The organism is Streptomyces sp. NPDC102278, assembly GCF_044766345.1.
GTDB lineage: Bacteria > Actinomycetota > Actinomycetes > Streptomycetales > Streptomycetaceae > Streptomyces.
Genome location: NZ_JBIWLV010000001.1, coordinates 937,361 through 992,438, shown reverse-complemented (window position 1 = coordinate 992,438; position 55,078 = coordinate 937,361). Strand labels below are relative to the sequence as shown.

Sequence of the window (55,078 nt, the reverse complement as noted above, 5' to 3'; positions counted from 1 at the left end):
CCCAGGCCGCCTTGGCCACGGCGAGCCCCAAGCCGATCAACACCCCCTCGAACAGGTTGGTCGCCACGATCGCGGACGCGGTCACCACCAGCACCACGGCCTCGCCCCGGTGCGAGCGCCACAACGCCGCCACCGCCCTGGCCGGCAGCAGCTTCCACCCGGCGTGCAGCAACACCCCGGCCGGCGCCGCGAGCGGCACCACCTCCAGCACCCGCGGCAGGGCCACGGCGAACAACAGCAGCCACCCCCCGTGCATCACCCGCGCGGCCCGGGTCCGCGCCCCCGCCTCCACGTTCGCGGCGCTGCGCACGATCACCGCCGTCATCGGCAGCGCCCCCAGCAACCCGCAGGCGACGTTCCCGACGCCCTGGGCCACCAGCTCCCGGTCGTAGTGCGTGCGCGGCCCGTCGTGCATGCGGTCGACGGCCGCCGCGCTGAACAGGGTCTCGGCGGACGCGATCAGCGCGAGCGCCACCACGGTTCCGCCGGCCCCCACGGACAACAGCACCCCGAAATCGCCCACGGTCGGCAGGGCCACCGCCTCCAGCACCCCCGTCACCCGCACCCGGTCCACCGGGAGCCGCAACAACGAGGCCGCGGCGGTCGCCGCCACCACCCCGACGAGCGCCCCCGGCACGAGCCGGATCCGGGCCGGCGCGCGACGCCAGGCCACCATCACGGCGACGGTCCCGGCCCCGAGCGCCACGGCGGCCCAATCGGCCTGCGACCCGAGCACGTGCACCCCGCCCAGCTTCGCGAGGGTCTGCCCGGGAGCCCGGACCCCGCCCAACGCGTACAACTGACCGGCGATCAGCACGAGCCCGATCCCGGCCAGCATCCCCTGCACCACGGCGACGGAGACCGCCCGGAACCACCGCCCGAGCCGGAGCGCCCCCATGGCGAGCTGCAACAGCCCCGCGGCCACCACCAACACCCCGAGCGCGGGCAGACCGTACGCCCGCACGGCCTCGTAGACGAGTACGGTCAGCCCCGCGGCCGGGCCGCTGACCTGGAGCGCACTTCCCCGGAACCAGCCGGTGACCAGGCCGCCGACCACCCCGGTGACGATGCCGAGTTCAGCCGGCACCCCGGAGGCGACGGCGACGCCCACACAGAGCGGCAGCGCGACGAGCGCGACGACGACGGACGCCCCGAAGTCTTCGCGAAACGTACCGGCCCCAGGCATGCGAGAACCCCCTGCCACGTGGTGGATGGTCCTCACCAGCGTGGAGGGCGCACCGGCCCACGCCCAGTGACCACAGGAGCCCGAGGTGGCGCGTGCGCCGCACACGCCCCGCACACGCGCGGTCCACCACCCGCCGGGAGCCCGGACGGCCGCGAGCCCGTCCGCAGGGGCGGACGGGCTCGTGGACGGGCTCACGTGATCACGGCCAAGCGTGATCGCCGATGCGAACGATCAGCGGTAGTTCACGAACTGGATCGCGAACTCCAGGTCCTTGCCCTTGAGCAGGGCCTGGATGGTCTGGAGGTCGTCGCGGCTCTTGGAGCTGACGCGCAGCTCCTCGCCCTGGACCTGGGCCTTGACGCCCTTGGGGCCCTCGTCACGGATGATCTTCGCGACCTTCTTGGCGTTCTCCTGGGAGATGCCCTCCTCGATCGTCGCGAAGATCTTGTACTCCTTGCCGGACAGCTGCGGCTCACCGGCGTCCAGGGCCTTGAGCGAGATCCCGCGCTTGACGAGCTTGGTCTCGAAGACGTCGAGGACGGCCTTCACGCGCTCCTCGGAGTTCGCCTCCATCAGGATCTTCTCGCCGGACCAGGCGATCGACGCGCCCGTCCCCTTGAAGTCGTAACGCTGGGAGAGCTCCTTGGCGGCCTGGTTGAGGGCGTTGTCGACCTCCTGCCGCTCGACCTTCGAGACGATGTCGAAACTGGAGTCGGCCATGTGCTGTGGCTCCTTGAAGTCGGCTGTGTTGTGCCCCGGAGGGCGCGGCCGGACGACCCCGGCCCGCTCCGCAAAGCCTAGCCACCGCGCCCACGTGCGGCGCTGATCAATCCTGTGGCGAAGCACCCCCGGCCATCGGGTATTGTTTACGTCGTTGCCACGGAGCGCCGCCGCAAGGCGGAAAAACGGCAATCTCTTGGCGGTGTGCCCGAGTGGCCAAAGGGAGCAGACTGTAAATCTGCCGGCTCAGCCTACCCAGGTTCGAACCCTGGCGCCGCCACGCGAGAGAGGCCCCCGTTCACCCAGTGAACGGGGGCCTTCTTCGTTCCCCGGCCGGCCCGCCCATCGGCTCCGCCCATCGGCCAGGCCCTCACTCCACCGTCAGGTGGTACGTGATGTCGACCCAGAAGCCGTTCGTCGCGGACGCCGCGATCTCCAGGACGTACTGACCCGCCGGGAGCGGGCCGAGTCCGCACCACAGGCCCCACGCGACCCGGGGTATCCCCAGGGACTGGAACGGCTTCGAGGAGAACTCGTCCAGCGTCAGCGGCACGCTGTTCAGGGCCGCCCGCGCCCGCGCCACGGTCGGAATCCACGGCCTGGTGACGAACGGGACAGCCGCCCGCTGGGTGTTCAACACCGGGAAGAACAACCTGCGGTCGCTCGGGACCGCACACCGGCGCACCACACGGCCGCCGTGCGTCCCGGCGAGGAACCAGAGGTCCTCGGGCTGGCGCCACCCGGCGTTGCGTCCCGTGGTGTCACCGACGGGGCTCCGGTCCTCCGGCGCGGACAGGGCCCACTTCCACCACCGGGCGGCGAGCCGGGCCCCCTCCGCCGCGCCGATCCGCCAGTCGCCGTCTCCCATGCCCACCCCGGTGCCTCGTACGACCGTCCTCCCGGCCGAATCCGCAGTGACCCTATCGGGCGCCCGCTGCGCACCGATGGGGGGCGTCGCGTCGTTCAAGGGGCGTGCATTGGACATCGGACACACGAGGCAAGGTCGGGGGCGGCGTCCTGCTCGCCCTGCTCGGCGCCGGCATCCCGGCCCTGGTCGGGGCGGCGCTGGACACCCACGTGGGGGAGCCCTACCAGGAGACGCGGCTGTACTTCGGCAGCGAGCGCCCGGGCGGCCGGGAACCGGTAGGGGAGGGGGAGTTCACCCGTTTCCTGGACCGCGAGATCACCCCGGCCTTCCCCGAGGGGCTCACCGTCCACCACGGGCACGGGCAACGCCGCGGCCAGGACGGCCGGATCGTCCACGAGACCTCGTACGAGGTGGTGTTGCTCTATCCCGAGAAGGAGGCGCAGGAGCGCGGCGCGAGCGTCGAGCGGATCCGGCGGGCGTACGAGCACCGGTTCCTGCAGGACTCGGTGGGCCGTTCGGACGACAAGGTCAGCGCCGCGTTCTGAACCGCCCGCGGCCCGGGGTCGAGGCCCGTTCTCCGGGCCCCACGACAGTTGCCCGGCACGACCGTTGCCCGCCCCGTCAGTTGCCCGCCACGTCCTTCACGGCCACCGAGACCGGGGTGGAACCCGAGAGCAGTTCCAGGACCAGCCCGGCCGTCGCCGGGGTCTCGATCAGCTCCGCGAGGACCGCCGCCACGTCGTCGAGCGGGACCGACCCCCGGCCCGTGTCGGCCTCCAGGCGGACCAGGCCCGTACCGGCGTGATCGGTGAGCGCGCCCGGGCGCAGGATCGTCCACTCCAGGCCCAGCCGGGTGCGGAGGTGGTCGTCGGCCTCGCCCTTGGCGCGCAGGTAGTGGTCGAAGACCTCGTCGCCGTCGTGGCGGGCGTCGGCGCCCATCGAGGAGACCATCAGGAAGCGCCGCACGCGGGCCCGTTCGGCCGCGTCGGCGAAGAGGACCGCCGCGGCCCGGTCCACGGTGTCCTTGCGTTCGACGCCGCTGCCCGCTCCCGCTCCGGCCGCGAAGACGGCGACGTCGGCGCCCTGGAGGATTCCCGCCACGTGCTCGACGGTCGCCGACTCCAGGTCGCAGAGCACCGGTTCGGCCCCCGCGTCCCGCAGGTCGTCGCCCTGTTCCGGGTCGCGGATGATGCCCGCGACCTCGTACCCGCGCGCGCGGAGCAGTCGCTCCAGCCGCAGCGCGATCCGACCGTGTCCACCCGCGATGACGATGCGCATGCCCCGACCGTACGTCGAGCGGGGCGCCCGCGCCCGCGAAGCGGCGGCGAACGGCCCTCGCGACTCAGGGACCGTGCTCCGTACGCCCCTGCCGGGGCAGGTCCAGGGCCACCGCGACCGCCGAGTCGCAGTACTCCCGTACGGCACTCGTCCGGGCTACGACGCGCCCCCGGTGGATCACGATCCGGCTGTAGGCCAGCGAGAGCACCCCGGCGATCCGGTCCCCGCGCACGGCGAGCAGCTCCGCCGGGAAGCCCGCCTCCACCCGCACCTCGGGCATGCCCATGGCCTCGCGGGCGGCCGTGCTGACCGCCTCGTAGGCCTCGGCCGGACGCAGCCCGCCCTGGGAGGCCAACAGGTACGCCGCTTCGAGCGGGTCGCCCCGACCCACCGGGTTGCCGGCGTCGCGCAGGGCCCCGCTCCCGGCCGCGACCAGGACCCCGGCGGCACGCAGCAGCCGGACCGGCGCGGTGCGCAGGCCGCGCCGCTCCAGGGCCGCGCAGTCCCCCTGGGGCAGGCAGGTGACCCGTACGCCGGCCGCGGCCAGCCGGTCGGCGGCGCGGGACGCCACGTCCAGCGGGAGCCGGGACAGGCCGCCGCAGGGGCCGATGCCGACGCCCGGGCGCAGCCCGCCGGCCATGGCGGCGAGCCGGGCCAGCCGCGCCGGATCGTCCCCGTCCGTGTGCAGGTCCACGGGGCAGCCGTGCTCGGCGGCGAGTTCCAGGACGGCCTCGACGAAGCCGGTGGGGTCGGGGTCGAGGTCCGGGCAGCCGCCGATCACGGAGGCCCCCATCTTGACGGCGTCGCGGAGCATGGCGAGCCCGTCCGCCCCGGCGACACCGGTCAACAGCCGGGGCACGGCGACGGTGGTCAGGTCGGTGAGGCCGCGCAGCGAGCGGCGGGCCTGGAGCACGGCCTCCATCGGGCCGAGCCCGTGGACGTCGCCGATCCGTACGTGGGAGCGCAGGGCGGTGGCGCCGTGCCCGAGCTGGAGCAGCGCCGCCTCGGTGGCCCGGCGCTGCACCTCGTCGGCGGCGTGGGAGACGGGTCCCTCCCCGTCCGCGGTCAGCGCGGTGTCGCCGTGCGCGTGCGGCTCGGCGGGGGCCGGCAGCAGCAGGTACCCGCTGAGGTCGACACGGGCGAGCGCGGGGGCCGGCAGGCTCCCGGGGGTCCCCACGGCCTGGATGCGGCCGCCCCCGCCCAGCCGGACGTCGACGGTGCGGCCGTCCGTGAGGCGGGCGCCGGCGAGCAGCAGGGTGGTGGGGTCGGGCCCGGCGACGGGACCACCCGCGTGGCTCCGGGGGCCGTGTGCGGGCCCATGGCCGCCGCCCTCGCCCCGGCCGCCGTGCGGGGAGTGGGACGGCTGCTGCGGCGGGCTGTCGGACATCGCGCTCCTGCGGTGGCTCGGGCGGTTCCCGGGTCCGTGGCCTCGGCCCGCGGCCCAAGATCACGCAGCGTGCTCAGAGCCTAGGGCGCGGGGCTCTCCGGTTCGCGGAGGAGCGAAATAGTCGTACCGGTGTGGTGCCCCGGGACGGATCCCCGGCGTGCGCCGGCGGTGAAAGGGGCGGTCGGGATGCACAGAGCGTGAGATCGGGGCCGGACGGCCGGTGCGGGCCGTGTGACCTCGCCCACATTCGGACCGAAACTCCGGGAAAAACAGGGGCTGGAGGGAGGTGCGGGTCGATCGGGAATCCGGACCGAAGCCCCTCGGAGCCCGGTCCCCGCAAAGGATTTGGGCGATCGGCGGGCAACCGTGTAATGTCTTCATCGCTCGCCCCAATAGCTCAGTCGGTAGAGCGTCTCCATGGTAAGGAGAAGGTCTGCGGTTCGATTCCGCATTGGGGCTCTGGTGAGAGAGGTTCCCCACCCTCGGGTGGGGGGTCGATCACATCAAAGCGGCGTAGCTCAGTCGGTAGAGCAAGCGGCTCATAATCGCTGTGTCACCGGTTCAAGTCCGGTCGCCGCTACACACAGTAGCCGATTGCGGGGTCGGTCTCCCGGTCGGCTACTCTTGTATGCGTTCATCCGTCCCAATTGTCCGTCAAGGAGCACTCACGTGGCTGCCACCGACGTCCGCCCGAAGATCACGCTGGCCTGCGTGGAGTGCAAGGAGCGGAACTACATCACCAAGAAGAACCGGCGTAACGACCCGGACCGACTTGAGATGAAGAAGCACTGCCCGCGTTGCAACTCGCACACCGCGCACCGCGAGACCCGCTGATCCTGGCGAGTCTCGAATACAGGCACCGTCACGAGGCCGTCCCCTTTCATCGGGGGGCGGCCTCGTGTCGTTTCCGCGTCCGGATCCTTCCGGTGCCGCGCTGTCCCCGTACGCGGCGTTCCCGCGTCCGACGGGCCGTGGCCGGCGATCCGTGACGTGTGTTTCTCGTGACTTTCATGTCCCTCAACAGGAGGTAGTGAGCCATGGCCCTCGACCAGACCTTCGTGGGGCGGAGCTACCCGCCCACCGATCCGTACGAGGTCGGCCGGGAGAAGATCCGCGAATTCGCCGTCGCCGTGGGTGACGAGAATCCCGTCTACACCGACCCCGAAGCCGCGAAGGCGCTCGGTCACCAGGACGTGATCGCGCCGCCGACCTTCGTGTTCGCCATCACCTTCCAGGCGGCGAGCCAGGTCATCGAGGACCCGCAGCTGGGCCTGGACTACAGCCGCGTCGTGCACGGTGACCAGAAGTTCGCGTACGTCCGGCCCGTGCGGGCGGGCGACCGGCTCTCCGTGACCTCCACCATCGAGGCCGTGAAGTCCCTCGCGGGCAACGACATCATCGACATTCGGGGCGAGGTCCACGACGCCTCCGGCGAGCACGTGGTGACGGCGTGGACCAAGCTCGTGTCCCGCGCTCCCCAGGAGGCCTGAGATGACCGCGCAGATCCAGTACGCCGACGTGGAGGTCGGCACCGAACTCCCGGCGGGTTCCTTCCCCGTGACGCGCGCCACGCTCGTGCGGTACGCGGGCGCCTCCGGTGACTTCAACCCGATCCACTGGAACGAGAAGTTCGCCAAGGAGGTCGGGCTGCCGGACGTGATCGCGCACGGCATGTTCACCATGGCCGAGGCGATCCGCGTGGTCACCGACTGGCTGGGCGACCCGGGCGCGGTCCTCGAGTACGGGGTGCGCTTCACCAAGCCGGTCGTCGTCCCGAACGAGGACCCCGGCGCGCTGATCGAGGTCACCGCCAAGGTGGCGGCGAAGCTGGACGACAACCGGGTCCGGGTGGACCTGACGGCGATGAGCGCGGGGCAGAAGGTCCTGGGCATGTCGCGCGCGGTGGTCCGACTGGCCTGAGGCCGGCGCCCGCGACCGTCGGGCCGGGGCCGCCGCGCCCGGGCCCGACGGTCGCGCGCCCCCCGGCGGACGTCCTACCGGGGGACCGCGGCGAGCAGCCGGCGGGCCGCCTGCGCGACCGCCTCGCGGACGGCCGGGTCGGTGATCGTCCCCGTCCCCCCGTCCACCACGGCCCGGGGTACCGGTACCCGTGCGCAGGCCTCCTCCACGACGCTCGCCCCCGTGTAGCCGAGGACCGTGCGCAACGCCCGATGGGCCCCGGCGGCGCCCGTCGGGGACGAGGACGCGTTGATCCAGCCGACCGGCTTGTCCACGATCTCGACGCCGCCGACCGTCCAGTCCAGCAGGTTCTTGAACGAGCCCGGAAGATCGCCCGCGTACTCCGGCGTGCAGAACAGCAGCGCGTCCGCCCGCGCGATCAGCTCGCGCAGCCGCACGACCTCGGCCGGCAGGGGTTCGACGTCGTCGTCCGGATTGAAGTGCGGGAGCTTCGCCAGGTCGAGGTAGGGCGTGGTGCGCACCGCCTCCCCGAGGACCTCGGGAACCGTCAGGATCACCGAGGTGTTGGTGGAACCGGCGCGGGTGCTCCCGCTGATCAGGACGAGGTGCGGGGTTCGGGTCACGGGCGTGATGCTACGGCCGGCAGGCGGACCCGGGGAGTCGGCCCCCGCCGGGCGTTGACGAAGTTAGTGATTGAGTACTAACTTAATCGTATGGCAAGGATGAGCGCGGACGAGCGGCGCGAGAGCGTCATTCGCGCGGCGATGCACGAGTTCGCGCGGGGCGGCTACCACGGCACCTCCACCGAGACGATCGCCAAACGGGTGGGCGTCTCCCAGCCGTACCTGTTCCGGCTGTTCCCGAGCAAGCAGGCGATCTTCATCGAAGCCGTCGCCCGCTGCACCGAGGACATCCGGCTCGCCTTCGAGGAGGCCTCCGAGGGCCTCGGCGGCGACGAGGCGCTCAAGGCCATGGCGCAGACGTACAGGCGGCTCATCGCCGAGCACCCCGACAAGCTCCTGATGCAACTCCAGTCGAACGTGGCCGTCGCGGCCGCCGAGGCCGCGGGGGAGTCGGAGTTCGGGGAGATGGTCAGGGCCGGCTGGATGCGCCTGTGGGACACCGTGCAGGCGGCGATCGGCGGCGACGCCGACCAGACCGCCGGCTTCATCGCGCACGGGATGCTCATCAACACCCTCGCCGCCCTGGGCTTCCCGTCCGAGCACCGCGTCTGGGAGGGATGCCGCCTCCTGGACGAGGAGGCGGGCGACCCCGGGTCGGACGTCCGTACGAGCGTGTAGCGGCGACCGGCCGAGTCGTCGGCGGGGTCACCGGCGGGGTATCCGCCGGTCCACCGCGCGCCGCCGTCCGGGCGGTCGTGTGGGCACGGAAGTTAGTCAGCAATAACTAACAAACAGCATCAGTAGGGGGAAACGTGGACAGGCAAGGCACCGCACCCGGCGACACGAGCGCCGACACCAGGCTCAAGGGACCCGCAGTCTGGGCCCTCGTCCTCACCGGCGTCGCCAGCTTCATGGCCGCCCTCGACAACCTCGTCGTCACCACCGCCCTGCCCGCGATCCGCGAGGACCTCGGCGGCAAGCTGGAGGACCTGGAGTGGACGGTGAACGCCTACACGCTCACCTTCGCCGTGCTCCTCATGTTCGGCTCCGCCCTCGGTGACCGCTTCGGCCGCCGCCGGCTGTTCATCGTCGGACTCTCGATCTTCACCGGCGCCTCCGCCGCCGCGGCCCTCTCACCCGGCATAGACGAGCTGATCGCCGCCCGAGCCGTCCAGGGCGTGGGCGCCGCGATCATGATGCCGCTCACCCTCACCCTCCTCACCGCCGCCGTCCCGGCCGCCCGGCGCGGCATGGCCCTCGGCATCTACGGAGCCGTCACCGGCCTCGCCGTCGCCAGCGGCCCCCTCATCGGCGGCAGCCTCACCGAGCACATCTCCTGGCAGTGGATCTTCTGGCTCAACGTGCCCATCGGCCTCGCCCTGATCCCCCTCGCCCGATTGCGGCTCGCCGAGTCCACCGCCCCCGACTCCCGCCTCGACGTCCCCGGCACGATCCTCATCAGCGGCGGCCTCTTCGGGATCGTCTACGCCCTGGTCAACGCCAACGCCGAGGGCTGGACCAGCGCCCCCGTGCTCACCGGCCTGATCGTCGGCAGTGCGCTCGTCGGGGCCTTCATCCGCCACGGCATCCGCCACGCGAACCCCATGCTCCCCATGCGGCTCTTCCGCAACCGGGGCTTCCTCGGGATCAACGTGGCCTCCCTGCTGATGTTCCTCGGCATGTTCGGCTCGATCTTCCTGCTCGCCCAGTTCCTCCAGGGCGTCGCCGGTTACTCGCCCACCGAGGCCGGACTGCGCATGCTCCCCTGGACCGGCATGCCGATGATCGTCGCGCCGATCGCGGGCATCCTCTCCGACCGGATAGGGGGCCGACCGGTCGTCGCCGCCGGACTGGCGTTCCAGGCCCTCGGACTCGGCTGGTTCGCGGTGATCCTCAGCGCCGACGTCTCCTACGCCGCCCAACTCCCCGCCCTGATCCTCAGCGGCATCGGCATGGCCCTGTACTTCGCCCCCGCCGCCAACGTGCTGATGTCCACCGTGGCCCCCGCCGACCAGGGCAAGGCCTCCGGCACCAACACCGCGCTGCGCGAGGTGGGCGGCGCCCTCGGAGTCGCCGTCCTGGCCTCGGTCTTCTCCGCCCAGGGCGGCTACGAGAGCCCGCAGGCCTTCACCGACGGCACCATCCCCGCCCTGTGGATCGGCGCGATCGCCGTCGCCCTCGCCGCCGGCTTCGCCCTCCTGCTCCCGCCGAAGCCCAGGACCCGGGACCAGGAGCACCCCGCCGCCCCCGCGAGCCCCGAAGCCGCCGCCCCGGCCCCGGCCAAGGTGCCCGCCGCCGGCTGAGGCCGAACCCCGTGTCGGCGGACACCCCGCCGACACGGGGGAAGAACCGGTACGGTCCGTGGCCCCGCAGGGATGCGAGGGGGACGGACCGTACTCTTGTCCACGTGCAGGAACTCCACGACGCCCCCCTCGCCCCGCTGACCACCTTCCGCCTCGGCGGCCCCGCGGCCCGCCTGGTCACCGCGACCACCGACGCCGAGGTGATCGCCGCCGTCCGCGCCGCAGACGAGAGCGGCACCCCACTGCTGATCATCGGCGGCGGCAGCAACCTGGTCATCGGCGACCGGGGATTCGCCGGCACCGCCCTGCGCATCGCGACCACCGGGTTCGCGCTCGACGGCACGCACCTGGAACTCGCCGCCGGCGAGAACTGGAGCGACGCGGTCGCCCGCACCGTCGACGCCGGCCTCGCCGGCATCGAGTGCCTCGCCGGGATCCCCGGCTCCGCCGGCGCCACACCCATCCAGAACGTCGGGGCGTACGGCCAGGAGGTCCGCGACACCGTCACCGAGGTCGTCGCCTACGACCGCACCACCGGCGAAACGGTCACCCTCCCCGCCGACGCCTGCGGGTTCCGCTACCGCCACAGCACCTTCAAGGACCAGCCCGACCGCTACGTGGTCCTGCGCGTGCGCTTCGCCCTCGAAGACGCCGGCGGCCTGTCCGCGCCGATCAAGTACCCCGAGACCGCCCGCGCCCTCGGCGTGGAGGCCGGCGACCGCGTCCCGGCCACCACCGCCCGCGAGACCGTGCTGCGCCTGCGCGCCGGCAAGGGCATGGTCCTCGACCCCACCGACCACGACACCTGGTCGGCCGGCTCGTTCTTCCACAACCCGATCCTGACCGACGAGGCCTACGCCGCCTTCCTCGCCCGCGTCCAGGACCGCCTCGGCGCCGAGACCGCCCCGCCCGCCTACCCCGCGGGCGACGGCCGCACGAAGACCAGCGCGGCCTGGCTGATCGACAAGGCCGGCTTCACCAAGGGCTACGGCACCGGCCCCGCCCGCATCTCCACCAAGCACACCCTCGCCCTCACCAACCGCGGCGAGGCCACCACCGAGGACCTCCTCACCCTGGCCCGCGAGGTCGTCGCGGGCGTCCACGCGGCCTTCGGCGTCACCCTGGTCAACGAACCGGTGACGGTCGGCGTCAGCATCTGAGGAGCCCCGGCCGCCATGCAATGCCCCCTGCACGGTGCCGGTACGGACCCCACCCGGCTGGTGGGACGCACGATCAGCAGCGTCGTCGCGTCCTGGCACGTCTACGAGGGCGAGCGCTCCGAGGCACCGCTCGACGTGTGGCTGATCGACAACGAGGGCGAGTCCACCCGCATCACCACCGGGTCCGACTGGTGCCTCATCGTCGAGTCGGAATCCCCGCACGCGCCCTACGACATGGGGGAGTGGGGCCGCATCGAGGTCGGCGAGGACCTCGGCGACCACCCCTTCCTGCGCCACCTCGGCGAGACCGTCGCCACCGTGGCCGAGTACGCCGTTCCCGAGACCGGACGCACCCACCTGGAGATCGGCTTCGTGGACGGCGACCGGGTCCGGGCCGACTGCTACGAGGGAGACCTGCGGCTCACCCGGTGAGCCAGTGGTCGATCCCCGCCAGCAGCTTCCCCTGTACGTCCTCCGGCGCGGCCGAGCCGCGCACCGACTGCCGGGCCAGCTCCGCCAACTCCGCGTCCGTGAAGCCGTGGTGGCGCCGCGCGATCTCGTACTGGGCCGCCAGCCGGGACCCGAACAGCAGCGGGTCGTCCGCCCCCAGCGCCATCGGCACCCCCGCCTCGAAGAGCGCGCGCAACGGCACGTCCTCGGGGCGCTCGTAGACACCCAGGGCCACGTTGGACGCCGGGCAGACCTCACAGGTGATCTGCCGGTCCGCGAGCCGCTTCAGCAGCCGCGGATCCTCGGCCGCCCGCACGCCGTGCCCGATGCGCGAGGCATCGAGGTCGTCCAGGCAGTCCCGTACCGAGGCGGGGCCGGTCAGCTCGCCGCCGTGCGGGGCCGCCAGCAGGCCGCCCTCGCGGGCGATGGCGAAGGCCCGGTCGAAATCACGGGCCATGCCGCGGCGTTCGTCGTTGGACAGACCGAAGCCGACGACGCCGCGATCGGCGTACCGGACGGCGAGGCGGGCCAGCGTTCGGGCGTCCAGGGGATGCTTCATCCGGTTGGCCGCGATGATCACCCGCATTCCCAGGCCGGTCTCCCGGGAGGCCGCGTCCACGGCGTCCAGGATGATCTCGACGGCCGGGATCATCCCGCCGAGGAGCGGGGCGTAGGAGGTGGGGTCCACCTGGATCTCCAGCCAGCCACTGCCGTCCCGCACGTCCTCCTCGGCGGCCTCCCGCACCAGCCGGCGGATGTCGTCGGGCTCGCGCAGACAGGACCGGGCGGTGTCGTAGAGCCGCTGGAAGCGGAACCAGCCCCGCTCGTCGGTGGCCCGCAGCTTGGGCGGCTCGCCACCGGTCAGCGCCTCGGGCAGGCGCACGCCGTACTTGTCGGCGAGCTCCAGCAGGGTCGACGGCCGCATCGAGCCGGTGAAGTGCAGGTGGAGGTGGGCTTTCGGCAGAAGCGTGAGATCGCGTACGTGCTCCATCCGGTGATCCTGCCGCAATCCCGCGCCGAGCGGGAGGGCGTTTTACCTATCGGGGGCTTGCTCGAACGCGCGAGCGGACCCCGCCGGACGGCCGCGGACCCCGCCGGACGCCCGAGCGGCGGCCCCCCGGACCGGGGAACCGCCGCTCGTGAACCGCTCGGATAGCCCCGCAGGACTAGGCCTTGGCCTCCGCCAGCAGCTTCTGGATCCGGGACACGCCCTCCACCAGGTCCTCGTCGCCCAGGGCGTACGACAGACGGAGGTAACCCGGGGTGCCGAAGGCCTCGCCCGGGACGACCGCGACCTCAGCCTCGTCGAGGATCAGCGCGGCCAGCTCGACGGAGGTCTGCGGGCGCTTGCCGCGGATCTCCTTGCCGAGCACGTCCTTGACCGACGGGTACACGTAGAAGGCGCCCTCGGGGGTCGGGCAGAACACGCCGTCGATCTCGTTCAGCATCCGCACGATCGTCTGGCGGCGGCGGTCGAAGGCCGTGCGCATCTCGTGGACCGCGTCCAGGTTGCCGGACACGGCGGCCAGCGCGGCGACCTGGGCCACGTTGGACACGTTGGAGGTGGCGTGGGACTGAAGGTTGGTGGCGGCCTTCACGACGTCCTTCGGGCCGATGATCCAGCCCACCCGCCAGCCCGTCATCGCGTACGTCTTGGCGACGCCGTTGACGATGATGCACTTGTCGGCCAGCTCGGGGACGATCGCCGGGAGCGAGACGAACTTCGCGTCCCCGTAGACCAGGTGCTCGTAGATCTCGTCCGTCAGGACCCACAGGCCCTTCTCGGCGGCCCAGCGGCCGATCGCCTCGGCGTCGGCCTCGGAGTAGACGGCCCCCGTCGGGTTGGAGGGGGAGACGAAGAGGACGACCTTGGTGCGCTCGGTGCGCGCGGCCTCCAGCTGCTCGACCGAGACCCGGTAACCGGAGGTCTCGTCGGCGACGACCTCGACCGGGACGCCGCCCGCGAGACGGATCGACTCCGGGTAGGTCGTCCAGTACGGAGCCGGGACGATGACCTCGTCGCCCGGGTCGAGGATGGCCGCGAACGCCTCGTAGATCGCCTGCTTGCCGCCGTTGGTCACCAGGATCTGGGAGGCGTCGACCTCGTAGCCGGAGTCGCGCAGGGTCTTCGCGGCGATCGCGGCCTTCAGCTCGGGCAGACCGCCGGCCGGCGTGTAGCGGTGGTTCTTCGGGTTGCGGCAGGCCTCGACGGCGGCCTCGACGATGTAGTCCGGCGTCGGGAAGTCGGGCTCGCCCGCACCGAAACCGATCACCGGGCGCCCGGCGGCCTTGAGGGCCTTGGCCTTGGCGTCCACGGCGAGGGTGGCGGACTCGGAAATGGCGCCGATACGGGCGGACACCCGGCGCTCGGAGGAAGGCGTTGCAGAGGTCATGGGTCCAATCGTCCCAGACGGCCCAGAAGCGCCGCACAACGTTTCAGTTACCGGACGAACGAGATCCGGACGCCCTCCCCGGCGGCTTCTGTTCGACGTCAGGGCCAGGAGCACGTATGCTCACCTGTCGTTGGACCTCGCCGACAGCTCCAAAGCGTGCGCACTCCGTGCACTCGCTCGGATGCGGTAGGTTGGGGAACGCAAAGGGTCGTAGCTCAATTGGTAGAGCACTGGTCTCCAAAACCAGCGGTTGGGGGTTCGAGTCCCTCCGGCCCTGCTCCACACTCCTTCTCGGATGTGTGCGCAGGTACGTACTTCGATGCAACGCCGTGCGGCGCAACCGGGCGCGGCTACGGCCACGACCCGGATTCAGGTGAGAGACGTGACGGACGCCCTGGGCTCCATCGACATGCCTGACGCCGAGGACGACACTCGCGAGAAGAAGGCCCGCAAGGGCGGCAAGCGCGGCAAGAAGGGCCCTCTGGGCCGGCTCGCGCTGTTCTACCGCCAGATCGTCGCGGAACTCCGCAAGGTTGTATGGCCGACCCGCAACCAACTCACGACGTACACCACCGTGGTGATTGTCTTCGTCGTCATCATGATCGGTCTGGTGACCGTGATTGACTATGGGTTCCAGGAAGCCATCAAGTTCGTCTTCGGCTGATCCCCGCGGAGGGCGGCGCCTTGATGGGTGCCGCCCGTTTTCGCATGTTCGACCACCTTTTGTATCCAGGAAGAAGCAGCCACCGTGTCTGACCCGAACCTGAACGTGAGCCCCGACTCCGTCGAGTCCGTCGAGGACGAGCTCGACATCGTCGAGGCTGCAGACGCCGTGGACCCCGACGAAGCCGAGCTCGCCGACGCCGAGGCGGGTGCCGCCGCCGAAGAGGCCGCGCTGCACGTCGAGGACGAGGTTGACGCGCAGGCCGAGGACGACGCGGAGGCCGTGGAGGCCACCGACGACGTCGAGACCGACGAGGACGCCGAAGAGGCCGAGGACGACGCGGAGGCCGAAGAGGCCGCCGAGGTCGAGCCCGCCGAACCGGTCGACCCCACCGAGGCCCTGCGCCAGGAGCTGCGCTCCCTGCCGGGCGAGTGGTACGTGATCCACACCTACGCGGGCTACGAGAAGCGCGTGAAGGCGAACCTGGAGCAGCGCGCCGTCTCGCTGAACGTCGAGGAGTTCATCTACCAGGCCGAGGTGCCCGAGGAAGAGATCGTCCAGATCAAGAACGGCGAGCGCAAGAACGTCCGGCAGAACAAGCTGCCCGGTTACGTTCTCGTCCGCATGGATCTGACGAACGAGTCCTGGGGCGTCGTCCGCAACACCCCCGGTGTCACCGGCTTCGTCGGCAACGCCTACGACCCGTACCCGCTGACCCTGGACGAGATCCTCAAGATGCTCGCGCCGGAGGCCAAGGAGAAGGCCGAGAAGGCCGCAGCGGAGGCCGCCGGCCTGCCCGCGCCCGCCGTCAAGCGCACCATCGAGGTCCTCGACTTCGAGGTCGGCGACTCGGTCACCGTCACCGACGGCCCGTTCGCGACGCTGCAGGCGACGATCAACGAGATCAACCCGGACTCGAAGAAGGTCAAGGGTCTCGTCGAGATCTTCGGCCGCGAGACCCCGGTCGAGCTCAGCTTCGACCAGATTCAGAAGAACTGATCACGTTCCTCTGAGCAACTGCTTCGATCAGGTCAGATCGCCCCGAAAAGGGTGGTCTGACCTGCTCGGTTTTTAGCCTCGCACCGATACCCGTTATCGTGGTGCGGTATGCCTCCATCCGGATGACCGGTTGGCGGCGAAAACTCTCACTAGGACCCGGAGAGAGCAATGCCTCCCAAGAAGAAGAAGATCACGGGGCTTATCAAGCTCCAGATCAAGGCCGGTGCGGCCAACCCGGCTCCGCCGGTCGGCCCCGCGCTCGGTCAGCACGGCGTCAACATCATGGAGTTCTGCAAGGCCTACAACGCCGCGACCGAGTCGCAGCGTGGCATGGTCGTGCCGGTGGAGATCACGGTCTACGACGACCGTTCCTTCACCTTCATCACCAAGACTCCGCCGGCCGCGCGCCTCATCCTGAAGAGCGCGGGCGTGGAGAAGGGCTCCGGCGAGCCGCACAAGACCAAGGTCGCGAAGCTGACGCGTGACCAGGTCCGCGAGATCGCCACGCTCAAGATGCCCGACCTGAACGCCAACGACATCGACGCGGCCGAGAAGATCATCGCCGGCACCGCGCGTTCGATGGGCATCACGGTCGAAGGCTGATTCAGCCACACCGCCCGGCAACACCAGTGGTAGGGCCAAGCGCTGGTCCGCACCACGACTCCACGCCTGAAGTCACAACACAGGAGCAGAAGTGAAGCGCAGCAAGACTCTCCGCGCTGCGGACGCCAAGGTCGACCGGGAGAAGCAGTACGCCCCGCTCGAGGCCGTCCGTCTCGCCAAGGAGACCTCCGCCACCAAGTTCGACAGCACCGTCGAGGTCGCCTTCCGCCTGGGTGTAGACCCGCGCAAGGCCGACCAGATGGTCCGCGGCACCGTGAACCTCCCGCACGGCACCGGCAAGACCGCCCGGGTCCTGGTCTTCGCGACCGGTGACCGTGCTGCGGCCGCGGAAGCCGCCGGCGCCGACATCGTCGGCGACGACGAGCTGATCAACGAGATCGCCAAGGGCAACCGCCTCAACGAGTTCGACGCCGTTGTCGCCACCCCGGACCTCATGGGCAAGGTCGGCCGCCTCGGCCGCGTGCTCGGTCCCCGTGGCCTCATGCCGAACCCGAAGACCGGCACCGTCACGATGGACGTCGCCAAGGCTGTCACCGAGATCAAGGGTGGCAAGATCGAGTTCCGCGTCGACAAGCACTCGAACCTGCACTTCATCATCGGCAAGGTCTCCTTCTCCGATGAGCAGCTCGTCGAGAACTACGGCGCGGCCCTGGACGAGATCCTTCGTCTGAAGCCGTCCGCCGCGAAGGGCCGCTACATCAAGAAGGCCGCCCTGAGCACCACGATGGGTCCCGGCATCCAGCTGGACTCGAACCGCACCCGGAACCTCCTCGTCGAGGAAGACCCGGCCGCGGTCTGAGCGTCACGGCTCTGAGCCCTCGGGCTCGCTGAACGAAGGAACGGGCCCCTCGGCTCCCTCACGGGAGCCGAGGGGCCCGTTCCTTTGCCCGATCCCTTGTGGCGCGCGCCACACCTGCGCGGATTGCGTGAAATACGGACGACGACGGTGTAGCGCGCCACGTAGGGTCGAAATTCATCAAACAATCACATCAGGGGTGGGGACTCCATGCTCGTACACCGCACGAAGACCGCCGGCGCCGTCCTGGCCGCCGTACTGCTCGTGGGCGGGGCCACGGCGTGTGAGGACGGCAAGAAGGACGGAGCGGCCAAGCCGGCCGCCTCGACCGCCGCCGCGCCGTCCAAGGCCGCCGTCGAGGTCAAGCCGGCCGCGTACCTGGAGAAGGTGAAGAAGAAGTCCGAGGAGATCACCTCGCTCCGCTACACCATGTCCGGGACCGCCATGGGCGAGAAGGTCTCCGGCGAAGCCTCCATGCGCATGAAGCCCACCGTGGCCATGGCCATGAAGATGGCGGCCCCCGGTGCCACGGGCGGCGCCGAGTCGGTCGAGATCCGCATGCTGGACGGTGCCATGTACATGGGCACTGAGGGCAAGTGGATGAAGTTCGACATCAAGGCGATGGACCCCGAGACCGCGAAGCAGATGGAGAACCTCGGCCAGGCCTCGCAGTCGGGCCAGAACCCGAGCGACCAGGCCGACGCGCTGCTCAAGGCCCAGGACCTCAAGTCCCTCGGCGACGAGACCATCGACGGCGTGAAGACGCGGCACTTCGTCGGCACCGTCCCGCTGGAGAAGATGCGGGCCTCGCTGGCGACGGCGACGCCCGAGGAAAAGGAGCGCCAGGAGAAGTCCCTCAAGGCGCTGGAGGGCGAGGGCATCAAGAGCCTGACCCTGGACATGTGGATCGACGAGCAGGACCACACCAAGCAGGTCCGCACCCGTGGCACCGCCACCAAGGGCCCGATGGACATGACCATCAAGTTCCTGGACTACAACAAGCCGGTCGAGATCACCGCCCCGCCGGCCGACCAGGTCATGGACCTCGGCCAGATGATGAAGGACAGCGGCGGGCAGGGCTGATCGGCCCCCTCCCGAACCCGGCGTACGGGCTGATTCCGAGCGGATTTGCTTGACATCGCCTGGTTCACGTACGATTCCCCAGAAGCCAAAGACCGCTGGTCGTTGCCGTGCTCGCAAGGGTGCGGTGGCCGAAGGATCCGCTGAACGCGGACGTCCTGCGCAGGTGTTCGTGGAAAGTTCCCGGATTCATTCGGTTGAGCTACGCCCCGTGCGCTTGCGCCGGGGCGTTCTTGTTGTCCAGCCCCTTCTGAGCGGTCCTCATCACCCGGAAGGAGGCCGAAGCGCTATGCCGACGCCCAACAAGGCTGCCGCGGTAGCCGAGCTCAAGGACGCGTTCCAGAGCTCGAACGCCGCCGTGCTGACCGAGTACCGGGGTCTCACCGTGGCGCAGCTCAAGACGCTGCGTCGTTCGCTCGGTGAGAACGCCCAGTACGCCGTGGTGAAGAACACGCTGACCAAGATTGCGGCCAACCAGGCCGGGATCACCGCGCTGGACGAGCACTTCGCTGGTCCGACCGCGGTCGCCTTCATCACCGGTGACCCGGTGGAGTCGGCGAAGAGCCTGCGTGACTTCGCCAAGGACAACCCGAACCTCATCATCAAGGCGGGTGTCCTTGATGGTAAGGCGCTCACCGCCGATGAGATCAAGAAGCTTGCGGACCTCGAGTCCCGCGAGGTTCTGCTCAGCAAGCTGGCCGGCGCGTTCAAGGGCAAGCAGTCTCAGGCTGCCTCGCTCTTCCAGGCGCTGCCGTCGAAGTTCGTCCGCACCGCGGAAGCGCTTCGCGTCAAGCTCGCCGAGCAGGGCGGTGCCGAGTAATTCGGCTCGCGCACTGATCCACGCCGCCTAGTGCGTGGGTCGTAGCGGGCCGTTACGCCCGCCTCTATATACATCCGGCACCTGCCGAATTAGTGGAAGGATCGCCCATCATGGCGAAGCTCTCTCAGGACGACCTCCTCGCCCAGTTCGAGGAGATGACCCTCATCGAGCTCTCCGAGTTCGTGAAGGCCTTCGAGGAGAAGTTCGACGTCACCGCCGCCGCGGCCGTCGCCGTTGCCGGTCCGGCCGGCCCGGGCGCCGTTGCCGAGGCTGCTGAGGAGCAGGACGAGTTCGACGTCATCCTCACCGGCGCCGGTGACAAGAAGATCCAGGTCATCAAGGTCGTGCGCGAGCTGACCTCCCTGGGTCTGAAGGAGGCCAAGGACCTCGTCGACGGCGCTCCGAAGCCGGTTCTCGAGAAGGTCGCCAAGGAGGCCGCTGACAAGGCCGCCGAGTCCCTCAAGGCTGCCGGCGCGGCTGTCGAGGTCAAGTAACACCTCAGAGGCTCTCTGAAGCCTCTTCAAAGGGCGATCACCCGTAAGGGTGGTCGCCCTTTGGCGTACCCGGAGTGCCTGACTTGCCCTGGTCTCGTTGGGGAGTAGGGTGATCTTCGTTGCCTCGAAGCAGGGTCCGGAGATGATCCGCTCGGAGCAGGGGGCCTTGACGAACGGCCGGTGGCGCGCAATTCTCAGACCCGTCGTGAGATGGGTCGGCTCGCTCCGGTGACTCCGAGGCGTGGATCCACGATCCGAGGCATGGATCGACTACGAAGAGGGCAGTACTGATACGCGCTCTGTGTACGAGAGCGCCGCAGCGTTGGATGCAGGGTTGGTTTTTAAACGACACGGGGAAGGCCTGTTGCCGGTTTCCGGAAACCTGGTCTGGACATCAGTGAGCCGAGTGGCTACACTGACCCTTTGCGCTGCCTGTTAGCTGCCCCCTGCCCGTCGCCAGGGGCATGCCCACGCTTGAGCACACTTGATTGATCCGCCCTGACCTGGTCTTTCGGCCAGATCGGGGGCGTCCGTCTTCTGTGTCGGCTGGGACCGGTACGCGCGTAGTGAGTCCGAGCCCTCGGAAGGACCCCCTCTTGGCCGCCTCGCGCAACGCCTCGACCAATACGAACAACGGTGCCAGCACCGCCCCGCTGCGCATCTCCTTTGCAAAGATCAAGGAGCCCCTCGAGGTTCCGAACCTCCTGGCGCTGCAGACCGAGAGCTTTGACTGGCTGCTCGGCAACGCCGCCTGGAAGTCTCGCGTCGAGTCGGCGCTTGAGAGCGGACAGGACGTTCCCACCAAGTCCGGTCTGGAAGAGATCTTCGAGGAGATCTCGCCGATCGAGGACTTCTCCGGGTCGATGTCGCTGACGTTCCGCGACCACCGTTTCGAGCCGGCGAAGAACTCGGTCGACGAGTGCAAGGACCGCGACTTCACGTTCGCGGCGCCGCTTTTCGTCACCGCCGAGTTCACGAACAACGAGACCGGAGAGATCAAGTCTCAGACGGTCTTCATGGGCGATTTCCCGCTCATGACCAACAAGGGCACCTTCGTCATCAACGGCACCGAGCGTGTCGTCGTGTCGCAGCTGGTCCGTTCCCCTGGTGTCTACTTCGACTCCTCCATCGACAAGACGTCCGACAAGGACATCTTCGCAGCCAAGATCATCCCGTCCCGGGGTGCCTGGCTGGAGATGGAGATCGACAAGCGCGACATGGTCGGTGTCCGCATCGACCGCAAGCGCAAGCAGTCGGTCACCGTCCTCCTGAAGGCTCTCGGCTGGACCACCGAGCAGATCCTCGAGGAGTTCGGCGAGTACGAGTCCATGCGCGCCACCCTGGAGAAGGACCACACCCAGGGCCAGGACGACGCGCTGCTCGACATCTACCGCAAGCTGCGTCCGGGCGAACCGCCGACCCGCGAGGCCGCTCAGACGCTGCTCGAGAACCTCTACTTCAACCCGAAGCGCTACGACCTCGCGAAGGTCGGCCGCTACAAGGTGAACAAGAAGCTCGGCGCGGACGAGCCGCTGGACGCCGGCGTGCTCACCACCGACGACGTCATCGCGACCATCAAGTACCTGGTCAAGCTGCACGCCGGTGAGACCGAGACGACCGGTGAGTCGGGCCGTTCGATCGTCGTCGAGACCGACGACATCGACCACTTCGGCAACCGTCGTCTGCGCAACGTCGGCGAGCTCATCCAGAACCAGGTCCGCACGGGTCTGGCTCGTATGGAGCGCGTCGTCCGCGAGCGCATGACGACTCAGGACGTCGAGGCGATCACGCCGCAGACCCTGATCAACATCCGGCCGGTCGTCGCCTCCATCAAGGAGTTCTTCGGCACCAGCCAGCTGTCGCAGTTCATGGACCAGAACAACCCGCTGTCGGGTCTCACCCACAAGCGCCGTCTGTCGGCGCTCGGTCCGGGTGGTCTCTCGCGTGAGCGGGCCGGCTTCGAGGTCCGTGACGTGCACCCGTCGCACTACGGCCGCATGTGCCCGATCGAGACCCCTGAAGGCCCGAACATCGGTCTGATCGGCTCGCTCGCGTCCTACGGTCGCGTCAACGCGTTCGGTTTCGTCGAGACCCCGTACCGCAAGGTCATCGACGGTGTCGTCACGGACGACGTCGACTACCTGACCGCGGACGAGGAAGACCGCTTCGTCATCGCCCAGGCCAACGCCGGCCTGTCCGACGACATGCGCTTCACGGAGAACCGCGTACTGGTTCGCCGCCGTGGTGGCGAGATCGACTACATCGCCGGCGACGACGTCGACTACATGGACGTCTCCCCGCGCCAGATGGTGTCCGTCGCGACCGCGATGATCCCCTTCCTGGAGCACGACGACGCCAACCGTGCCCTCATGGGCGCGAACATGATGCGCCAGGCCGTTCCGCTCATCAAGGCGGAGGCGCCGCTCGTCGGCACCGGCATGGAGTACCGCTGCGCCGTCGACGCCGGTGACTCGATCCGCGCGGAGAAGGACGGTGTGGTCCAGGAGGTCTCGGCCGACTACATCACCGTCGCCAACGACGACGGCACGTACACCACGTACCGCGTCGCGAAGTTCTCCCGCTCGAACCAGGGCACCTCGGTCAACCAGAAGGTCATCGTCAACGAGGGTGACCGGATCATCGAGTCCCAGGTCCTCGCCGACGGTCCCGCGACCGAAGAGGGCGAAATGGCCCTCGGCAAGAACCTGCTCGTGGCGTTCATGCCCTGGGAAGGTCACAACTACGAGGACGCGATCATCCTGTCGCAGCGCCTCGTGCAGGACGACGTCCTCTCCTCGATCCACATCGAGGAGCACGAGGTCGACGCCCGTGACACCAAGCTGGGCCCCGAGGAGATCACCCGGGACATCCCGAACGTCTCCGAGGAGGTCCTCGCCGACCTCGACGAGCGCGGCATCATCCGCATCGGTGCGGACGTCGTCGCCGGCGACATCCTGGTCGGCAAGGTCACGCCCAAGGGCGAGACCGAGCTGACCCCGGAGGAGCGTCTGCTCCGCGCGATCTTCGGTGAGAAGGCCCGCGAGGTGCGTGACACCTCGCTGAAGGTCCCTCACGGTGAGATCGGCAAGGTCATCGGTGTCCGCGTCTTCGACCGCGAGGAGGGCGACGAGCTTCCTCCGGGCGTGAACCAGCTGGTTCGTGTCTACGTCGCCCAGAAGCGCAAGATCACCGACGGTGACAAGCTCGCCGGCCGCCACGGCAACAAGGGTGTCATCTCCAAGATCCTTCCGATCGAGGACATGCCCTTCCTTGAGGACGGCACGCCGGTCGACATCATCCTGAACCCCCTGGGTGTCCCGTCCCGAATGAACCCGGGACAGGTCCTGGAGATCCACCTCGGCTGGCTCGCCAGCCGCGGCTGGGACGTCTCCGGTCTCGCCGAGGAGTGGGCCGAGCGACTGAAGGTCATCGGTGCCGACCGCGTCGAGCCCGGTACCAACGTCGCCACCCCGGTGTTCGACGGTGCCCGCGAGGACGAACTCGCCGGCCTCTTCGAGCACACCATCCCGAACCGCGACGGTGACCGCCTGGTCCTCCCGTCCGGCAAGGCGCGTCTGTTCGACGGCCGCTCCGGCGAGCCGTTCCCGGACCCGGTCTCCATCGGGTACATGTACATCCTCAAGCTCCACCACCTGGTCGACGACAAGCTCCACGCTCGGTCGACCGGTCCGTACTCGATGATCACGCAGCAGCCGCTGGGTGGTAAGGCGCAGTTCGGTGGCCAGCGCTTCGGTGAGATGGAGGTGTGGGCGCTCGAGGCTTATGGCGCCGCTTACGCCCTCCAGGAGCTGCTGACCATCAAGTCCGATGACGTCACCGGCCGCGTGAAGGTCTACGAGGCCATCGTCAAGGGCGAGAACATCCCCGAGCCGGGCATTCCCGAGTCCTTCAAGGTGCTCATCAAGGAAATGCAGTCGCTCTGCCTCAACGTGGAGGTGCTGTCCTCGGACGGCATGTCCATCGAGATGCGCGACACCGACGAGGACGTCTTCCGCGCGGCGGAGGAGCTCGGTATCGACCTGTCCCGGCGCGAGCCGAGCAGCGTCGAAGAGGTCTGACGGGCCTGACGGGGGGCTCGCTCAAGAGCCCCCCGTCATCCCCGGGACCGTTCAGACCATGATTGAGACTCGACCCCGAAAGAGGGATTGACGCACAGTGCTCGACGTCAACTTCTTCGACGAGCTGCGGATCGGCCTTGCCACCGCGGACGACATCCGAACCTGGTCGCACGGCGAGGTCAAGAAGCCGGAGACCATCAACTACCGCACCCTCAAGCCCGAGAAGGACGGACTCTTCTGCGAGAAGATCTTCGGTCCGACCCGGGACTGGGAGTGCTACTGCGGCAAGTACAAGCGTGTCCGCTTCAAGGGCATCATCTGCGAGCGCTGCGGCGTCGAGGTCACGCGCGCCAAGGTGCGTCGTGAGCGGATGGGCCACATCGAGCTTGCCGCTCCCGTCACCCACATCTGGTACTTCAAGGGCGTCCCGTCGCGCCTCGGATACCTGCTGGACCTCGCGCCGAAGGACCTCGAGAAGGTCATCTACTTCGCCGCGTACATGATCACGTTCGTCGACGACGAGCGTCGCACCCGCGACCTCCCGTCGCTGGAGGCGCACGTCTCCGTCGAGCGCCAGCAGATCGAGAACCGCCGTGACGCGGACCTCGAAGGCCGGGCCAAGAAGCTCGAGACCGACCTGGCCGAGCTCGAGGCCGAGGGCGCGAAGGCCGACGTACGCCGCAAGGTGCGCGAAGGTGCCGAGCGCGAGATGAAGCAGCTCCGTGACCGCGCCCAGCGCGAGATCGACCGCCTCGACGAGGTGTGGGCCCGCTTCAAGAACCTCAAGGTCCAGGACCTGGAGGGCGACGAGCTCCTCTACCGCGAGCTACGTGACCGCTTCGGCACGTACTTCGACGGTTGCATGGGCGCCGCCGCGCTGCAGAAGCGCCTGGAGTCCTTCGACCTCGAGGAAGAGGCCGAGCGCCTCCGCGAGATCATCCGTACCGGCAAGGGCCAGAAGAAGACCCGCGCGCTCAAGCGCCTCAAGGTCGTCTCCGCGTTCCTGCAGACCAGCAACAAGCCCAAGGGCATGGTTCTGGACTGCGTGCCGGTCATCCCGCCGGACCTGCGTCCGATGGTGCAGCTGGACGGTGGCCGCTTCGCGACCTCCGACCTGAACGACCTGTACCGCCGCGTGATCAACCGCAACAACCGCCTGAAACGCCTTCTCGACCTCGGTGCCCCCGAGATCATCGTGAACAACGAGAAGCGCATGCTCCAGGAGGCGGTCGACGCCCTCTTCGACAACGGTCGTCGTGGTCGTCCGGTCACCGGTCCCGGCAACCGCCCCCTGAAGTCCCTGAGCGACATGCTCAAGGGCAAGCAGGGTCGATTCCGTCAGAACCTCCTCGGCAAGCGCGTGGACTACTCCGCGCGTTCCGTGATCGTCGTCGGTCCGCAGCTGAAGCTGCACCAGTGTGGTCTGCCCAAGGCCATGGCGCTGGAGCTCTTCAAGCCGTTCGTGATGAAGCGCCTGGTCGACCTGAACCACGCGCAGAACATCAAGTCGGCGAAGCGCATGGTCGAGCGCGGCCGCACGGTCGTCTACGACGTGCTCGAAGAGGTCATCGCCGAGCACCCGGTTCTGCTGAACCGTGCGCCCACGCTGCACCGCCTCGGCATCCAGGCCTTCGAGCCCCAGCTGGTCGAAGGCAAGGCCATCCAGATCCACCCGCTCGTCTGCACCGCGTTCAACGCGGACTTCGACGGTGACCAGATGGCCGTGCACCTGCCGCTGTCGGCAGAGGCGCAGGCCGAGGCCCGCATCCTGATGCTGTCCTCGAACAACATCCTGAAGCCGGCCGACGGTCGTCCCGTCACCATGCCGACGCAGGACATGGTGCTGGGTCTGTTCTTCCTCACCACCGACGGCGAGCTCCGTGACGTCAAGGGCGAGGGCCGCGCGTTCGGCTCCACGGCCGAGGCGACCATGGCGTTCGACAACGGCGAGCTCGCGCTCCAGTCGGCCGTCGACATCCGCTTCCCGGTGGGCACCATCCCGCCGCGCGGCTGGGTGGCGCCGATCGCCGAGGAAGGCGAGCAGGAGTTCCAGCCGGGCGACAGCTTCCGTCTGAAGACGACCCTGGGTCGCGCGCTCTTCAACGAGCTGCTGCCCGAGGACTACCCGTTCGTCGACTACTCGGTGGGCAAGAAGCAGCTCTCCGAGATCGTCAACGACCTGGCGGAGCGCTACCCCAAGGTCATCGTGGCGGCGACGCTCGACAACCTGAAGGCGGCCGGCTTCCACTGGGCGACCCGTTCGGGCGTCACCGTGGCCATCTCCGACGTCGTCGTGCCCGAGGCCAAGAAGGCCATCGTCGCGGGCTACGAGGCGATGGACGAGAAGGTCCAGAAGCAGTACGAGCGCGGTCTGATCACCAAGGACGAGCGCACGCAGGAGCTCATCGCGATCTGGACCAAGGCGACCAACGAGGTTGCCGAGGCGATGAACGCGAACTTCCCCAAGACGAACCCCATCTTCATGATGGTTGACTCGGGTGCCCGAGGAAACATGATGCAGATGCGACAGATCGCCGGTATGCGTGGTCTGGTGTCGAACGCGAAGAACGAGACCATCCCGCGTCCGATCAAGGCGTCCTTCCGTGAGGGCCTCACCGTTCTGGAGTACTTCATCTCCACGCACGGTGCCCGTAAGGGTCTGGCGGACACCGCCCTGCGTACCGCCGACTCGGGTTACCTCACCCGTCGTCTGGTGGACGTCTCGCAGGACGTCATCATCCGCGAGGAGGACTGCGGCACCGAGCGCGGCCTCAAGCTCAAGATCGGTGTCAAGGACGAGGCCGGCGTTCTGCGCAAGGCCGACGACGTCGAGACCTCCATCTACGCCCGCATGCTGGCCGAGGACGTCGTCATCGACGGCAAGGTCATCGCGCCGGCCAACGTGGACCTCGGTGACGTGCTCATCGACGCCCTCATCGCCAACGGCGTCGAGGAGGTCAAGACCCGCTCGGTCCTGACCTGTGAGTCCGCGGTCGGCACCTGTGCCTTCTGCTACGGACGCTCGCTCGCCACCGGCAAGCTGGTCGACATCGGTGAGGCGGTCGGCATCATCGCCGCCCAGTCCATCGGTGAGCCCGGTACCCAGCTGACGATGCGTACCTTCCACACCGGTGGTGTGGCCGGTGACGACATCACGCAGGGTCTGCCGCGTGTCGTCGAGCTCTTCGAAGCCCGTACCCCGAAGGGTGTCGCCCCGATCTCCGAGGCCGCCGGTCGCGTGCGGATCGAGGAGACCGAGAAGACGAAGAAGATCGTCATCACGCCCGACGACGGCAGCGAGGAGACGGCGTTCCCGATCTCCAAGCGCGCCAAGGTCATCGTGCACGAGGGCGACCACGTCGAGGTGGGCCAGAAGCTCACCATGGGTGCCACCAACCCGCACGACGTGCTGCGCATCCTCGGTCAGCGCGCGGTCCAGGTCCACCTGGTCGGCGAAGTCCAGAAGGTCTACAACTCGCAGGGCGTGTCGATCCACGACAAGCACATCGAGATCATCATTCGGCAGATGCTCCGCCGCGTGACGATCATCGAGTCCGGCGACGCGGAGCTCCTGCCGGGCGAGCTCGTCGAGCGGTCGAAGTTCGAGACCGAGAACCGTCGTGTGGTCACCGAGGGCGGTCACCCCGCCTCCGGCCGTCCGCAGCTGATGGGTATCACCAAGGCCTCGCTCGCCACCGAGTCGTGGCTGTCGGCGGCGTCCTTCCAGGAGACGACCAGGGTTCTGACGGACGCGGCGATCAACGCCAAGTCCGACTCCCTGATCGGCCTCAAGGAGAACGTCATCATCGGTAAGCTCATCCCGGCCGGTACGGGTCTGTCCCGCTACCGCAACATCCGGGTCGAGCCCACCGAGGAAGCCAAGGCCGCGATGTACTCGGCCGTCGGCTACGACGACATCGACTACTCGCCCTTCGGCACCGGCTCCGGCCAGGCTGTCCCGCTGGAGGACTACGACTACGGCCCGTACAACGGCTAAGGGTCACAGAGAAGCCCCCCACCGCTCCGAGAGGAGCGGTGGGGGGCTTCTTCGTGTCCGGGGACCGCTTGCCGTCCGGGGGCCGCACCGGGCCGTCCGGGGGCCGTACGGCGCCGGCGCCCCCCCGGGATCCGGGAGGCGCCGGGGGAGGGCCGCGGGATCAGGGCTTGTGGATGTCCTCGACGCCGTAGTACTTCGACACGCACTGGGCGACCCAGTCCTTGTCCTTGTTCTTGGTGAAGTACGGCTCGGCGAGCTTCCCGATGTACGAGGGCTTGTACATCACGTCCGTCGCACCGCGGGAGGCCTCCTTGCGGATCCGGGCGTCCTGCTTGTCCCACACCAGGGAGCGGTAGACGGTGTCCTTGGTCATCTCCTGCACGGCGGGCACGAGGGCGCCCACCGAGGCGACGGTGAACCCGGCGGCGAGGACCACGACGACGGCGCCCGGGAGCAGGCTGCCGCGGTCGGCGGAGGCGAGCCGCACGCCGATCGCGCGGCCGGCCAGGATCCCGTACAGGCAGAGCGTCATCAGGAACGGGACCATGAAGCTGTTCCAGGTCCGCGCGTAGGTCCAGCCGGTGGGGCCGTAGCCGTTGTTCAGGGCCATGGCCACGACGAAGGAGGCGAGCATCAGGACCGGCACCGGCAGGACGATCAGGAGCACCTTCAGGCGGCTCGGGATCGCGGTGACGCGCTCGGCGCCCGCGGGGGAGAGGTACGCGACGGCCAGGCCGATCAGGAGGCCCGCGGCGACGGCGCCGAGGTAGGCCCACTGGCCGCCGATCGCGTCCCAGATGTTGCCCCAGTCCTCGAAGGACTTGCGCAGCGCCTTCCCGGAGAGCATCGAGTCGGTGGGCGGCTGGACCGAGCGGCGCCACTTCGCGCCGGGGGAGGTGTACAGCACGGCCAGCCCGACCAGGCTGCTGACGCAGTAGGTGGCGAGCCAGGTGAACGACCACCAGGTACGGGCGAGCCCCACCTTCGGGATGCTCAGCAGCATGGCCACGCCCATGAACAGGCCGCCCACGATGGTGAAGGGCTCGCTCAGGGTGCCGATGCCGAAGCCGATCAGGACGGCGGCGGCCAGGGCGAGGCGGCGGGGCCAGGCACGGTCCGTACGGCCGGCCCAGACGGCGATCAGCACGGCCCAGATCCCGATGATGGCGGGGACCGTGTGCGAGATCGTCGCCGGCGCCCACAGCAGGGCCTGGTAGCTGCGGGTGCCCGCGAAGGAGAAGAGGGCGGTCACCACGACGGACGCGGCGATCAGCACCGCGATCGGCACCTGCCAGCCCAGGGCGCGCAGGCCGACGCGGGCCAGCATCACCAGGCCGGCGCCCATCGTCAGGATGATGAGGGTGGGCAGGACCTTCGTGCCGAGGATCCCGTCGGAGTAGACGATCCCGCTCAGGAAGGCGTTGGTGAGCCGGCCGTTCTGCGTGTTGTAGAAGTCGGCGGTGATCCCGAAGACGCCCATGTCGCGGGCCTTCCAGGCGGCGCACCAGTCATCCGAGGTGGGGCGGACGTAGAGGCCCAGGAAGGCTCCGACGGCCAGCAGGGCCGAGGCGGCGAGGGCGATGACGACTGCGGCGTACGACAACAGCGGACGCAGGCGTTCTCGTATGGAATCGAGCGGCATTCGGGATCTTTCGCGACGGGGCCGTTCCGCGGCGGCCGCGCGCCGTGCCACGTGGGGCGAGAACGGCGTCCGGGACCGGGGATGATCGGGTAGAAGTCTAGACTTCGTGCCCCTCTCGCTCCCACCTCCTCGGCGCGCCGAGGAGGTGCCCGTCGGCCGGGAGGTCCGCGGGCCCCGCGCCGGAGGTGCCCGGGAGCATTTGTTTTGACCGGAGTCAATGAGGTAGGTACGCTCATACCTTGTGCCTGGGGTGTGCCTGGGTCCCGTGCGTGTCCATCAACCGCACGAGGGCCGAATCAGCCGCCGCGATCCAAGCGTTTCCGTGCTTGCACGGAGGTCCGCCGGATCCGACACACCCGACCGCGTGGGTCGGCAAGTTCCAGGTTAGTTTCACTACACGGCACACAGAAACCGGAGAAGTAGTGCCTACGATCCAGCAGCTGGTCCGGAAGGGCCGGCAGGACAAGGTCGAGAAGACAAAGACCCCCGCGCTTGAGGCTTCGCCCCAGCGTCGCGGCGTCTGCACGCGAGTGTTCACGACCACCCCGAAGAAGCCGAACTCGGCGCTCCGTAAGGTCGCGCGTGTGCGTCTGACCTCCGGCATCGAGGTCACGGCCTACATTCCGGGTGAGGGACACAACCTGCAGGAGCACTCGATCGTGCTCGTGCGTGGTGGCCGTGTGAAGGACCTGCCGGGTGTTCGTTACAAGATCATCCGCGGTGCGCTTGACACCCAGGCTGTCAAGAACCGCAAGCAGGCCCGCAGCCGCTACGGCGCCAAGAAGGAGAAGTAAGAATGCCTCGTAAGGGCCCCGCCCCGAAGCGCCCGGTCATCATCGACCCGGTCTACGCATCTCCTCTGGTGACGTCGCTCATCAACAAGATCCTCCTGAACGGCAAGCGCTCCACCGCCGAGCGCATCGTTTACGGCGCCATGGAAGGCCTCCGCGAGAAGACCGGCGCTGACCCGGTCATCACGCTGAAGCGCGCGCTGGAGAACGTCAAGCCGTCGCTCGAGGTCAAGTCCCGCCGTGTCGGTGGCGCCACCTACCAGGTGCCGATCGAGGTCAAGCCCGGTCGCGCGTCCACCCTCGCGCTGCGCTGGGTCGTGGGTTACTCCCGCGCCCGTCGTGAGAAGACCATGACCGAGCGCCTCATGAACGAGCTGCTCGACGCCTCCAACGGTCTTGGCGCTGCCGTCAAGAAGCGCGAGGACACGCACAAGATGGCCGAGTCCAACAAGGCCTTCGCGCACTACCGCTGGTAGTCCCACCCCACATCGAGACCGAGAGAAGACCGAAGCCTTATGGCTACCACTTCGCTTGACCTGGCCAAGGTCCGCAACATCGGGATCATGGCCCACATCGACGCGGGCAAGACGACCACCACCGAGCGCATCCTGTTCTACACCGGTGTGTCTTACAAGATCGGTGAGGTCCACGACGGCGCCGCCACGATGGACTGGATGGAGCAGGAGCAGGAGCGTGGTATCACCATCACGTCTGCCGCGACGACCTGCCACTGGCCCCTCGAAGACGTTGACCACACCATCAACATCATCGACACCCCGGGCCACGTCGACTTCACCGTCGAGGTGGAGCGTTCGCTCCGCGTCCTCGACGGCGCCGTCACCGTCTTCGACGGTGTCGCCGGTGTCGAGCCGCAGTCCGAGACGGTTTGGCGTCAGGCCGACCGTTACGGCGTGCCGCGCATCTGCTTCGTGAACAAGCTGGACCGTACCGGCGCCGAGTTCTTCCGCTGCGTTGACATGATCACGGACCGCCTCGGCGCGACCCCGATCGTCATGCAGCTCCCGATCGGCGCCGAGATGGACTTCCAGGGCGTTGTCGACCTGGTGCGCATGAAGGCCCTCGTCTGGTCCGCGGAAGCCTCCAAGGGCGAGATGTACGACGTCGTCGACATCCCCGCCTCGCACACCGAGCTCGCCGAGGAATGGCGCGGCAAGCTCGTCGAGGCCGTCGCGGAGAACGACGAAGAGCTGATGGAACTGTTCCTGGAGGGCGTCGAGCCCACCGAGGAGCAGCTCTACGCCGCTGTTCGCCGTATCACCATCGCGTCCGGCAAGGGCGGCGACACCACCGTCACCCCCGTGTTCTGCGGCACCGCGTTCAAGAACAAGGGCGTTCAGCCCCTGCTCGACGCCGTCGTGCGCTACCTGCCCTCCCCCCTGGACGTCGAGGCCATCGAAGGCCACGACGTCAAGGACGCGGAGGTCGTGGTCAAGCGCAAGCCGTCCGACTCCGAGCCGCTGTCGGCCCTCGCGTTCAAGATCGCGAGCGACCCGCACCTCGGCAAGCTCACCTTCGTCCGGATCTACTCCGGTCGCCTGGAGGCCGGCACCGCGGTGCTGAACTCCGTCAAGGGCAAGAAGGAGCGCATCGGCAAGATCTACCGCATGCACGCGAACAAGCGTGAGGAGATCGACTCGGTGGGCGCCGGCGACATCGTCGCCGTCATGGGCCTGAAGCAGACCACCACCGGTGAGACGCTGTGTGACGACAAGAACCCGGTCATCCTGGAGTCCATGGACTTCCCGGCCCCGGTCATTCAGGTCGCCATCGAGCCCAAGTCCAAGGGTGACCAGGAGAAGCTGGGTGTTGCCATCCAGCGTCTCGCGGAGGAGGACCCCTCCTTCCAGGTTCACTCGGACGAGGAGACCGGCCAGACCATCATCGGTGGTATGGGCGAGCTTCACCTCGACATCCTCGTCGACCGCATGCGTCGCGAGTTCAAGGTCGAGGCGAACGTCGGCAAGCCGCAGGTGGCCTACCGCGAGACGATCCGCAAGACCGTCGAGCGTCACGACTACACCCACAAGAAGCAGACCGGTGGTACCGGTCAGTTCGCCAAGGTGCAGATCGCGATCGAGCCCATCGAGGGTGGCGAGGCGACCTACGAGTTCGTGAACAAGGTCACCGGTGGCCGCATCCCGCGTGAGTACATCCCCTCCGTGGATGCCGGTGCGCAGGAAGCCATGAAGTTCGGCATCCTCGCCGGCTACGAGATGACCGGCGTCCGCGTCATTCTTCTCGACGGTGGCTACCACGAGGTCGACTCCTCCGAACTCGCGTTCAAGATCGCCGGTTCGCAGGCCTTCAAGGAGGCCGCGCGCAAGGCTTCTCCCGTGCTCCTTGAGCCGATGATGGCCGTTGAGGTCACCACGCCCGAGGACTACATGGGTGAGGTCATCGGCGACATCAACTCTCGCCGTGGCCAGATTCAGGCCATGGAGGAGCGTCACGGTGCTCGCATCGTGAAGGGCCTCGTGCCGCTTTCGGAGATGTTCGGCTACGTCGGAGACCTCCGCAGCAAGACCTCGGGTCGCGCCAGCTACTCGATGCAGTTCGACTCCTACGCCGAGGTTCCCCGGAACGTCGCTGAGGAGATCATCGCGAAGGCCAAGGGCGAGTAACTCTTCCGAGTACACGCTTTAGGCTTGTCACCGGAGCCTCTGGGGCAACAGGAGTACACCTCCCGCTGCCCCGGGGGAACCGGCTATCCAGCAAAGATCACCTGGCGCCGATCTGTAAGGCGTACAGAACCACTCTCCAGGAGGACCCCCGTGGCGAAGGCGAAGTTCGAGCGGACTAAGCCGCACGTCAACATCGGCACCATCGGTCACATTGACCACGGTAAGACGACCCTCACGGCCGCCATTACCAAGGTGCTGCATGACGCGTACCCGGACCTGAACGAGGCCTCGGCCTTCGACCAGATCGACAAGGCTCCTGAGGAGCGCCAGCGCGGTATCACCATCTCCATCGCGCACGTCGAGTACCAGACCGAGGCGCGTCACTACGCCCACGTCGACTGCCCCGGTCACGCGGACTACATCAAGAACATGATCACGGGTGCCGCGCAGATGGACGGCGCGATCCTCGTGGTTGCGGCCACCGACGGCCCGATGCCGCAGACCAAGGAGCACGTGCTCCTGGCCCGCCAGGTCGGCGTTCCCTACATCGTTGTCGCCCTGAACAAGGCCGACATGGTGGACGACGAGGAGATCCTGGAGCTCGTCGAGCTCGAGGTCCGTGAGCTGCTCTCCGAGTACGACTTCCCGGGCGACGACCTTCCGGTCGTTCAGGTCTCCGCGCTCAAGGCTCTTGAGGGCGACAAGGAGTGGGGCGAGAAGCTTCTCGGCCTGATGGCCGCGGTCGACGAGGCCATCCCGACCCCTCCGCGTGACACCGAGAAGCCGTTCCTGATGCCCGTCGAGGACGTCTTCACGATCACCGGTCGTGGCACCGTCGTCACCGGTCGCATCGAGCGTGGTGTCCTGAAGGTCAACGAGACCGTTGACATCATCGGCATCAAGCAGGAGAAGACCACCACCACGGTCACCGGCATCGAGATGTTCCGCAAGCTGCTCGACGAGGGCCAGGCGGGCGAGAACGTCGGTCTGCTCCTCCGTGGCATCAAGCGCGAGGACGTCGAGCGCGGCCAGGTCATCATCAAGCCCGGTTCGGTCACGCCGCACACCGAGTTCGAGGCCGCCGCGTACATCCTGTCGAAGGACGAGGGTGGCCGTCACACCCCGTTCTTCAACAACTACCGCCCGCAGTTCTACTTCCGTACCACGGACGTAACGGGCGTCGTGACCCTTCCCGAGGGCACCGAGATGGTCATGCCCGGTGACAACACCGACATGACGGTCAACCTCATCCAGCCTGTCGCGATGGAAGAGGGCCTGAAGTTCGCCATCCGTGAGGGTGGTCGTACGGTCGGCGCCGGCCAGGTCACCAAGATCACGAAGTAATTTCGCGGTCTGACCTGGTGGCTCGCGAGAGCGGGCACCACGTTTGACAGAGGGGCCCCCTCCCCGACGCTTCGGCGTCGAGGAGGGGGCCCTTCGTCGTTGGCGCCCACCGTGTCGCCTCGTGTGGTGCGCGGAACCGCGCGTGCCCCCTCGTCCGGGGCGGCCCGATCGCCGTACGCGGGGCTCCTGCCGGAGGCCGGGCGGGGGTGTGTAAGGATCCGCACCGCATGCGTTGGATCTTTACGGGGGCGGGACATGGGCAGCAACGACGACGGCGCCGGATCGGGCGTGTCCGACGAGGCGTGGGAGCGGTTCGCGCGGGAGGTCGGGGGCGGCGGGGGAGTCGCGCCGAACGAGCCGTCCGCGCGGGCGCGGATGGTGACCGAGCGGCTGCGTCGGGAGGACGAGGAGCGGGCCGCCGCGGAGCGGGGATGGCGCGGGCGACGGGCCCGGGCGGCCCGTCGGGCCGCCGAGCCGCAGGGGTGGCGGACCGGGCCCGCGTGGCAGGGGAGGGACGGGGCCCGGACGGGGAACCGGCGGCTCAAGGCGGGCGCGGGCATCGTGTTCATCGCCGCCCTGGCCCTGGTCGTCGTACGGCCGGAGCTGCTCATCGACCGGCTGACCGGGGAGGACTCCGAGCGGGCCACGGCGCAGGCCGCGCAGCCGCTCCCCGCCGAGTCCGTACGTCCCACGGCGGCTCCGTCGGCCGACCCGGACCGGCCCACGCTCAGGGAACCCTTCCGCGGCTCCCCGGCGTTCCAGTGGGCCGAAGGGGCGAACGCGATCGAGGTGCCGGAGGCGAAGGCCGTCGGCGGCCTGTCGAAGGAGCGGGTGGCCCAGGCGCTCACCCTGACCAAACAGCTCCTGGTCGCCTCGAACATCGACCCCGCGACGCTGCGCGGAGAGCGCCCCGAGGTCGCCCTGAAGCTCTTGGAGCCCCTCCAGGAGGAAGGGGGCCGCTCGGTCTTCGCGGGGGCCCTGGACAAGCCGTCCAAGGACGCCGACCCGACCTGGCTGTTCAGCCGCTTCGACCCGGCCGAGGTCCGGCCGGTCGGCGAGGTCGTCAAGGTCCGCGGCCGGATGAGCTTCGAGGCCGGCGCGACGGACGGCGAGGTGCGGGTGCGCGCCGACTACACCTTCGTCTACCCGCTGGTGAAGGCCGCGCCCGGCTCGGACCAGGTGGAACGCACGATCGTGCGCCGGCAGATGAGCCTGTACGTGAACGACCCGGCCAGGTTCGTGGTGACCCCCGGGACCCTCCAGTACGGCGAGCACCGGGAGGAGTTCGGCAACGACAGCTGCGGGATCTTCGACGGATACATGCACCCGCAGTTCGACCACGACGCGGTACGGGGCGACCAGCCCTCGGCGAAGCCGATGGATCCGTACGACCGCAGCAAGGACCTCGACGACCGGACCTCGGCGGAGTGCCGGACGCTCTCCCGCTCCTGACCAGCGGCCCTGACGGGCCCCGTCGCGCCGGCACGGTTTGACGTGTCTGCGCGGAGGGGTATTCTTCTGCGCCCGATTGGCGCAGTACGTGTCTTGTATGGCAGACTACTCAAGTTGCTCGGTTGAGTGCCGATGCTGCGCGCCTCCCGCCGGGAGGACCGGAAGCGAGTCCCACAGTACTCGTCGCCCTTACCTGCCCCTCGGGGCAGCAATGGGGGCGGACGTACGGGAATCTTCTGGGAAGTGTCAGCACGGTGCGGACCAGGCACCCGGTGGGTGTTTCTCCCCCGAAGCGCGGTCTTGGGACCGTACCCCCTTGGACGAGGGAATTTCCGTATGGGAATTTTCTGTGGAGGGTGTGCGACACGCCCGACCGCGTGGGTCGGAGGGAAGCGGTGGAGAGATCCACAGCCGCCCGGGAGCCAGAGCGTTTCCACAACAGACAGGACTACGGAGTAGCCATGGCGGGACAGAAGATCCGCATCCGGCTCAAGGCCTACGACCACGAGGTCATCGATTCGTCGGCGAAGAAGATCGTCGAGACGGTGACGCGCACTGGTGCGTCGGTCGCGGGCCCGGTGCCGCTGCCCACTGAGAAGAACGTGTACTGCGTCATCAAGTCGCCGCACAAGTACAAGGACTCGCGCGAGCACTTCGAGATGCGCACGCACAAGCGCCTGATCGACATCCTCGACCCGACCCCCAAGACCGTTGACTCGCTGATGCGCCTGGACCTTCCGGCCGGCGTTGACATCGAGATCAAGCTCTGAGAGGCGTCGAGAAGATGGCAAAGCAGATCAAGGGCGTCCTGGGCGAGAAGCTCGGCATGACCCAGGTCTGGGACGAGAACAACCGTGTCGTCCCGGTGACCGTGGTCAAGGCCGGACCCTGCGTCGTTACCCAGGTCCGTAAGAACGACATCGACGGCTACGAGTCGGTCCAGATCGCCTTCGGCGAGATCGACCCTCGCAAGGTGAACAAGCCCCTCAAGGGCCACTTCGCCAAGGCCGACGTGACCCCCCGCCGCCACCTGGTGGAGCTCCGCACCTCCGACGCCGGCGAGTACACGCTCGGCCAGGAGATCACCGCCGCTGTGTTCGAGTCGGGCGTCAAGGTCGACGTCACGGGCAACAGCAAGGGCAAGGGCTTCGCCGGTGTCATGAAGCGTCACAACTTCAAGGGCCTCGGCGCCGGTCACGGTGTCCAGCGCAAGCACCGCTCCCCCGGTTCGATCGGTGGCTGCGCCACCCCTGGGCGTGTCTTCAAGGGCATGCGCATGGCCGGTCGTATGGGCAACGAGCGCGTCACCACCCAGAACCTGACCATCCACGCGGTTGACGCGGAGAAGGGTCTGCTCCTCATCAAGGGCGCGGTCCCCGGTCCGAACGGCGGCCTCGTCCTGGTCCGTACCGCGGCCAAGGGGGCTTGAGGTAATGAGCACCATTGACATCCTTTCGCCGGCAGGCGACAAGGCCGGTACCGTCGAGCTCCCCGCGGAGATCTTCGACGCGAAGACCAGCGTTCCGCTGATCCACCAGGTCGTTGTCGCTCAGCTGGCTGCTGCCCGTCAGGGCACGCACAAGACCAAGCGTCGTGGCGAAGTCCGTGGTGGTGGCCGCAAGCCGTACCGCCAGAAGGGCACCGGCCGCGCCCGCCAGGGTTCGACCCGCGCTCCGCAGTTCGTCGGCGGTGGCGTCGTCCACGGCCCGCAGCCGCGTGACTACTCGCAGCGGACCCCGAAGAAGATGAAGGTCGCCGCCCTCCGCGGTGCCCTCTCGGACCGCGCGCGTCACTCCCGCATCCACGTCGTCACCGACGTGGTCGAGGGTGCCGCCTCCACGAAGGCCGCCAAGACGCTGTTCGGCAAGATCTCGGAGCGCAAGAACCTGCTCCTGGTCGTCGACCGCGCCGACGAGGCCGCGTGGCTGTCCGCCCGCAACCTGCCCCAGGTTCACATCCTGGAGCCGGGCCAGCTGAACACGTACGACGTGATCGTCTCTGACGACGTGGTCTTCACCCAGGCCGCTTTCGAGTCCTTCGTGTCTGGCCCCAAGGCCGATGAGACCGAAGGGAGCGACGCCTGATGTCTGAGGCGACCGTTACCAGCAAGACCTTCACTGACCCGCGCGACCTGCTGATCAAGCCGGTTGTCTCGGAGAAGAGCTACGCGCTGCTGGACGAGAACAAGTACACGTTCATCGTCGCGCCTGGCGCCAACAAGACCCAGATCAAGCAGGCCGTCGAGGCGGTCTTCTCGGTCAAGGTCACCGGGGTCAACACGATCAACCGTCAGGGTAAGCGCAAGCGCACCAAGACCGGTTTCGGCAAGCGCGCGAACACCAAGCGCGCCATCGTGACCCTCGCTGAGGGCGACCGAATCGACATCTTCGGCGGCCAGGCCTCCTAACGGAGTCCTGAGTCGTCCGGAATCGGACGAGGACTGAGAAATGGGTATCCGCAAGTACAAGCCGACGACCCCGGGCCGTCGTGGCTCCAGCGTCGCCGACTTTGTCGAGATCACGCGGTCCACGCCGGAGAAGTCGCTGGTTCGCCCGCTGCACAGCAAGGGCGGCCGTAACAACACCGGTCGGATCACTGTTCGTCACCAGGGTGGCGGCCACAAGCGCGCCTACCGTGTGATCGACTTCCGTCGTCACGACAAGGACGGCGTGCCGGCGAAGGTCGCGCACATCGAGTACGACCCCAACCGCACCGCGCGTATCGCGCTGCTGCACTACGCCGACGGCGAGAAGCGCTACATCATCGCGCCGAAGGCCCTGAAGCAGGGTGACCGGATTGAGAACGGCCCGACGGCCGACATCAAGCCCGGCAACAACCTGGCGCTGCGCAACATCCCGGTTGGTACGACGATCCACGCGATCGAGCTGCGTCCCGGTGGCGGTGCGAAGTTCGCCCGCTCCGCCGGTGCGTCCGTGCAGCTGCTGGCGAAGGAGGGCACGATGGCCCACCTTCGTATGCCGTCCGGAGAAATCCGCCTGGTCGACGCGCGCTGCCGCGCCACCGTCGGTGAGGTCGGCAACGCCGAGCAGTCGAACATCAACTGGGGCAAGGCCGGCCGCATGCGCTGGAAGGGCGTTCGCCCCTCCGTCCGCGGTGTCGCGATGAACCCGGTCGACCACCCGCACGGTGGTGGTGAGGGTAAGACCAGTGGTGGTCGCCACCCGGTCTCCCCGTGGGGTCAGAAGGAGGGTCGTACTCGCTCGCCGAAGAAGGCTTCGAGCAAGTACATCGTCCGCCGCCGCAAGACGAACAAGAAGCGCTAGGAGCGGGTTTAGATGCCGCGCAGTCTCAAGAAGGGACCCTTCGTCGACGGACACCTCATCAAGAAGGTGGACGTACAGAACGAAGCCGGTACCAAGAACGTCATCAAGACCTGGTCCCGTCGCTCGATGATCATCCCGGCAATGCTGGGTCACACCATCGCGGTGCACAACGGCAAGATCCACGTCCCGGTGTTCGTCACCGAGTCGATGGTCGGCCACAAGCTCGGCGAGTTCTCGCCGACTCGCACCTTCCGCGGCCACGTCAAGGACGACCGGAAGTCGAAGCGCCGCTAAAGGCGGGGTGGTTATGACTATGACTTACACCGAAGGGACAACCATGGAAGCCAGGGCCCAGGCGCGGTACATCCGCGTCACGCCCATGAAGGCCCGCCGAGTGGTGGACCTTATCCGTGGCATGGATGCCACGGAGGCTCAGGCGGTCCTGCGTTTCGCCCCGCAGGCCGCGAGCGTGCCGGTTGGCAAGGTGCTGGACAGCGCCATTGCCAATGCCGCACACAACTACAACCACCCGGACGCCTCCACGCTGGTCATCAGCGAGGCGTTCGTGGACGAGGGCCCGACCCTGAAGCGGTTCCGTCCGCGTGCGCAGGGCCGTGCCTACCGGATCCGCAAGCGGACCAGCCACATCACCGTGGTCGTCAGCAGCAAGGAAGGTTCCCGGTAATGGGCCAGAAGGTAAACCCGCACGGGTTCCGGCTCGGCATCACCACCGACTTCAAGTCGCGTTGGTACGCCGACAAGCTGTACAAGGACTACGTCAAGGAAGACGTCGCCATCCGCAGGATGATGACGTCCGGCATGGAGCGCGCCGGCATCTCGAAGGTTGAGATCGAGCGCACCCGTGACCGCGTGCGTGTGGACATCCACACCGCTCGTCCGGGCATCGTCATCGGCCGCCGTGGCGCCGAGGCCGACCGCATCCGCGGTGACCTCGAGAAGCTCACGGGCAAGCAGGTCCAGCTGAACATCCTCGAGGTCAAGAACCCCGAGCTTGACGCTCAGCTGGTTGCCCAGGCCGTTGCCGAGCAGCTCTCCTCCCGCGTCTCCTTCCGTCGCGCCATGCGTAAGAGCATGCAGGGCACGATGAAGGCCGGCGCCAAGGGCATCAAGATCCAGTGCGGCGGTCGCCTCGGCGGCGCCGAGATGTCCCGCTCCGAGTTCTACCGCGAGGGTCGTGTGCCGCTGCACACGCTGCGCGCGAACGTGGACTACGGCTTCTTCGAGGCCAAGACCACCTTCGGCCGTATCGGTGTGAAGGTCTGGATCTACAAGGGCGACGTCAAGAACATCGCCGAGGTTCGCGCCGAGAACGCCGCGGCCCGTGCGGGCAACCGCCCGGCTCGTGGTGGCGCGAACGACCGCCCGGCCGGTGGCCGCGGTGGTCGTGGTGGCGAGCGTGGCGGCCGTGGCGGCCGCAAGCCGCAGCAGGCTGCTGGTGCCGAGGCCCCCAAGGCCGACGCTCCCGCCGCCGCTCCGGCTGAGAGCACCGGAACGGAGGCCTGACCGACATGCTGATCCCTCGTAGGGTCAAGCACCGCAAGCAGCACCACCCCAAGCGCCGCGGTATGGCCAAGGGCGGTACTGAGGTCTCGTTCGGCGAGTACGGCATCCAGGCGCTCACCCCCGCCTACGTGACGAACCGCCAGATCGAGGCGGCTCGTATTGCGATGACCCGTCACATCAAGCGTGGCGGCAAGGTCTGGATCAACATCTACCCGGACCGTCCGCTCACGAAGAAGCCCGCCGAGACCCGCATGGGTTCCGGTAAGGGTTCTCCCGAGTGGTGGATCGCGAACGTGCACCCGGGTCGGGTCATGTTCGAGCTGTCCTACCCGAACGAGAAGATTGCTCGTGAGGCGCTCACCCGCGCTGCTCACAAGCTTCCGATGAAGTGCCGGATTGTTCGGCGCGAGGCAGGTGAGTCGTGATGGCGACGGGAACCAAGGCGTCCGAGCTGCGTGAGCTCGGCAACGAGGAGCTCGTTGGCAAGCTGCGCGAGGCCAAGGAAGAGCTGTTCAAGCTGCGCTTCCAGGCGGCCACGGGCCAGCTGGAGAACAACGGCCGGCTCAAGTCCGTCCGTAAGGACATCGCCCGGATCTACACCCTGATGCACGAGCGCGAGCTCGGCATCGAGACGGTGGAGAGCGCCTGATGAGCGAGAAGAATGTGACTGAGACCCAGGACCGCGGCTTCCGCAAGACCCGTGAGGGCCTCGTCGTCAGCGACAAGATGGACAAGACTGTCGTCGTCGCCGTCGAGGACCGCGTGAAGCACGCCCTGTACGGCAAGGTCATCCGCCGTACGAACAAGCTCAAGGCTCACGACGAGCAGAACGCTGCCGGCGTCGGCGACCGCGTCCTCATCATGGAGACGCGTCCGCTGTCGGCGAGCAAGCGCTGGCGCATCGTCGAGATCCTCGAGAAGGCCAAGTAAGTACCTGAGGGGTTTCCCTCAGGTTCGTTCCGCCAGGCTCGGTGGGGGCCGCGCTCCTCGGAGTGAAGCCCCCGCCGGGAACCGGCAGACAATCAGGAGATAGACGTGATCCAGCAGGAGTCGCGACTGCGTGTCGCCGACAACACTGGTGCCAAGGAGATCCTTTGCATCCGTGTTCTCGGTGGCTCGGGTCGCCGCTACGCGGGCGTCGGTGACGTCATCGTCGCCACCGTCAAGGACGCGATCCCCGGCGGCAACGTGAAGAAGGGTGACGTCGTCAAGGCTGTCATCGTTCGCACCGTCAAGGAGCGCCGCCGCCAGGACGGCTCGTACATCCGTTTCGACGAGAACGCCGCTGTCATTCTCAAGAACGACGGCGACCCTCGTGGCACCCGTATCTTCGGCCCGGTGGGCCGTGAGCTGCGCGAGAAGAAGTTCATGAAGATCATCTCGCTCGCGCCGGAGGTGCTGTAAGCATGAAGATCAAGAAGGGCGACCTGGTTCAGGTCATCACCGGTAAGGACAAGGGCAAGCAGGGCAAGGTCATCACGGCCATCCCTACTGAGAACCGCGTCCTCGTCGAGGGTGTCAACCGGGTCAAGAAGCACACCAAGGCCGGTCAGACCGCTGGTGGTTCGCAGACCGGTGGCATCGTGATCACCGAGGCGCCGATCCACGTCAGCAACGTTCAGCTGGTTGTGGAGAAGGACGGCCAGAAGGTCGTCACCCGCGTCGGATACCGCTTCGACGACGAGGGCAACAAGATCCGCGTTGCCAAGCGGACGGGTGAGGACATCTGATGGCTACCACTCCGCGTCTCAAGACGAAGTACCGCGAGGACATCGCGGGCAAGCTGCGTGAGGAGTTCTCCTACGAGAACGTCATGCAGATTCCCGGCCTCGTGAAGATCGTGGTCAACATGGGTGTGGGCGACGCCGCCCGCGACTCCAAGCTGATCGACGGCGCCATCAAGGACCTGACGACGATCACCGGTCAGAAGCCGGCCGTCACGAAGGCCCGGAAGTCCATCGCGCAGTTCAAGCTGCGCGAGGGTCAGCCGATCGGCTGCCACGTCACCCTCCGTGGTGACCGCATGTGGGAGTTCCTGGACCGTACGCTGTCGCTCGCGCTTCCGCGTATCCGTGACTTCCGTGGTCTGTCGCCGAAGCAGTTCGACGGCCGTGGCAACTACACCTTCGGTCTCACGGAGCAGGTCATGTTCCACGAGATCGACCAGGACAAGATCGACCGTACCCGGGGTATGGACATCACCGTGGTCACCACGGCGACCAACGACGACGAGGGCCGTGCCCTCCTTCGTCACCTCGGCTTCCCCTTCAAGGAGGCGTAAGCGAGATGGCGAAGAAGGCTCTCATCGCGAAGGCTGCCCGCAAGCCCAAGTTCGGTGTGCGTGCGTACACCCGCTGCCAGCGCTGCGGTCGCCCTCACTCCGTGTACCGCAAGTTCGGCCTGTGCCGCGTCTGCCTTCGTGAGATGGCTCACCGTGGCGAGCTGCCGGGCGTGACCAAGAGCTCCTGGTAATTCCCTCCTGTCCTTAGGGACTTGGAGAGAACCAGAGACTCTCGGTAAGCATCTGGACGGCAGGTGCCCGGCCGCGCATGCCTTAGGCTTGTGTGGTTGGGCGTCTGCCGCCCATAACGACTTACTACGCCGTAGGTCCCCGCACCGCACCCGTCCCGCCACTGAGTGGGGAGAGGGATGGCGCATACAGGAAACCCCGGCGAGAGAGGCCGAAGGCCACTTCATGACCATGACTGACCCGATCGCAGACATGCTCACGCGTCTGCGTAACGCTAACTCGGCGTACCACGACACCGTCGTGATGCCGCACAGCAAGATCAAGTCGCACATCGCAGAGATCCTCAAGCAAGAGGGTTTCATCACCGGCTGGAAGGTCGAGGACGCCGAGGTCGGCAAGAACCTCGTCCTCGAGCTGAAGTTCGGGCCGAACCGTGAGCGCTCCATCGCGGGCATCAAGCGGATCTCGAAGCCCGGTCTGCGCGTGTACGCGAAGTCCACCAACCTGCCGAAGGTGCTTGGCGGCCTGGGCGTGGCGATCATCTCCACGTCCCACGGTCTCCTCACCGGCCAGCAGGCAGGCAAGAAGGGCGTAGGTGGGGAAGTCCTCGCCTACGTCTGGTAGTCGGGAACGGAGGAAAAGCAATGTCGCGAATCGGCAAGCTCCCCATCCAGGTTCCCGCCGGTGTGGACGTCACCATCGATGGCCGCACGGTCGCGGTGAAGGGCCCCAAGGGTTCCCTCTCGCACACCGTCGCTGCGCCCATCGCCGTCGCCCAGGGTGAGGACGGCGTTCTGAACGTCATCCGCCCCAACGACGAGCGTCAGAACAAGGCCCTGCACGGCCTGTCCCGCACGCTGGTGGCGAACATGATCACCGGTGTGACCACGGGATACGTCAAGGCTCTCGAAATCAGCGGTGTCGGTTACCGCGTCGCCGCGAAGGGCTCCGACCTGGAGTTCCAGCTTGGCTACAGCCACCCGATCCTGATCGAGGCGCCCGAGGGCATCTCCTTCAAGGTCGAGTCGCCCACCAAGTTCACGGTCGAGGGCATCGACAAGCAGAAGGTCGGCGAGGTCGCCGCCAACATCCGCAAGCTGCGGAAGCCCGACCCGTACAAGGCCAAGGGTGTCAAGTACGCCGGCGAAGTCATCCGCCGCAAGGTCGGAAAGGCTGGTAAGTAGCCATGGCATACGGTGTGAAGATCGCCAAGGGCGACGCGTACAAGCGCGCTGCCAAGGCTCGCCGCCACATCCGCATTCGCAAGAACGTGTCGGGTACGGCGGAGCGTCCGCGCCTCGTCGTGACGCGTTCCAACCGCAACATCGTTGCTCAGGTCATCGACGACCTCCAGGGTCACACCCTGGCGTCCGCGTCGACCCTGGACACCTCGATCCGCGGTGGCGAAGGCGACAAGAGCGCCCAGGCCCAGGCCGTCGGCGCGCTCGTGGCCGAGCGTGCGAAGGCTGCCGGAGTCGAGACCGTTGTCTTCGACCGCGGTGGCAACCGATACGCCGGGCGCATTGCCGCTCTGGCTGACGCCGCCCGCGAAGCCGGGCTGAAGTTCTAAGCCCCGGTTCCGGGACTCACGGACGTAACAGAGAGAGGTAATCCAATGGCTGGACCCCAGCGCCGCGGAAGCGGTGCCGGTGGCGGCGAGCGGCGGGACCGGAAGGGTCGCGACGGTGGCCCTGCCGCCGAGAAGACCGCTTACGTTGAGCGCGTTGTCGCGATCAACCGCGTCGCCAAGGTTGTCAAGGGTGGTCGCCGCTTCAGCTTCACCGCGCTGGTCGTGGTGGGCGACGGTGACGGCACTGTAGGTGTCGGTTACGGCAAGGCCAAGGAAGTTCCCGCGGCCATCGCCAAGGGTGTCGAGGAAGCCAAGAAGAACTTCTTCAAGGTTCCGCGCATCCAGGGCACCATCCCTCACCCGATCACGGGCGAGCGTGCCGCGGGCGTCGTGCTCCTGAAGCCGGCTTCCCCCGGTACCGGTGTTATCGCCGGTGGCCCGGTGCGCGCCGTTCTGGAGTGCGCCGGCGTTCACGACATCCTGTCGAAGTCGCTCGGCTCTTCCAACGCGATCAACATCGTGCACGCGACCGTGGCGGCCCTCAAGGGCCTGCAGCGTCCCGAGGAGATCGCGGCTCGCCGTGGTCTGCCCCTCGAGGACGTCGCCCCCGCGGCTCTGCTTCGTGCACGTGCCGGGGCGGGTGCGTAATGGCTCGCCTCAAGATCACGCAGACGAAGTCGTACATCGGCAGCAAGCAGAACCACCGCGACACTCTGCGTTCGCTCGGGCTCAAGCGCCTGAACGACGTGGTCGTCAAGGAGGACCGCCCCGAGTTCCGCGGAATGGTGCAGACCGTCCGCCACCTCGTGACGGTTGAGGAGGTTGACTAACATGGCTGAGAACAGCCCGCTGAAGGCCCACAACCTCCGTCCCGCCCCCGGCGCCAAGACCGCGAAGACCCGTGTCGGTCGTGGTGAGGCGTCGAAGGGTAAGACGGCCGGTCGTGGTACGAAGGGCCAGAAGGCCCGTTACCAGATCCCGCAGCGCTTCGAGGGTGGGCAGATGCCCCTCCACATGCGTCTGCCGAAGCTCAAGGGCTTCAAGAACCCGTTCCGCACCGAGTTCCAGGTCGTCAACCTGGACAAGCTCGGCGCTCTCTACCCCGAGGGTGGAGAGGTCACGGTGGCCGACCTGGTCGCCAAGGGCGCGGTTCGCAAGAACAGCCTCGTCAAGGTCCTGGGCCAGGGCGAGATCTCCGTTGCGCTGCAGGTCTCGGTTGACGCCGTTTCCGGCTCCGCCAAGGAGAAGATTGCCGCCGCTGGTGGCACGGTCACCGAGCTCGTCTAAGACGAAACTCAGTGATTAATAGCTGAAACCCGACCGGGGATGCCTCACATATGGGGCATCCCCGGTTGGTCGTTCCACGGAGGGCCATGTCGCCGGTAAGGTGGCCTGCACCTTTGCTTGTACGTAATCGTCGATCCCTCAGACCGTCACCTCTGACGCAGTAGCGCGGGGGTCGCAGGAGGCACCGTGCTCACCGCGTTCGCCCGGGCGTTCAAGACGCCCGACCTGCGCAAGAAGCTGTTCTTCACGCTCGCCATCATCGTGTTGTTCCGCCTCGGGTCCCACATCCCGGTGCCCGGCGTGAACTACAAGAACGTTCAGTTCTGTGTGGACCAGGCCGGGAGCGGCAACAGCCTGTTCGGTCTCGTCAACATGTTCAGTGGTGGCGCGCTGTTGCAGATCACGATCTTCGCGCTCGGCATCATGCCGTACATCACGGCGAGCATCATCCTGCAGCTGCTGACCGTGGTCATCCCGAAGCTGGAGAACCTCAAAAAAGAGGGTCAGTCCGGCACGGCGAAGATCACTCAGTACACGCGCTATCTGACGGTCGCGCTCGCGATCCTCCAGGGCACCGGCCTCGTCGCCACCGCGAAGAGCGGCGCCCTCTTCGGGTCCTGCCAGCTCCGCAGTCAGATCGTCCCGGACCACTCGATCTTCACCATGGTCGTCATGGTCATCACCATGACCGCCGGTACCTGCGTCGTCATGTGGCTCGGTGAGCTGATCACCGACCGCGGCATCGGCAACGGCATGTCGATCCTCATGTTCATCTCGATCGCCGCCGGCTTCATCGGCGCCCTCTGGCAGATCAAGCTCCAGGGCAAGATCGCCGACGGTTGGGTCGAGTTCGGCGTCGTCATCCTGGTCGGGCTCGCGATGGTGGCCCTCGTGGTCTTCGTCGAGCAGGCGCAGCGCCGCATCCCGGTCCAGTACGCGAAGCGCATGATCGGTCGCCGCGCTTACGGCGGCACCTCGACGTACATCCCGCTCAAGGTGAACCAGGCCGGTGTCATCCCGGTCATCTTCGCCTCGTCGCTGCTGTACATCCCGGCCCTGATCGTCCAGTTCAGCGGTTCCACCGCCGGCTGGGCCACCTGGATCCAGAAGCACTTCGTCAAGGGCGACCACCCGTACTACATCGCCGTCTACTTCCTCCTGATCGTCTTCTTCGCGTTCTTCTACGTGGCGATCTCGTTCAACCCCGAGGAAGTTGCCGACAACATGAAGAAGTATGGTGGGTTCATCCCGGGCATCCGCGCCGGCCGACCCACCGCCGAGTACCTCAGCTACGTACTCAACCGGATCACCTGGCCGGGGTCGCTGTACCTGGGTCTCATTGCTCTCGTGCCGACGATGGCGTTGGCGGGCTTCGGAGCGAACCAGAACTTCCCGTTCGGCGGGACGAGCATCCTGATCATCGTGGGTGTCGGTCTGGAAACCGTGAAGCAGATCGAGAGCCAGCTCCAGCAGCGTAATTACGAAGGGTTCCTCCGCTGATGCGAATCGTCCTCGTCGGACCCCCCGGTGCGGGCAAGGGAACGCAGGCCGCGTTCCTTGCCAAGAACCTGTCGATCCCGCACATCTCCACGGGCGACCTGTTCCGCGCCAACATCAGCCAGAACACGGAGCTCGGCCGGCGCGCCAAGGCGTTCATGGACGCCGGTGACCTCGTCCCCGACGAGATCACGATCGGCATGGCGAAGGACCGGATGGAGCAGGCGGACGCCGCGAACGGCTTCCTGCTCGACGGTTTCCCGCGGAACGTCTCGCAGGCCGTCGCGCTGGACGAGATGCTGCGGACCGCCGGCATGAAGCTGGACGCCGTCCTCGACCTGGAGGTCGAGGAGGACGAGGTCGTCAAGCGCATCGCCGGTCGTCGGATCTGCCGGAACGACTCGGCGCACGTCTTCCACGTCACCTACGCCCCGGCGAAGGCCGAGGGCGTCTGCGACACCTGCGGTGGCGAGCTGTACCAGCGCGGTGACGACTCGGAGGCCACGGTCCGCAACCGGCTGGAGGTCTACCACACGCAGACCGAGCCGATCATCGACTACTACAAGGCCCAGGGCCTGCTCGTGACCATCCCGGCCCTCGGTGAGGTCGCGGACGTCACGAAGCGCGCGATGGAAGCCCTGAAGAAGTAGTACCCCCTGCTGTGCAGGTACGGCCGCGGTGTCCTCAGGGCGCCGCGGCCGTACTGTTGAGAAGTCCCGATTCAGAAGGTGGAAGGCACGTCCATGGTGCAGCTCAAGACGCCCGAGCAGATCGCCAAGATGCGGGAGGCCGGGCTGGTCGTCGCGGCGATCCACGCGGCGACCCGTGAGGCGGCCGTGCCGGGCGCCACGACGCGTGATCTGGACATGGTGGCCCGCAAGGTGATCGCCGACGCCGGAGCGAAGTCGAACTTCCTCGGCTACGGCGGATTCCCGGCGACGATCTGCACCTCGGTCAACGAGGTCGTCGTCCACGGCATCCCGGACGACAAGACCGTCCTCAAGGACGGCGACGTGATCTCGATCGACGCGGGCGCCATCGTGGACGGCTGGCACGGAGACGCCGCGTACACCGCCTTCGTGGGCACTGGGCACGCGCCTGAGCTCCTGGAGCTCTCGCGGGTGACCGAGGAGTCCATGTGGGCCGGCATCGCCGCCATGAAGCTCGGCAACCGCCTCGTGGACATCTCCAAGGCGATCGAGGGCTACATCCGTCGCCAGCCGCGTCCCGCGACCGGCAAGTACGGGATCATCGAGGACTACGGCGGCCACGGCATCGGGTCCGAGATGCACATGGACCCCCACCTGTTGAACTACGTCTCGCGCAAGCGGGGCAAGGGGATCAAGCTCGTTCCGGGCATCTGCCTGGCGATCGAGCCGATGGTCTCCCTGGGCACCCCCCAGACGGAGGTGCTGGCGGACGACTGGACGGTCATCACGACCGACGGCACCTGGTCCTCCCACTGGGAACACTCCATCGCCCTGACCGAGGCGGGTCCGATCGTGCTGACCAGCCCCGACTGCGGCAAGGCGAAGCTGGCGGAGTACGGGGTCACCACGGCCCCGGACCCGCTGGGCTGACCGCGGGCGTACGGGCTCGGCGCCGCGGTCGTGCGCTCGACGGACGGAGTCCGGCGCAGCCGTGCGAAGCATGTGAGGCGCGCCGGCGCCGAGCCCGCGAGCGCGGGGTGGGAAGAGGGGCCGGGGTCACCACGGCCCCGGACCCGCTCGGTTAATGATCTACAATGTGGGGCAAACTTTCCGGATTCGTCTTTCCGGAAGCCCTGACGTAGACTGATGCGTCGGCTCTCGTGCACCTCCATGCCTGCATGGGCGCGAGCGCCGATCAAGGTAGCCGATTCGAAAGGCGAAGCGTGGCCAAGAAGCAAGGTGCCATCGAAATCGAGGGCACCGTGATCGAGTCCCTCCCGAACGCGATGTTCAAGGTGGAACTCCAGAACGGTCACAAGGTCCTCGCGCACATCAGCGGCAAGATGCGCATGCACTACATCCGCATCCTCCCTGATGACCGGGTTGTCGTGGAGCTCTCTCCGTACGACCTGACGCGTGGCCGGATCGTCTACCGATACAAGTAGATCTTGTCTTCACTCCCGTCTGGGCGTCTTGTCCCGGCGCGGGTGGTGGCACTGACCCGGAGAACCTCACCCAATGAAGGTCAAGCCGAGCGTCAAGAAGATCTGCGACAAGTGCAAGGTGATCCGCCGTCACGGTCGGGTCATGGTCATCTGCGACAACCTGCGCCACAAGCAGCGCCAGGGCTGACGCACGCCGACCGACCTGCACTCCGCAGTTCTTCGCGCGACGTAAGAAAACGTACATACGCAGAATCCGCCCAGCCCTGACCAGGGCCGGCGGCACCTCCGGCGGGGGCCGGGGACCCGGACGTACCACCACCCATCAGGTGTGGTCGGCGGTCGGGGTCGATTCTGCTGAAGACCCCCGAACACACAGGAGCCATTGAATGGCACGCGTTTCCGGTGTCGACATCCCGCGCGAAAAGCGCGTGGAGATCGCACTCACCTACGTCTTCGGTGTCGGTCGCACCCGGTCCAAGGAAATCCTTGCGGCCACCGGTGTGAACCCCGACACCCGCGTTCGTGACCTGGCCGAAGAGGACCTGGTCAAGATCCGCGAGTACGTGGACGCCAACCTCCGCACCGAGGGTGACCTCCGCCGCGAGATCCAGGCCGACATCCGCCGCAAGGTCGAGATCCAGTGCTACCAGGGTGTTCGCCACCGTCGTGGCCTCCCGGTGCACGGTCAGCGCACCAGCACGAACGCCCGTACCCGCAAGGGTCCGCGTCGCGCGATCGCCGGTAAGAAGAAGCCGGGCAAGAAGTAGTCCTGTTCAGCGGTCTTGCGCTGTAGGACCGACCACCTCCCGTAGGAGATTTAGATGCCCCCCAAGGGTCGTCAGGGCGCTGCCAAGAAGGTGCGCCGCAAGGAAAAGAAGAACATCGCTCATGGGCACGCCCACATCAAGAGCACGTTCAACAACACCATCGTCTCGATCACGGACCCCTCGGGCAACGTGATCTCCTGGGCCTCCGCCGGCCACGTCGGCTTCAAGGGCTCGCGCAAGTCCACCCCCTTCGCCGCGCAGATGGCCGCCGAGTCGGCCGCCCGCCGCGCGCAGGAGCACGGCATGCGCAAGGTTGACGTCTTCGTCAAGGGTCCGGGCTCCGGCCGCGAGACCGCGATCCGCTCCCTCCAGGCCACCGGCCTCGAGGTCGGCTCGATCCAGGACGTCACCCCCACCCCGCACAACGGCTGCCGCCCGCCGAAGCGCCGCCGCGTCTGACGCGACGGACGCACCTGTGCGTCTTTGAGTGTCCGGGCGGTACGAACCCCTCGCGGGGGACGTGCCGCCCGTACCCTTGCTGTACGTAGTGCCCGTCGGACGTCAAATAGTGGGCGTCCACGACTGAAGGAACACACATGCTTATCGCTCAGCGTCCGTCGCTGACCGAAGAGGTCGTCGACGAGTACCGCTCGCGGTTCGTGATCGAGCCGCTGGAGCCGGGCTTCGGTTACACCCTCGGCAACTCCCTGCGCCGCACGCTCCTGTCCTCCATCCCGGGTGCCGCTGTCACCAGCATCCGCGTGGACGGCGTCCTGCACGAGTTCACCACCGTGCCGGGCGTCAAGGAAGACGTCACCGACATCATCCTCAACATCAAGCAGCTGGTCGTCTCCTCGGAGCACGACGAGCCGGTCGTGATGTACCTGCGCAAGCAGGGTCCCGGCCTGGTCACCGCTGCCGACATCGCGCCCCCGGCCGGTGTCGAGGTGCACAACCCGGACCTCGTCCTCGCCACGCTCAACGGCAAGGGCAAGCTGGAGATGGAGCTGACCGTCGAGCGCGGTCGCGGCTACGTCTCCGCCGTCCAGAACAAGCAGCTGGGCCAGGAGATCGGTCGCATCCCGATCGACTCCATCTACAGCCCGGTCCTCAAGGTCACCTACAAGGTCGAGGCGACCCGAGTCGAGCAGCGCACCGACTTCGACAAGCTGATCGTCGACGTCGAGACCAAGCAGGCCATGCGCCCGCGTGACGCCATGGCGTCCGCCGGCAAGACCCTGGTCGAGCTGTTCGGTCTGGCCCGCGAGCTCAACATCGACGCCGAGGGCATCGACATGGGCCCCTCGCCGACGGACGCGGCCCTGGCCGCCGATCTGGCGCTGCCGATCGAGGAGCTGGAGCTCACGGTCCGCTCCTACAACTGCCTCAAGCGCGAGGGCATCCACTCCGTGGGCGAGCTCGTCGCCCGCTCCGAGGCCGACCTGCTCGACATCCGCAACTTCGGTGCGAAGTCGATCGACGAGGTCAAGGCGAAGCTGGCCGGCATGGGCCTGGCCCTCAAGGACAGCCCGCCCGGATTCGACCCGACCGCCGCCGCCGACGCCTTCGGCGCCGACGACGACGCGGACGCCGGTTTCGTCGAGACCGAGCAGTACTGAGCACCATCGTGAACTTTCCCGGGGCGTCCGCCCCGGGGGAACTGACACCGGTACCTGACACGGCCGGTGCAGATATGAAGGAGTAAGACCATGCCGCGTCCCGCAAAGGGTGCCCGTCTGGGCGGCAGCGCCGCGCACGAGAAGCACCTCCTCGCGAACCTCGCGAAGGCGCTCTTCGAGCACGGCCGCATCACCACCACCGAGGCCAAGGCCCGTCGCCTGCGTCCCTACGCCGAGCGTCTGGTCACCAAGGCCAAGAAGGGCGACATCCACAACCGTCGCCTGGTGCTGCAGACGATCACGGACAAGAGCATCGTGCACACGCTGTTCACCGAGATCGCCCCGCGCTACGAGAACCGCCCCGGTGGTTACACGCGCATCACCAAGGTCGGCAACCGTCGTGGCGACAACGCCCCGATGGCCGTCATCGAGCTGGTCGAGGCCCTGACGGTCGCCCAGCAGGCCACCGGTGAGGCCGAGGCCGCCACCAAGCGCGCCGTCAAGGAAGCCGAGGCCGCCGAGGCCCCGGCCGCCGAGGAGACCAAGGAGGCCTGATCCTCCGGGATCGCGTCTGCTTGAACGGCTCTGAACGGGCCCGCCCCTTTCCGGGGCGGGCCCGTTCTGCGTTGCCCCGGTGGTATCCGTGTTTCTGAGAGGATCGCTCACGTGAGTGACGAGGTGGAGCCCGGGCACGTCCGGGTGCGGCTGGACCTGTCGTACGACGGCAAGGACTTCTCCGGCTGGGCGAAGCAGCGCGTGCTGCGGACCGTGCAGGGCGAGCTGGAATCGGCCCTGAAGACCGTGATGCGGCTGTCCGAGCCCGTCGAACTGACCGTGGCCGGGCGTACGGACGCCGGGGTGCACGCCCGCGGGCAGGTCGCGCAGTTCGACCTGGCCGAGGAGGTGTGGGCCGAGCACCACGACAAGCTGCTGCGCAGGCTCGCGGGGAGGCTGCCGCACGACGTCCGGGTGTGGCGGGCCGCCGAGGCCCCCGAGGGCTTCAACGCGCGGTTCTCGGCGATCTGGCGCCGCTACGCCTACCGCGTCGGCGACCACCAGGCCGGCGTGGACCCGCTGCGCCGCGGGCACGTGCTGTGGCACCAGTGGCCGCTGGACGTGGACGCCATGAACGAGGCCTCCGCCGCGCTGCTCGGAGAGCACGACTTCGCCGCGTACTGCAAGAAGCGCGAGGGGGCCACGACCATCCGTACGCTCCAGCAGCTCGGCTGGGAGCGGGGCGCGGACGGGATCGTGACCGCGACCGTGCGCGCCGACGCCTTCTGCCACAACATGGTCCGCTCGCTGGTGGGGGCCCTGCTGCACGTCGGCGACGGCCACCGGCCGACCGACTGGCCGGGCACGGTGCTGGCCGCGGGCGTACGGGACTCCTCGGTGCACGTGGTGAAGCCGCACGGACTCACCCTGGAGGAGGTCGGCTACCCGGCCGACGAGCTGCTGGCCGCCCGCAGCAAGGAGGCGCGGAACCTGCGCACCCTCCCCGGGGCCGGCTGCTGCTGATCCGGGAGCCGATCCGGGACGGAATCGGTTTGGGTGGACGAGCGCCGGCCTGGAGAATGCGCGGCATGGGACATCTCGAAGTCAGCCACCTGGAGTACTACCTTCCCGACGGGCGGGTCCTGCTCCCCGACGTCTCCTTCCGTGTGGGGGAGGGCTCGGTGGTGTCCCTGGTGGGGGCGAACGGCGCCGGCAAGACCACTCTCCTCAAGTTGATCTCCGGCGACCTCCAGCCGCACGGCGGCGGGGTCACCGTCAGCGGCGGGCTCGGCGTGATGTCGCAGTTCGTGGGCTCCGTCCGGGACGAGACGACCGTGCGCGACCTGCTGGTGTCGGTGGCGCAGCCGCGGCTGCGGGAGGCCGCGAAGGCCGTGGACCGGGCCGAGCAGCTGATTCTCACGGTGGACGACGAGGCCGCGCAGATGGCGTACGCGCAGGCGCTCAGCGACTGGGCCGACGTACAGGGCTACGAGGCGGAGACCCTGTGGGACGTCTGCACCATGGCGGCGCTGGCGATCCCGTACGACAGCGCGCAGTTCCGCGAGGTGCGCACGCTGTCGGGCGGTGAGCAGAAGCGGCTGGTGCTGGAGGCGCTGCTGCGCGGGCCGGACGAGGTGCTGCTGCTCGACGAGCCGGACAACTACCTGGACGTCCCGGGCAAGCGCTGGCTGGAGGAGCAGCTCAAGACGACCCGCAAGACGGTGCTGTTCGTCTCCCACGACCGGGAACTGCTCACCCAGGCCGCTCAGAAGATCATCAGCCTGGAGGCGAGTCCGACGGGCAGCGACGTGTGGGTGCACGGCGCGGGCTTCGGGACGTACCACGAGGCCCGCAAGGAGCGCTTCGCGCGCTTCGAGGAGCTCAAGCGCCGCTGGGACGAGGAGCACGCCCGGCTGCGGGCCCTGGTGCTGCGGCTGCGCAACCAGGCGGCCTCCAGCCCCGACATGGCCTCGCGGTACCGGGCGATGCAGACCCGCTTCCAGAAGTTCGAGGAGGCGGGCCCGCCGCCGGAGCCGCCGCGCGAGCAGGACATCCGGATGCGGCTCAAGGGCGGGCGTACGGGCGTGCGCGCGCTGACCGTGGAGAACCTGGAGCTCACGGGGCTGATGAAGCCCTTCTCGCTGGAGGTCTTCTACGGCGAGCGGGTCGCGGTGCTCGGCTCGAACGGCTCCGGGAAGTCGCACTTCCTGCGGCTGCTCGCGGGCGAGGACGTCACGCACACGGGTACCTGGAAGCTGGGCGCGCGGGTGCTGCCGGGTCACTTCGCGCAGACCCACGCGCACCCCGAGCTCTTCGGGCGGACCCTCGTCGACATCCTGTGGACGGAGGCGGCGAAGCCGCTCGGCGCGGCGATGGGCGCCCTGCGCCGTTACGAGCTGGAGCGTCAGGCCGACCAGCCCTTCGAGAAGCTCTCGGGCGGCCAGCAGGCGCGTTTCCAGATCCTGCTGCTCGAACTGGCCGGCACCACTGCGCTGCTGCTGGACGAGCCGACGGACAACCTCGACCTGGAATCGGCGGAGGCCTTGCAGGACGGCCTGGAGTCGTACGACGGCACGGTGCTGTGCGTCACGCACGACCGCTGGTTCGCGCGCACATTTGACCGCTATCTGGTCTTCGGTTCGGACGGTGTTGTGCGGGAGACTCAGGAACCGGTGTGGGACGAGCGGCGGGTCGAGCGGAAGCGCTGAGGCCCTGCGGTGCGTTTCGACGGGCGGAGTCCGGCGCAGCCGACCGAAGC

The 55,078-nt window shown here is 68.0% G+C and carries 63 protein-coding genes and 4 tRNA genes (1 of these 67 only partly in view); 58 read left to right on the top strand and 9 right to left on the bottom strand.

The window, feature by feature from the left end; all coding sequences use genetic code 11:
* Both ACIRO3_RS04620 and ACIRO3_RS04615 read right to left on the bottom strand, forming a co-directional pair.
* Positions 1-1,186, bottom strand: partial view of a SulP family inorganic anion transporter gene (locus ACIRO3_RS04620; protein ID WP_404132240.1) — the 5' portion only. 338 nt of this gene lie to the left of the window's left edge; 1,186 of the gene's 1,524 nt are visible here — the first part of the coding sequence; its start codon is at positions 1,184-1,186; the stop codon falls past the left edge of the window.
* A 231-nt stretch (positions 1,187-1,417) separates the two neighbouring features.
* A complete protein-coding gene (locus ACIRO3_RS04615) occupies positions 1,418-1,906 on the bottom strand; it encodes a YajQ family cyclic di-GMP-binding protein (protein ID WP_361779770.1) in 489 nt (162 codons plus the stop codon).
* A 198-nt stretch (positions 1,907-2,104) separates the two neighbouring features.
* Here ACIRO3_RS04615 and ACIRO3_RS04610 point away from each other — a divergent pair.
* Positions 2,105-2,186, top strand: a tRNA-Tyr gene (locus tag ACIRO3_RS04610).
* Between the two features lie 90 nt (positions 2,187-2,276).
* Here the strand turns inward: ACIRO3_RS04610 and ACIRO3_RS04605 are convergent.
* On the bottom strand, positions 2,277-2,774 hold the full coding sequence (locus ACIRO3_RS04605) for a hypothetical protein (RefSeq protein WP_365998797.1): 498 nt from the start codon (positions 2,772-2,774) through the stop codon (positions 2,277-2,279).
* A 104-nt stretch (positions 2,775-2,878) separates the two neighbouring features.
* Between ACIRO3_RS04605 and ACIRO3_RS04600 the strand changes: the two genes are divergently transcribed.
* Positions 2,879-3,319 (top strand): DUF3574 domain-containing protein, encoded by a 441-nt coding sequence (locus ACIRO3_RS04600; RefSeq protein WP_366149097.1) that lies wholly within the window; start codon positions 2,879-2,881, stop codon positions 3,317-3,319.
* A gap of 76 nt (positions 3,320-3,395) precedes the next feature.
* Here the strand turns inward: ACIRO3_RS04600 and ACIRO3_RS04595 are convergent, their stop codons facing one another.
* Together ACIRO3_RS04595 and ACIRO3_RS04590 are read right to left on the bottom strand one after the other, a co-directional pair.
* Entirely contained in the window at positions 3,396-4,052 is a 657-nt protein-coding gene (locus ACIRO3_RS04595; RefSeq protein ID WP_361779761.1) for an NAD(P)H-binding protein, read from the bottom strand.
* Positions 4,053-4,116: 64 nt separating this feature from the next.
* Entirely contained in the window at positions 4,117-5,439 is a 1,323-nt protein-coding gene (locus tag ACIRO3_RS04590; protein ID WP_404132234.1) for an amidohydrolase family protein, read from the bottom strand.
* Positions 5,440-5,825: 386 nt separating this feature from the next.
* Here ACIRO3_RS04590 and ACIRO3_RS04585 point away from each other — a divergent pair.
* The 5 genes from ACIRO3_RS04585 to ACIRO3_RS04565 all read left to right on the top strand — a co-directional run bounded on the left by ACIRO3_RS04585 (position 5,826) and on the right by ACIRO3_RS04565 (position 7,359).
* Positions 5,826-5,898 (top strand) — tRNA-Thr (locus tag ACIRO3_RS04585).
* 48 nt (positions 5,899-5,946) lie between these two features.
* Positions 5,947-6,019: transfer RNA gene (locus ACIRO3_RS04580), tRNA-Met, on the top strand.
* An 89-nt stretch (positions 6,020-6,108) separates the two neighbouring features.
* Entirely contained in the window at positions 6,109-6,273 is a 165-nt protein-coding gene (gene rpmG / locus ACIRO3_RS04575) for a 50S ribosomal protein L33 (RefSeq protein WP_006604855.1), read from the top strand.
* A 203-nt stretch (positions 6,274-6,476) separates the two neighbouring features.
* Positions 6,477-6,929, top strand: coding sequence for a MaoC family dehydratase N-terminal domain-containing protein (locus ACIRO3_RS04570; protein WP_267796335.1), 453 nt, complete (start codon positions 6,477-6,479; stop codon positions 6,927-6,929).
* 1 nt (position 6,930) lies between these two features.
* Complete coding sequence (locus tag ACIRO3_RS04565; protein WP_361779753.1) at positions 6,931-7,359, top strand: MaoC family dehydratase; 429 nt, start codon at positions 6,931-6,933, stop codon at positions 7,357-7,359.
* A 74-nt stretch (positions 7,360-7,433) separates the two neighbouring features.
* Here ACIRO3_RS04565 and ACIRO3_RS04560 read toward each other — a convergent pair whose 3' ends face one another.
* Positions 7,434-7,982 carry an NADPH-dependent FMN reductase gene (locus tag ACIRO3_RS04560; protein ID WP_404132230.1) on the bottom strand — a complete coding sequence of 183 codons (549 nt, stop codon included), beginning with the start codon at positions 7,980-7,982 and terminating at the stop codon, positions 7,434-7,436.
* Between the two features lie 90 nt (positions 7,983-8,072).
* Between ACIRO3_RS04560 and ACIRO3_RS04555 the strand changes: the two genes are divergently transcribed.
* From ACIRO3_RS04555 to ACIRO3_RS04540, 4 genes are all read left to right on the top strand, one after another.
* A complete protein-coding gene (locus tag ACIRO3_RS04555; protein ID WP_404132227.1) occupies positions 8,073-8,660 on the top strand; it encodes a TetR/AcrR family transcriptional regulator in 588 nt (195 codons plus the stop codon).
* 134 nt (positions 8,661-8,794) lie between these two features.
* Entirely contained in the window at positions 8,795-10,285 is a 1,491-nt protein-coding gene (locus ACIRO3_RS04550) for a DHA2 family efflux MFS transporter permease subunit (RefSeq protein ID WP_404132225.1), read from the top strand.
* A gap of 11 nt (positions 10,286-10,296) precedes the next feature.
* Positions 10,297-11,445, top strand: a complete 1,149-nt coding sequence (locus tag ACIRO3_RS04545; RefSeq protein ID WP_404132222.1) for a UDP-N-acetylmuramate dehydrogenase — start codon at positions 10,297-10,299, stop codon at positions 11,443-11,445.
* Between the two features lie 15 nt (positions 11,446-11,460).
* Entirely contained in the window at positions 11,461-11,877 is a 417-nt protein-coding gene (locus ACIRO3_RS04540; protein WP_361779741.1) for a hypothetical protein, read from the top strand.
* On the opposite strand, the gene ACIRO3_RS04535 is transcribed toward ACIRO3_RS04540, so the two are convergent.
* Entirely contained in the window at positions 11,867-12,886 is a 1,020-nt protein-coding gene (locus ACIRO3_RS04535) for an adenosine deaminase (RefSeq protein WP_361779738.1), read from the bottom strand. The two genes, ACIRO3_RS04540 and ACIRO3_RS04535, sit on opposite strands and share 11 nt — an antisense overlap.
* A gap of 175 nt (positions 12,887-13,061) precedes the next feature.
* Positions 13,062-14,288, bottom strand: coding sequence for a pyridoxal phosphate-dependent aminotransferase (locus ACIRO3_RS04530; RefSeq protein ID WP_361779736.1), 1,227 nt, complete (start codon positions 14,286-14,288; stop codon positions 13,062-13,064).
* Between the two features lie 204 nt (positions 14,289-14,492).
* Between ACIRO3_RS04530 and ACIRO3_RS04525 the strand changes: the two genes are divergently transcribed.
* From ACIRO3_RS04525 to ACIRO3_RS04480, 10 genes are all read left to right on the top strand, one after another.
* Positions 14,493-14,565: transfer RNA gene (locus tag ACIRO3_RS04525), tRNA-Trp, on the top strand.
* A 105-nt stretch (positions 14,566-14,670) separates the two neighbouring features.
* Positions 14,671-14,952, top strand: a complete 282-nt coding sequence (gene secE, locus ACIRO3_RS04520; RefSeq protein ID WP_030298162.1) for a preprotein translocase subunit SecE — start codon at positions 14,671-14,673, stop codon at positions 14,950-14,952.
* Between the two features lie 84 nt (positions 14,953-15,036).
* Entirely contained in the window at positions 15,037-15,951 is a 915-nt protein-coding gene (gene nusG, locus ACIRO3_RS04515; protein ID WP_361779731.1) for a transcription termination/antitermination protein NusG, read from the top strand.
* Between the two features lie 168 nt (positions 15,952-16,119).
* Positions 16,120-16,554, top strand: a complete 435-nt coding sequence (gene rplK / locus ACIRO3_RS04510; protein WP_053682632.1) for a 50S ribosomal protein L11 — start codon at positions 16,120-16,122, stop codon at positions 16,552-16,554.
* A 91-nt stretch (positions 16,555-16,645) separates the two neighbouring features.
* Positions 16,646-17,374, top strand: a complete 729-nt coding sequence (gene rplA / locus ACIRO3_RS04505) for a 50S ribosomal protein L1 (RefSeq protein ID WP_053682631.1) — start codon at positions 16,646-16,648, stop codon at positions 17,372-17,374.
* A 207-nt stretch (positions 17,375-17,581) separates the two neighbouring features.
* On the top strand, positions 17,582-18,454 hold the full coding sequence (locus tag ACIRO3_RS04500) for an LppX_LprAFG lipoprotein (RefSeq protein WP_404132216.1): 873 nt from the start codon (positions 17,582-17,584) through the stop codon (positions 18,452-18,454).
* Between the two features lie 286 nt (positions 18,455-18,740).
* Positions 18,741-19,271 carry a 50S ribosomal protein L10 gene (rplJ, locus tag ACIRO3_RS04495; RefSeq protein ID WP_008739730.1) on the top strand — a complete coding sequence of 177 codons (531 nt, stop codon included), beginning with the start codon at positions 18,741-18,743 and terminating at the stop codon, positions 19,269-19,271.
* A 110-nt stretch (positions 19,272-19,381) separates the two neighbouring features.
* On the top strand, positions 19,382-19,765 hold the full coding sequence (gene rplL, locus ACIRO3_RS04490) for a 50S ribosomal protein L7/L12 (RefSeq protein ID WP_267796325.1): 384 nt from the start codon (positions 19,382-19,384) through the stop codon (positions 19,763-19,765).
* A gap of 596 nt (positions 19,766-20,361) precedes the next feature.
* On the top strand, positions 20,362-23,844 hold the full coding sequence (rpoB, locus tag ACIRO3_RS04485; RefSeq protein WP_404132212.1) for a DNA-directed RNA polymerase subunit beta: 3,483 nt from the start codon (positions 20,362-20,364) through the stop codon (positions 23,842-23,844).
* A 97-nt stretch (positions 23,845-23,941) separates the two neighbouring features.
* Positions 23,942-27,841, top strand: a complete 3,900-nt coding sequence (locus tag ACIRO3_RS04480) for a DNA-directed RNA polymerase subunit beta' (protein ID WP_404132209.1) — start codon at positions 23,942-23,944, stop codon at positions 27,839-27,841.
* 160 nt (positions 27,842-28,001) lie between these two features.
* Here the strand turns inward: ACIRO3_RS04480 and ACIRO3_RS04475 are convergent, their stop codons facing one another.
* Positions 28,002-29,483, bottom strand: a complete 1,482-nt coding sequence (locus tag ACIRO3_RS04475; RefSeq protein WP_404132206.1) for a DUF6056 family protein — start codon at positions 29,481-29,483, stop codon at positions 28,002-28,004.
* Between the two features lie 422 nt (positions 29,484-29,905).
* On the opposite strand from ACIRO3_RS04475, the gene rpsL reads away from it, so the two are divergent.
* From rpsL to ACIRO3_RS04290, 37 genes are all read left to right on the top strand, one after another.
* Positions 29,906-30,277: a 30S ribosomal protein S12 gene (gene rpsL, locus ACIRO3_RS04470; RefSeq protein ID WP_007265893.1), complete on the top strand. Its 372-nt coding sequence runs from the start codon at positions 29,906-29,908 to the stop codon at positions 30,275-30,277.
* A 2-nt stretch (positions 30,278-30,279) separates the two neighbouring features.
* On the top strand, positions 30,280-30,750 hold the full coding sequence (gene rpsG / locus ACIRO3_RS04465; RefSeq protein WP_326588520.1) for a 30S ribosomal protein S7: 471 nt from the start codon (positions 30,280-30,282) through the stop codon (positions 30,748-30,750).
* Between the two features lie 39 nt (positions 30,751-30,789).
* A complete protein-coding gene (fusA, locus tag ACIRO3_RS04460) occupies positions 30,790-32,916 on the top strand; it encodes an elongation factor G (RefSeq protein ID WP_361779712.1) in 2,127 nt (708 codons plus the stop codon).
* Positions 32,917-33,066: 150 nt separating this feature from the next.
* On the top strand, positions 33,067-34,260 hold the full coding sequence (tuf, locus tag ACIRO3_RS04455) for an elongation factor Tu (RefSeq protein WP_351915585.1): 1,194 nt from the start codon (positions 33,067-33,069) through the stop codon (positions 34,258-34,260).
* Positions 34,261-34,515: 255 nt separating this feature from the next.
* Complete coding sequence (locus ACIRO3_RS04450; protein ID WP_404132201.1) at positions 34,516-35,712, top strand: hypothetical protein; 1,197 nt, start codon at positions 34,516-34,518, stop codon at positions 35,710-35,712.
* 461 nt (positions 35,713-36,173) lie between these two features.
* Positions 36,174-36,482 (top strand): 30S ribosomal protein S10, encoded by a 309-nt coding sequence (gene rpsJ / locus ACIRO3_RS04445; RefSeq protein ID WP_003948644.1) that lies wholly within the window; start codon positions 36,174-36,176, stop codon positions 36,480-36,482.
* A 14-nt stretch (positions 36,483-36,496) separates the two neighbouring features.
* Positions 36,497-37,141 (top strand): 50S ribosomal protein L3, encoded by a 645-nt coding sequence (rplC, locus tag ACIRO3_RS04440; RefSeq protein WP_053682621.1) that lies wholly within the window; start codon positions 36,497-36,499, stop codon positions 37,139-37,141.
* Positions 37,142-37,145: 4 nt separating this feature from the next.
* On the top strand, positions 37,146-37,796 hold the full coding sequence (gene rplD, locus ACIRO3_RS04435) for a 50S ribosomal protein L4 (protein WP_365998807.1): 651 nt from the start codon (positions 37,146-37,148) through the stop codon (positions 37,794-37,796).
* Entirely contained in the window at positions 37,796-38,119 is a 324-nt protein-coding gene (gene rplW, locus ACIRO3_RS04430) for a 50S ribosomal protein L23 (protein ID WP_037792012.1), read from the top strand. The genes rplD and rplW overlap by 1 nt, the downstream gene beginning before the upstream one ends.
* A 40-nt stretch (positions 38,120-38,159) precedes the next feature.
* Complete coding sequence (rplB, locus tag ACIRO3_RS04425; RefSeq protein ID WP_008739715.1) at positions 38,160-38,996, top strand: 50S ribosomal protein L2; 837 nt, start codon at positions 38,160-38,162, stop codon at positions 38,994-38,996.
* A gap of 12 nt (positions 38,997-39,008) precedes the next feature.
* The gene (rpsS, locus tag ACIRO3_RS04420) at positions 39,009-39,290 is read left to right on the top strand and encodes a 30S ribosomal protein S19 (protein ID WP_023539342.1); all 282 of its coding nucleotides are present in this window, start codon (positions 39,009-39,011) and stop codon (positions 39,288-39,290) included.
* Between the two features lie 43 nt (positions 39,291-39,333).
* Positions 39,334-39,681, top strand: a complete 348-nt coding sequence (gene rplV / locus ACIRO3_RS04415) for a 50S ribosomal protein L22 (RefSeq protein ID WP_037792011.1) — start codon at positions 39,334-39,336, stop codon at positions 39,679-39,681.
* Entirely contained in the window at positions 39,681-40,520 is an 840-nt protein-coding gene (gene rpsC, locus ACIRO3_RS04410) for a 30S ribosomal protein S3 (RefSeq protein WP_053682620.1), read from the top strand. The genes rplV and rpsC overlap by 1 nt, the downstream gene beginning before the upstream one ends.
* A gap of 5 nt (positions 40,521-40,525) precedes the next feature.
* Complete coding sequence (gene rplP / locus ACIRO3_RS04405) at positions 40,526-40,945, top strand: 50S ribosomal protein L16 (RefSeq protein ID WP_030026326.1); 420 nt, start codon at positions 40,526-40,528, stop codon at positions 40,943-40,945.
* Complete coding sequence (rpmC, locus tag ACIRO3_RS04400; protein WP_008739703.1) at positions 40,945-41,169, top strand: 50S ribosomal protein L29; 225 nt, start codon at positions 40,945-40,947, stop codon at positions 41,167-41,169. The genes rplP and rpmC overlap by 1 nt, the downstream gene beginning before the upstream one ends.
* Positions 41,169-41,450, top strand: a complete 282-nt coding sequence (rpsQ, locus tag ACIRO3_RS04395; protein ID WP_053682619.1) for a 30S ribosomal protein S17 — start codon at positions 41,169-41,171, stop codon at positions 41,448-41,450. The genes rpmC and rpsQ overlap by 1 nt, the downstream gene beginning before the upstream one ends.
* Before the next feature lie 105 nt (positions 41,451-41,555).
* A complete protein-coding gene (rplN, locus tag ACIRO3_RS04390; RefSeq protein WP_053682618.1) occupies positions 41,556-41,924 on the top strand; it encodes a 50S ribosomal protein L14 in 369 nt (122 codons plus the stop codon).
* Between the two features lie 2 nt (positions 41,925-41,926).
* Positions 41,927-42,250, top strand: a complete 324-nt coding sequence (gene rplX / locus ACIRO3_RS04385; protein WP_053682617.1) for a 50S ribosomal protein L24 — start codon at positions 41,927-41,929, stop codon at positions 42,248-42,250.
* Entirely contained in the window at positions 42,250-42,801 is a 552-nt protein-coding gene (rplE, locus tag ACIRO3_RS04380) for a 50S ribosomal protein L5 (RefSeq protein WP_030388859.1), read from the top strand. The genes rplX and rplE overlap by 1 nt, the downstream gene beginning before the upstream one ends.
* Positions 42,802-42,806: 5 nt before the next feature.
* Positions 42,807-42,992: a type Z 30S ribosomal protein S14 gene (locus tag ACIRO3_RS04375; RefSeq protein WP_003956452.1), complete on the top strand. Its 186-nt coding sequence runs from the start codon at positions 42,807-42,809 to the stop codon at positions 42,990-42,992.
* Between the two features lie 223 nt (positions 42,993-43,215).
* Positions 43,216-43,614, top strand: a complete 399-nt coding sequence (gene rpsH / locus ACIRO3_RS04370; protein ID WP_007265911.1) for a 30S ribosomal protein S8 — start codon at positions 43,216-43,218, stop codon at positions 43,612-43,614.
* Positions 43,615-43,634: 20 nt separating this feature from the next.
* Positions 43,635-44,174: a 50S ribosomal protein L6 gene (rplF, locus tag ACIRO3_RS04365; protein ID WP_361779695.1), complete on the top strand. Its 540-nt coding sequence runs from the start codon at positions 43,635-43,637 to the stop codon at positions 44,172-44,174.
* Between the two features lie 2 nt (positions 44,175-44,176).
* Positions 44,177-44,560: a 50S ribosomal protein L18 gene (gene rplR, locus ACIRO3_RS04360; protein WP_008739696.1), complete on the top strand. Its 384-nt coding sequence runs from the start codon at positions 44,177-44,179 to the stop codon at positions 44,558-44,560.
* A gap of 45 nt (positions 44,561-44,605) precedes the next feature.
* Positions 44,606-45,208 (top strand): 30S ribosomal protein S5, encoded by a 603-nt coding sequence (gene rpsE, locus ACIRO3_RS04355; protein ID WP_053682615.1) that lies wholly within the window; start codon positions 44,606-44,608, stop codon positions 45,206-45,208.
* Positions 45,208-45,390, top strand: coding sequence for a 50S ribosomal protein L30 (gene rpmD, locus ACIRO3_RS04350; protein WP_053682614.1), 183 nt, complete (start codon positions 45,208-45,210; stop codon positions 45,388-45,390). The genes rpsE and rpmD overlap by 1 nt, the downstream gene beginning before the upstream one ends.
* A gap of 1 nt (position 45,391) precedes the next feature.
* A complete protein-coding gene (rplO, locus tag ACIRO3_RS04345; protein ID WP_053682613.1) occupies positions 45,392-45,847 on the top strand; it encodes a 50S ribosomal protein L15 in 456 nt (151 codons plus the stop codon).
* A 186-nt stretch (positions 45,848-46,033) separates the two neighbouring features.
* Positions 46,034-47,347 carry a preprotein translocase subunit SecY gene (gene secY, locus ACIRO3_RS04340; protein ID WP_053682612.1) on the top strand — a complete coding sequence of 438 codons (1,314 nt, stop codon included), beginning with the start codon at positions 46,034-46,036 and terminating at the stop codon, positions 47,345-47,347.
* Positions 47,347-47,994, top strand: a complete 648-nt coding sequence (locus tag ACIRO3_RS04335; protein WP_053682611.1) for an adenylate kinase — start codon at positions 47,347-47,349, stop codon at positions 47,992-47,994. The genes secY and ACIRO3_RS04335 overlap by 1 nt, the downstream gene beginning before the upstream one ends.
* A gap of 93 nt (positions 47,995-48,087) precedes the next feature.
* On the top strand, positions 48,088-48,924 hold the full coding sequence (map, locus tag ACIRO3_RS04330) for a type I methionyl aminopeptidase (protein ID WP_365998808.1): 837 nt from the start codon (positions 48,088-48,090) through the stop codon (positions 48,922-48,924).
* A 293-nt stretch (positions 48,925-49,217) separates the two neighbouring features.
* Positions 49,218-49,439, top strand: a complete 222-nt coding sequence (gene infA / locus ACIRO3_RS04325) for a translation initiation factor IF-1 (protein ID WP_003956442.1) — start codon at positions 49,218-49,220, stop codon at positions 49,437-49,439.
* A gap of 73 nt (positions 49,440-49,512) precedes the next feature.
* Positions 49,513-49,626 carry a 50S ribosomal protein L36 gene (gene rpmJ / locus ACIRO3_RS04320; RefSeq protein ID WP_003956441.1) on the top strand — a complete coding sequence of 38 codons (114 nt, stop codon included), beginning with the start codon at positions 49,513-49,515 and terminating at the stop codon, positions 49,624-49,626.
* Positions 49,627-49,825: 199 nt separating this feature from the next.
* Positions 49,826-50,206 carry a 30S ribosomal protein S13 gene (gene rpsM, locus ACIRO3_RS04315; protein WP_053682609.1) on the top strand — a complete coding sequence of 127 codons (381 nt, stop codon included), beginning with the start codon at positions 49,826-49,828 and terminating at the stop codon, positions 50,204-50,206.
* Between the two features lie 54 nt (positions 50,207-50,260).
* Positions 50,261-50,665, top strand: a complete 405-nt coding sequence (gene rpsK / locus ACIRO3_RS04310) for a 30S ribosomal protein S11 (RefSeq protein ID WP_053682608.1) — start codon at positions 50,261-50,263, stop codon at positions 50,663-50,665.
* Between the two features lie 137 nt (positions 50,666-50,802).
* A complete protein-coding gene (locus ACIRO3_RS04305) occupies positions 50,803-51,825 on the top strand; it encodes a DNA-directed RNA polymerase subunit alpha (protein ID WP_008739666.1) in 1,023 nt (340 codons plus the stop codon).
* 90 nt (positions 51,826-51,915) lie between these two features.
* Positions 51,916-52,380, top strand: a complete 465-nt coding sequence (gene rplQ / locus ACIRO3_RS04300; RefSeq protein WP_053682607.1) for a 50S ribosomal protein L17 — start codon at positions 51,916-51,918, stop codon at positions 52,378-52,380.
* A 111-nt stretch (positions 52,381-52,491) separates the two neighbouring features.
* Positions 52,492-53,343, top strand: a complete 852-nt coding sequence (truA, locus tag ACIRO3_RS04295) for a tRNA pseudouridine(38-40) synthase TruA (protein WP_404132183.1) — start codon at positions 52,492-52,494, stop codon at positions 53,341-53,343.
* A gap of 56 nt (positions 53,344-53,399) precedes the next feature.
* Positions 53,400-55,028 carry an ATP-binding cassette domain-containing protein gene (locus ACIRO3_RS04290; protein ID WP_361779681.1) on the top strand — a complete coding sequence of 543 codons (1,629 nt, stop codon included), beginning with the start codon at positions 53,400-53,402 and terminating at the stop codon, positions 55,026-55,028.
* Positions 55,029-55,078: the final 50 nt, after the last annotated feature.

Coding starts and splice junctions, on each gene's coding strand:
- ACIRO3_RS04615 (WP_361779770.1), bottom strand. CDS start 1,906: ATGGCCGACTCCAGTTTCGACATCGTCTCGAAGGTCGAGCGGCAGGAG.
- ACIRO3_RS04605 (WP_365998797.1), bottom strand. CDS start 2,774: ATGGGAGACGGCGACTGGCGGATCGGCGCGGCGGAGGGGGCCCGGCTC.
- ACIRO3_RS04595 (WP_361779761.1), bottom strand. CDS start 4,052: ATGCGCATCGTCATCGCGGGTGGACACGGTCGGATCGCGCTGCGGCTG.
- ACIRO3_RS04590 (WP_404132234.1), bottom strand. CDS start 5,439: ATGTCCGACAGCCCGCCGCAGCAGCCGTCCCACTCCCCGCACGGCGGC.
- ACIRO3_RS04570 (WP_267796335.1), top strand. CDS start 6,477: ATGGCCCTCGACCAGACCTTCGTGGGGCGGAGCTACCCGCCCACCGAT.
- ACIRO3_RS04565 (WP_361779753.1), top strand. CDS start 6,931: ATGACCGCGCAGATCCAGTACGCCGACGTGGAGGTCGGCACCGAACTC.
- ACIRO3_RS04555 (WP_404132227.1), top strand. CDS start 8,073: ATGGCAAGGATGAGCGCGGACGAGCGGCGCGAGAGCGTCATTCGCGCG.
- ACIRO3_RS04540 (WP_361779741.1), top strand. CDS start 11,461: ATGCAATGCCCCCTGCACGGTGCCGGTACGGACCCCACCCGGCTGGTG.
- ACIRO3_RS04535 (WP_361779738.1), bottom strand. CDS start 12,886: ATGGAGCACGTACGCGATCTCACGCTTCTGCCGAAAGCCCACCTCCAC.
- ACIRO3_RS04530 (WP_361779736.1), bottom strand. CDS start 14,288: ATGACCTCTGCAACGCCTTCCTCCGAGCGCCGGGTGTCCGCCCGTATC.
- rplK (WP_053682632.1), top strand. CDS start 16,120: ATGCCTCCCAAGAAGAAGAAGATCACGGGGCTTATCAAGCTCCAGATC.
- ACIRO3_RS04500 (WP_404132216.1), top strand. CDS start 17,582: ATGCTCGTACACCGCACGAAGACCGCCGGCGCCGTCCTGGCCGCCGTA.
- rplJ (WP_008739730.1), top strand. CDS start 18,741: ATGCCGACGCCCAACAAGGCTGCCGCGGTAGCCGAGCTCAAGGACGCG.
- rplL (WP_267796325.1), top strand. CDS start 19,382: ATGGCGAAGCTCTCTCAGGACGACCTCCTCGCCCAGTTCGAGGAGATG.
- ACIRO3_RS04475 (WP_404132206.1), bottom strand. CDS start 29,483: ATGCCGCTCGATTCCATACGAGAACGCCTGCGTCCGCTGTTGTCGTAC.
- rpsG (WP_326588520.1), top strand. CDS start 30,280: ATGCCTCGTAAGGGCCCCGCCCCGAAGCGCCCGGTCATCATCGACCCG.
- fusA (WP_361779712.1), top strand. CDS start 30,790: ATGGCTACCACTTCGCTTGACCTGGCCAAGGTCCGCAACATCGGGATC.
- ACIRO3_RS04450 (WP_404132201.1), top strand. CDS start 34,516: ATGGGCAGCAACGACGACGGCGCCGGATCGGGCGTGTCCGACGAGGCG.
- rpsJ (WP_003948644.1), top strand. CDS start 36,174: ATGGCGGGACAGAAGATCCGCATCCGGCTCAAGGCCTACGACCACGAG.
- rplC (WP_053682621.1), top strand. CDS start 36,497: ATGGCAAAGCAGATCAAGGGCGTCCTGGGCGAGAAGCTCGGCATGACC.
- rplD (WP_365998807.1), top strand. CDS start 37,146: ATGAGCACCATTGACATCCTTTCGCCGGCAGGCGACAAGGCCGGTACC.
- rplW (WP_037792012.1), top strand. CDS start 37,796: ATGTCTGAGGCGACCGTTACCAGCAAGACCTTCACTGACCCGCGCGAC.
- rplB (WP_008739715.1), top strand. CDS start 38,160: ATGGGTATCCGCAAGTACAAGCCGACGACCCCGGGCCGTCGTGGCTCC.
- rpsS (WP_023539342.1), top strand. CDS start 39,009: ATGCCGCGCAGTCTCAAGAAGGGACCCTTCGTCGACGGACACCTCATC.
- rplV (WP_037792011.1), top strand. CDS start 39,334: ATGGAAGCCAGGGCCCAGGCGCGGTACATCCGCGTCACGCCCATGAAG.
- rpsC (WP_053682620.1), top strand. CDS start 39,681: ATGGGCCAGAAGGTAAACCCGCACGGGTTCCGGCTCGGCATCACCACC.
- rplP (WP_030026326.1), top strand. CDS start 40,526: ATGCTGATCCCTCGTAGGGTCAAGCACCGCAAGCAGCACCACCCCAAG.
- rpmC (WP_008739703.1), top strand. CDS start 40,945: ATGGCGACGGGAACCAAGGCGTCCGAGCTGCGTGAGCTCGGCAACGAG.
- rpsQ (WP_053682619.1), top strand. CDS start 41,169: ATGAGCGAGAAGAATGTGACTGAGACCCAGGACCGCGGCTTCCGCAAG.
- rplX (WP_053682617.1), top strand. CDS start 41,927: ATGAAGATCAAGAAGGGCGACCTGGTTCAGGTCATCACCGGTAAGGAC.
- rplE (WP_030388859.1), top strand. CDS start 42,250: ATGGCTACCACTCCGCGTCTCAAGACGAAGTACCGCGAGGACATCGCG.
- ACIRO3_RS04375 (WP_003956452.1), top strand. CDS start 42,807: ATGGCGAAGAAGGCTCTCATCGCGAAGGCTGCCCGCAAGCCCAAGTTC.
- rpsH (WP_007265911.1), top strand. CDS start 43,216: ATGACCATGACTGACCCGATCGCAGACATGCTCACGCGTCTGCGTAAC.
- rplF (WP_361779695.1), top strand. CDS start 43,635: ATGTCGCGAATCGGCAAGCTCCCCATCCAGGTTCCCGCCGGTGTGGAC.
- rplR (WP_008739696.1), top strand. CDS start 44,177: ATGGCATACGGTGTGAAGATCGCCAAGGGCGACGCGTACAAGCGCGCT.
- rpsE (WP_053682615.1), top strand. CDS start 44,606: ATGGCTGGACCCCAGCGCCGCGGAAGCGGTGCCGGTGGCGGCGAGCGG.
- rpmD (WP_053682614.1), top strand. CDS start 45,208: ATGGCTCGCCTCAAGATCACGCAGACGAAGTCGTACATCGGCAGCAAG.
- rplO (WP_053682613.1), top strand. CDS start 45,392: ATGGCTGAGAACAGCCCGCTGAAGGCCCACAACCTCCGTCCCGCCCCC.
- ACIRO3_RS04335 (WP_053682611.1), top strand. CDS start 47,347: ATGCGAATCGTCCTCGTCGGACCCCCCGGTGCGGGCAAGGGAACGCAG.
- map (WP_365998808.1), top strand. CDS start 48,088: ATGGTGCAGCTCAAGACGCCCGAGCAGATCGCCAAGATGCGGGAGGCC.
- rpmJ (WP_003956441.1), top strand. CDS start 49,513: ATGAAGGTCAAGCCGAGCGTCAAGAAGATCTGCGACAAGTGCAAGGTG.
- rpsM (WP_053682609.1), top strand. CDS start 49,826: ATGGCACGCGTTTCCGGTGTCGACATCCCGCGCGAAAAGCGCGTGGAG.
- rpsK (WP_053682608.1), top strand. CDS start 50,261: ATGCCCCCCAAGGGTCGTCAGGGCGCTGCCAAGAAGGTGCGCCGCAAG.
- ACIRO3_RS04305 (WP_008739666.1), top strand. CDS start 50,803: ATGCTTATCGCTCAGCGTCCGTCGCTGACCGAAGAGGTCGTCGACGAG.
- rplQ (WP_053682607.1), top strand. CDS start 51,916: ATGCCGCGTCCCGCAAAGGGTGCCCGTCTGGGCGGCAGCGCCGCGCAC.
- ACIRO3_RS04290 (WP_361779681.1), top strand. CDS start 53,400: ATGCGCGGCATGGGACATCTCGAAGTCAGCCACCTGGAGTACTACCTT.